The organism is Cellulomonas sp. B6, from assembly GCF_001462455.1.
Taxonomy (GTDB): Bacteria; Actinomycetota; Actinomycetes; order Actinomycetales; family Cellulomonadaceae; genus Cellulomonas.
Genome location: NZ_LNTD01000143.1, coordinates 1 through 48,392 on the forward strand (window position 1 = coordinate 1; position 48,392 = coordinate 48,392).

A 48,392-nucleotide genomic window follows, 5' to 3' on the forward strand; every position below is an offset into this window, starting at 1 on the left:
GCGCGGCACGCCGCCCCGTCGCCCCCAGCACCAGCACCCCGCAGCACCCCTCGTCGTCGGCAGCGTCGCAGCTGCCGCCGGCGTTCCCGGCGCGTGCGCCGTGGGGTGCTGCCGGGAGCCTGCGTGCGTGGCAGGCGGAGGCCATCGAGCTCTACCGCGAGCGCGGCCCGCGGGACTTCCTCGCCGTCGCGACCCCGGGCGCGGGCAAGACGACGTTCGCGCTGCGCATCGCGACCGAGCTGCTCGAGTCGCGCGCGGTCCGCCGCGTGACGGTCGTCGCCCCCACCGAGCACCTCAAGCGGCAGTGGGCCGACGCCGCCGCCCGCGTCGGCATCCGCCTGGACCCGCGGTTCTCCAACGCGCAGGGCCGCCACGGCGCCGGGTACGACGGCGTGGCCGTCACGTACGCCCAGGTGGCCAGCAAGCCCGCGCTGCACGCCGCGCGCACCACGGCCGAGCGCACGCTGGTCATCCTCGACGAGGTGCACCACGGCGGTGACGCGCTGTCGTGGGGCGACGCGGTCCGCGAGGCGTTCGAGGGTGCCACGCGCCGGCTCGCGCTGACCGGCACGCCGTTCCGCTCGGACACCGCCGCGATCCCGTTCGTCGAGTACGCGCGCGACGCCCAGGGCATCCGCCGCTCGGTCGCCGACTACACGTACGCCTACGGCGACGCGCTGCGCGACCACGTCGTGCGGCCCGTCATCTTCCTGTCCTACTCGGGCTCGATGCGCTGGCGCACCAAGGCGGGCGACGAGATCTCGGCGCGCCTGGGCGAGCCGCTCACCAAGGACATGACCTCGCAGGCGTGGCGCACGGCGCTCGACCCGAACGGCGAGTGGATCCCGTCGGTCGTCGCGGCCGCCGACCGCAGGCTCACCGAGGTGCGGCGCGCGGTGCCCGACGCGGGCGCCATGATCATCGCGACCGACCAGACCGACGCGCGCGCGTACGCCGGCCACATCGCCCGGATCACGGGGGAGTCGCCGACGATCGTGCTGTCGGACGACGACGGCGCGAGCGACCGCATCGAGGAGTTCGCGCAGAGCGACTCACGCTGGCTCGTCGCGGTGCGCATGGTGTCCGAGGGCGTCGACGTGCCGCGCCTCGCGGTGGGTGTCTACGCGACGAGCACCGCGACCCCGCTGTTCTTCGCGCAGGCCGTCGGCCGGTTCGTGCGTGCGCGCAAGCGCGGCGAGACCGCGTCGGTGTTCCTGCCGAGCGTGCCGCAGCTGCTCGAGCTCGCGGCGAGCCTGGAGGTCGAGCGCGACCACGCGCTCGACAAGCCCGTCACGGGCGACGAGGACCCCGAGGCCGACCTCCTCGCGCTCGCGGAGCGCGAGGAGAAGAGCGAGGACGCCGTCGGCAGCGACGGCGTGGTGGGCACGTTCGAGGCGCTCGAGGCGCAGGCGTCGTTCGACCGCGTGCTGTTCGACGGCGGCGAGTTCGGGACGGGTGCCGAGGTCGGCTCGGACGAGGAGCTCGACTTCCTCGGCCTGCCCGGGCTGCTCGACGCCGACCAGGTCACGACGCTGCTGCGGCAGCGGCAGGCCGCCCAGCAGGGTGCCCGTCGCACGCGCGAGGCGCCGGCCCCCGAGGTCGTGGACCACCGCAGGCAGGCCGAGCTGCGCAAGGAGCTCGCCCAGCTCGTCGGTGCGTGGGCGCGGCGCAGCGGTCAGCCGCACGCCACCGTGCACGCCGAGCTGCGGCGCCGGTGCGGCGGTCCGGAGGTCGCGCTCGCGGCGCCCGACGAGCTCTCGGCGCGAATCGCGATGCTGCGCGGCTGGTTCGTCGGCAAGCGCTGACGTCACCCGCTGACAGCCTCCTGTCTCATCATGTGGACTATGAGAGCAGCATGAAACAGCAGGTCAGCGGGCTGGACGCGTGCTCACATAGCAGTGGGTCTTGACTCCGCAAGTCGACCGTTCGACGTGCCGAGCAGGCGGCGTGCTGCGACGCTCTTTCCGTGACAAACCCGGCCCGGGTCCCCCCGGTGCCGCCCACTCGGAGAGAGCCCGACGGTGCGCCGTCGGAGCTCACGTGAAAGAGGTGTCCACATGCCCGCATGGCTCATCCTCATCCTCGTCGGTGTCGTCCTCGTCGTCCTCGGCGTCGCCACCGGCATCGGTCAGTTCCTCATCTGGATCGGCGTCGCCGTGCTCGTCGTCAGCCTGATCCTGGGGCTGGTCGGCCGCGGTCGCTCGAGGGTCTAGTCGTTCGAGGGCCGAGGAGCCTTCGCGCACGGCCGGCACCCCCTCCGCCGGTCGTCCGCACACCGGGCCGGGACGCGACGCGTCCCGGCCCGGTCGCACGTCCCGGCCCGGTCGCACGTCCCGGCCCGGTCGCACGTCCCGGCCCGGTCGCACGTCCCGGCCCGGTCGCACGTCCGGGGCCGGACGGGAGACCCGCCCCCGGCCCCCGGGAGCCGGTCCGGGCGGTTCAGCCCAGCCGCAGCTCGACCGTCGGCACCGCGGCCTCGTCCGCCGACAGCCGGCGCGCACCGCGCGGCAGCTCGTCGCGCGACGCGTGGTGCCGCGCCGTGGCGGCGCGCACACCCGCCGCGGCCGTCAGGCCCGGCTGCACCTCGCCCTCGACGACGAGCGGCACGTGCAGCGCCCGCAGCGCCGGGTCCCCGCCGTCGGACTGCGCCGCCGTCCACCCCGCGACCGCGTCGTCGGGCCCCACCACGAGGACCTCCTCGACCGCGCGGCCGTCCGGGCTCAGACGCCGCGCCGCGGCCTTGCGCCCGCCGACGCTGACCTTCGACCGCGACGCCTTCGCGACCGGCTCGAGCTCGCCCGACGCGCCCTCGCGCGCGACGAGCTTGTAGACCATGCCGCACGTGGGGGCGCCCGACCCGGTCACGAGGCTCGTCCCCACGCCGTACGAGTCCACCGGTGCGGCGGCGAGGGACGCGATCGCGTACTCGTCGAGGTCGCTCGTCACGACGATCTTCGTCCCGTGCGCCCCGGCCGCGTCGAGCTGCGCCCGGACCTCCTGCGCGAGCGAGCCCAGGTCGCCCGAGTCCAGGCGCACGGCACCCAGGCCGGTCCCGGCGGCGGCCAGCGCGCGCTCGACGCCGCGGTGCACGTCGTACGTGTCGACCAGCAGCGTCGTCCCCGGACCCTGCGAGCGCACCTGCGACGCGAACGCCGCCTCCTCGTCGTCGTGCAGCAGGGTGAACGCGTGCGCGGCGGTCCCGATCGTCGTCAGGCCGTACCGACGGCCGGCCTCGAGGTTCGACGTCGCGGCGAAACCCGCGACGGCCGCGGCGCGCGCGGCCGCGACCGCGGCGTCCTCGTGCGCACGGCGGGCGCCCATCTCGAGGCACGGCCGGTCCACGGCCGCGCTGGTCATGCGGGACGCCGCCGACGCGATCGCGGAGTCGTAGTTGAGCACCGAGAGCACGAGCGTCTCGAGCAGCACGGCCTCCGCGAACGTGCCCTCCACGACCCACACCGGCGACTGCGGGAAGAAGACCTCGCCCTCCGCGTACCCGACCACCGACCCGCCGAACCGGTACCCGGCCAGGAACTCCAGCGTCGCGTCGTCCACGACCCTCTCGTCCGCGAGCCAGTCGAGCTCGGGCGTGCCGAAGCGGAACGCCGCGAGCTGCTCGAGCACGCGGCCCGTGCCCGCCAGCACGCCGTACCGACGGCCCGCGGGCAGCCGGCGCGTGAAGACCTCGAAGACGCAGCGCCGGTGCGCCGTGCCGTCGGCCAGCGCGGCCTGCAGCATCGTCAGCTCGTACCGGTCCGTGAGCAGCGCGGTGCTGCCCGAGCCGACCGCCGCGACGGCCGGGGTGAGGTGCGGGTGCGTGTCGGGACGCGTGTCGCTCATGGCGCCAACGTAGACGCCCGCCCCGTGACGCGACATCGGCCGACGTCGCGTCCCGCACCTACAGTGGTCGCCGTGCCTGCGACGACCGCCCCCGACACGCGTGACCAGGTGGACGAGGCGACGTCCACCACGGACGCGTGGGTGACGATCGTCTGGAACGACCCCGTCAACCTGATGTCGTACGTCACGTACGTGTTCCAGACGTACTTCCGCTACCCGCGCGAGAAGGCCGAGCACCTCATGCGCCAGGTGCACGAGGACGGGCGTGCCGTCGTCTCGACCGGCAACCGCGAGGCGATGGAGGTCGACGTGCAGGCCATGCACAGCTACGGCCTGTGGGCGACGATGCAGCGCGGGGGGCGGTGATGCGCGCGTTCCGCCGCCAGAAGGGCCGGTACGTCGCGCGCCTCGACGAGGGCGAGCGCGCCGTGGTCGCGTCGGTCGTCGCGGACGTCGCCGAGCTGCTGGGCGCGGGGCGGTTCGAGGACGGCCCCGCGCCCGCCGTCGGCTCCGGCCCCGGCGACGCGCCCGACGTCGCCGCCTGGCAGGTGCGCACCGAGCCCGTCCCGCCGCCCCAGGACCCGGCCGTGCGCCGCCTGCTGCCCGACGCGTCGCGCGACGACCCCGAGGTCGCCGGCGAGTTCCGGCGCCTCACCGAGGACGACCTGCGGGCGCGCAAGATCGCGCGACTGCGCTGCCTGTGGACCTCGCTCGTGCACGGCGAGCCCGGGTGGCCCGAGCACGCGCTGGTCGTCGACCCGCGCTCGGCGGACGACGTCGCGGCCTGCCTGACGGACCTGCGGCTCGTGCTCGGCGAGCGCCTCGACCTGCGCACCGACGCCGACTCGGAGGCCCTGTACGACGGGCTCGGCGACGGCGACGAGGACGACGTGCGCGCCTACCTGGCGTCGGTCTACGGCGCGCTGTCGTGGCTGCAGGAGTCGCTGCTCGCTGTGATGCTCGCCGCACCCGACGCGCCACCGGGTGGGCGCACGCGGTCTGACGGCTAGGCTCGGCCGGGTGAACGACGCCCCCATCGGGATCTTCGACTCCGGCGTCGGGGGTCTCACGGTGGCCCGGTCGGTCCTCGACCAGCTGCCGCACGAGTCGACGCTGTACATCGGCGACACCCTCAACAGCCCGTACGGGCCCAAGCCGCTGGCCGCCGTGCGCGCGCACGCGCTCGAGATCATGGACGACCTCGTCGACGCGGGCGTCAAGATGCTCGTCATCGCGTGCAACAGCGCGTCCGCGGCCGTGCTGCGCGACGCGCGCGAGCGCTACACGCTGCGCCACGGGCTGCCCGTCGTGGAGGTCGTCCTCCCCGCCGCGCGGCGGGCCGTCGCCGCGACCCGCAACGGCCGCATCGGCGTCATCGGCACGCGCGCGACCATCGACTCGCGCGCGTACGACGACGCGTTCGCCGTCGCGGGCGTCGAGCTGACGTCGCGTGCGTGCCCGCGGTTCGTCGAGCTCGTCGAGGCGGGCGTCACGTCGGGGCCGGACGCGCTCGCGACCGCGCGCGAGTACCTCGACCCCGTCCGCGAGGCGGGCGTCGACACGCTCGTGCTGGGGTGCACGCACTACCCGCTGCTCACGGGCGTCATCTCCTACGTCATGGGGGACCAGGTGACGCTGGTGTCGAGCGCCGAGGAGACCGCCAAGGACGTCTACCGCACGCTCGTCGCGCACGACCTGGAGCGCGACCCCGCCGCGGGACCGGCCACCCACCGGTTCCTGGCCACGGGCGACCCCGACGGGTTCGCGACGCTCGCCCGGCGGTTCCTCGGCCCCGAGGTCGAGTCGGTCGAGCCGCGCGGGGCGCTGCGATGAGGCTCGTCGTGCTGGGCTGCGCGGGCTCCTTCCCCGGCCCGGACTCGGCCGCGTCGTCGTACCTGGTGCAGGCCGAGGACGCCTCGGGTCGCACGTGGTCGGCGGTGCTCGACCTCGGCAGCGGTGCCCTGGGACCGCTGCAGCGCTGGGGCGACCCCGCGGCGGTCGACGTGGTCGCGCTGTCGCACCTGCACGCCGACCACGTCGCCGACATGGCCGTGCTGGGCGTCTACCGGCGCTACCTGCCGACGGGTGAGCTGCCGCGCCTGCAGGTGCACGGGCCCGTCGGCACGCTCGAGCGGCTCGCGCACCTGTCCGGGCACGACCCGGCCACCGACACGCAGGCGCAGTTCGACGTGCGCGAGTGGGTCGCCGGTGCGCCCGTCACGGTCGGTCCGCTCACGCTCGAGGCCGTGCCCGTCGACCACCCGGTCCCTGCCTTCGGCATCCGCGTCACGGGCCCGTCGGAGGCCGACCCCGCGCGCCGCGTGACGCTCGCCTACAGCGGCGACACCGACGCGTGCGCGGGCCTCGACGACCTGGCCTCGGGCGCCGACCTGCTGCTCGCCGAGGCGGCGTTCGTCGAGGGCCGCGACGACCACGTCCGCGGCGTCCACCTCACGGGCCGCCGCGCCGCCGAGGCCGCCACCCGCGGGGGCGCCCGCCGGCTCGTCCTCACGCACGTCCCGGCCTGGAACGACCCGCGCGCGGCACTCACCGAGGCGGCCACCGTCTACGCCGGCCCCACGTCCCTCGCGGCCCCCGGCGCCACGTACCCCCTCTGACGGGCGGCCCCGCTCGCCGTACCGCGTCGGACACCCCGTCGACCGGGCCGCTCGCCGAGTGCGGCACTCCTCCTGCGAGTGCGGTACACGTTTCCCCCGCGCCGGGTGCACGAGTACCGCGCTCGACGAGGGGTGTGGATGACGGGTGACGCGGGTGCACCCTGACGTGGCACCGTGCGGCGCGTGGACGACCACCTTGAGCAGGAGGCAGCCGATCGACGGCGCGCGGGCGCAGCGTCGCCGCCCGGGGCGCACACCGCGCACGTCGGCGCTCCCGACCGCCACGACGACCACCCGGCGCTCGTCCACGTCCACGGGCCGCGAGGGCGGCACGCCTCCGACCTCGTCCGACGCCGGCTGCGCGCGGGGGAGGTCGTCCGCGTCCGACGGGGCACCTACGTCGACGCGGCGGCGTGGGCCGTGCTGGACGACGAGGCCCGGCGCCGCGCCCGTGTCCGGGCCGTCGTCGCCGCGGCGGCGGGGCCGGTCACGCTCTCGCACTGGTCGGCCGCCGCCGTCCTGGGGCTGCCCGCCGTCGGCCGGCGGGACGACAGGGTGCACCTGGTGCGGGCTCCGGCAGCAGGAGGGCGGTCGCACCGTGACGTCGTCCGGCACACCGTCGTCGACGCCCCCGCGGTCGTCCTGGTGGACGGGCTGCGGTGCACGGCACCCGCACGGACCGTCGTCGACCTGGCGCGCCTCGCGGGGCCCGTGGCGGGAGTGGCCGCGGGGGACGCGGCCGTCCGGCTGGGTCTGACGACGACGGCCGAGCTCGCGGACGAGGTCGAGCGTGCGGCACGCGGACGGGGCGTACGGGCCGCGCGCGTCGTCGCGGCGCTCGTCGACCCGCTGGCCGAGTCACCCGGCGAGTCGCTGAGCCGGGTGCGGATGGCCGAGCTGGAAGCGCCCGCACCGGTGCTCCAGCACGAGATCCACGACCGGCACGGGTACGTCGGGCGCGTCGACTTCTGGTGGCCCGAGCACGGTGTGGTGGGCGAGTTCGACGGTCGCGTCAAGTACGCCGGCGCGTCGCACGACGTGCTCTGGCGCGAGAAGCTGCGGGAGGACCGGATCCGGGCGCTGGGCCTCGGCGTCGCCCGGTGGACGTGGGCGGACGCGTGGGCGGGCCTCCCGATGCTCGCCCGGCTGCGCGCCGCCGGCGTGCGCTGACGAGGGGCGTGGCCGTCCCGGCTTGCGCCCGCACCGCGAACGAGGCCGGACACGTGCGTGACGCCCCACGTGCGTGACGCCCCGCGTGCGGGACGCGGGCGCGCAGGCCGCCAGGTGCTCGAGAACCTCGACGTCGGCTCTCCGGATCCGGCTAGCAGCAGGTCGCCCGTGCTCCACGAGCGCGGTACTGGTCCGTCGAGCGCGGCAGTCGTTCCTCCCGCGCTCGCGTGACGAGTACCGCGCTCGGGTGAGTGTGCCGCGCCCGCGGCGTGCGTCCCGCGCTCGCAGCGCGTGCGCGGGACCCGTGCGGCGGGCGGTCGCCGGTCCGCCGGCGGGACGACGCCTCGATGCGCCGGTCGTTCGTCGAGTGCGGTACTCGTCCGTCGAGCGCGGCACTCGTTCGTGCCGCGCTCGCGTGACGAGTACCGCACTTGTGGGGTCCGCCCGCTCCGAGGGCGCGTGCCGCGCGGGGCGGGCGCGGCGTCGTCGCGGTGGCTGCCTGGTGCGGGAACGAGTTCGGAGCGGGTGGGGGTGCGCACGTAGGGTCGGGGGCATGGTGAGCGCAGAGGGTGCAGGCACGGGAACGGGCACGACGCGGGCCGACGGACGACGCGTCGACGAGCTGCGACCCGTGACGATCACACGGCGGTTCCTCGACGCGGGCGAGGGCTCGGTCCTCGTGGAGTTCGGCGGCACCAAGGTGCTGTGCGTCGCGTCGTTCACCGAGGGCGTGCCGCGCTGGCGCAAGGGCTCGGGCGAGGGCTGGGTCACCGCCGAGTACGCGATGCTGCCGCGCGCGACCAGCAGCCGCTCGGACCGCGAGTCCGTGCGCGGCAAGGTCGGCGGGCGCACGCACGAGATCTCGCGCCTGATCGGGCGCTCGTTGCGGGCCGTCATCGACGTCGCCGCGCTCGGCGAGAACACGGTCGTGCTCGACTGCGACGTGCTGCAGGCCGACGGCGGCACGCGCACGGCCGCGATCACCGGCGCGTACGTCGCGCTCGCCGACGCGGTCGCGTGGGCGACGTCGCAGCGACTCGTCAAGCCGGGGCGCCAGGTGCTGCGCGACTCGGTCGCGGCGGTCAGCGTCGGCGTCATCGACGGCGTGCCCATGCTCGACCTGCCTTACGAGGAGGACGTGCGCGCGCAGACCGACATGAACGTCGTCACCACCGGCTCGGGGACGTTCGTCGAGGTGCAGGGCACCGCGGAGCACGCGCCGTTCGACCGTGCCGAGCTCGACGCGCTGCTCGACCTCGCGCTCGCGGGCACCGCGCAGCTCGCCGCGCTGCAGGCCGCCGTGCTCGGCGCGCCGGCCGGCGACGGCAGCGCGACCCGCGTGCCGGTGCCCGGGACGGACGCCCCGTGACCGCGCCCGGCGTGCAGGTGCCCGCCGGTGCGCGCCTCGTGCTCGCGACCCACAACGCGCACAAGGTCGGCGAGCTGCGCGCGATCCTCGCGCCCGCCCTGCCCGGCCTGGACCCTGCTGCGGTGGTCGGCGCGCGCGACGTGCGCGCCCCCGAGCCCGTCGAGGACGGCGTGACGTTCGAGCAGAACGCGCTGATCAAGGCGCGCGCGCTCGCGGCCGCCACGGGGCTGCCCGCGGTCGCCGACGACTCGGGCCTCAGCGTCGACGTGCTGGGCGGCGCACCCGGGATCTTCTCGGCGCGGTGGGCCGGGCGGCACGGCGACGACGCGGCGAACCTCGCGCTGCTGCTCGCGCAGCTCGCGGACATCGCACCCGAGCACCGTGCCGCGCGGTTCGTGTGCGCGGCCGCGCTCGTGACGCCCGACGGCGTCGAGCACGTCGAGGTCGGCACCCTCGAGGGCACGCTCGCGGCGGCGCCGCGCGGCGTCCACGGGTTCGGGTACGACCCCGTGCTGGTGCCGTCGGGCGACACGCGCACGTGCGCCGAGCTCACCCCTGACGAGAAGAACGAGATCAGCCACCGCGGGCAGGCGTTCCGCGCGCTCGTGCCGCACGTGGTGGCCGCGCTGGGCTCGTGAGCGCACCGGCCGCCCCGCAGGTCGGTGCCGTGCAGCTCGTCGCCGACGCCGTCACGTTCGGCTACCCCGGCCGGCCCGTGCTCGACGCGCTCGACCTCACGGTGTCCGCGGGGGACCGCATCGGGCTCGTCGGCGAGAACGGTGCGGGCAAGTCCACGCTGCTGGGCGTGCTCGCCGGGCGGCTCGTGCCGCAGTCGGGCGACGTGCGCCGCCGGGGGACGCTCGCGGTGGTCGAGCAGGACCTCGCGGTCGCGCCCGGCGACACCGTCGGCACGCTGATCGACGCCACGGCCGCGGCGACGCGTGCGGCGGCCGCCGACCTGCAGACCGTCATCGACGCGTTCGACCACGACGGCGGCGACGTCGCGGCGCTGTCGGAGGCGATCGCGCGGTACGAGCACCTCGCGGCCTGGGACGTCGACCGACGGGTCGACGAGGGACTGTCGCGCCTGCGGGCGCCGCGCGACCGCGACCGACCGCTCGCCGAGCTCAGCGTCGGCGAGCGCTACCGCGTGCGGCTCGCGTGCCGGCTCGCCGAGCGCGCCGACCTGCTGCTGCTCGACGAGCCGACGAACCACCTCGACGCGGCGGGCGTCGACCACCTCACGGCGCAGCTGCGCACGTGGACGGGTGGGCTCGTCATCGTCACGCACGACCGCCGGCTCCTCGACGACGTCATGACCGCGATCCTCGACATGGACCCGTCGATGGACGGCCGCCCCGTGCTGTACGGCGCCGCGCGGTACGCGGACTACCGGTTCGCCCGCGACCAGATGCTGCGCCGGTGGCGTGCCCGCTACCGCGGCGAGCGCAAGCGCGCGCTGCAGCTCGCGCAGCGGCTCGACGCGTCGTACGAGGGCCTGTCGGACGAGTGGCGGCCGCCCAAGGGGTCGCAGAAGCACCGCCGCGGCACGCGTGCCCGGCAGCACGTCAAGGCCGCCGACCGGCTGATCGAGCGGCTCGAGGCGCAGGCCGTCGAGGTGCCGGTGCCGCCGCCCGCGCTGAGCTTCCCCGACCTGCCGTCGGTGCCCGCCGACTACGCGGGCGGCCCGCTGCTGGAGGTGCGTGCGCCGCGCGTCGACGGCCGGCTCGACCTGCCCGGGCGGCGCGTCGACGTCATGCCCGCGGGTCGGCTGCTCGTCACCGGCGCGAACGGTGCCGGGAAGTCGACGCTGCTCGCCGCGCTCACGGGGCGCCTCGGGCTCGACCGCGGCACGCGCACGATCGCCCCCGGCGTCCGGCTGGGCGTCCTCGCGCAGGAAGGGCCGGGGGAGCGGCTCGCGACTCCCGACGGCGCACCGCCCACGGCCTTCGACGCGTACGCACGGCACGCGCTCGACCTGCTCGACGCCGGTGCGCTCGACCCCGACGCGCTCGTGCCCGTCGCCGCGCTGGGCCTGCTCACCGAGGCGGACCTCGACCGCCCGCTGCGCGAGCTGTCCGTGGGGCAGCGCCGCCGGTTCGACCTCGCGTGCGCGCTGCTCGCGGCCCCGCACGTGCTGGTGCTCGACGAGCCGACCAACCACCTGTCGGTCGGGCTGGTCGACGAGCTCACGGTCGCGCTGCGGGCGACGTCGGCGGCCGTGGTCGTCGCGACGCACGACCGGCAGCTGCGCGTCGACCTCGCGGACTGGCCGCACCTCGACCTGGCGGGCTGACGCGGCGCACGGCCGCGCCGCCGCCGGCCCGGCGCCACCCGGTGCCCGGAGTCGTCAGCGCGGCGCGGGCGGCAGCCGGCGCTCGAGCGCCCACAGCGCGGGGCCGAGCAGCGCGCCGCCGGCCATCACGGCGAGCGCCGCGAGCAGCGCCCGGCCCGCCCCGAGCTCGGAGGCGTCGAGGAACGGGTACGGGTACCAACCCGTCGCCGCACCGTGCACGAACGTGTAGACCAGCCAGACGGCGGGCAGCACGAGCGCGGTCGCGCACGTCACGAGCCGCACGCGCGGCCGCGGCCCGGCGACGAGCCACGCGAGCACGGCCCCGACGGGTACGACGGTGTGCAGCAGCAGGTTCGCGGCCTGTCCGGCCGCGGTGATCGGCGCGTACCCGCTGAGCAGCGCGTGGTAGATCGCGAACGTCACGACGATGAACAGCACCGAGTCGAGGCGCAGCGTGCGGAACAGCGGGCCGTCGTGGCCCGGACGCGCCGCGAGCAGGGCAGACACCCCGAGCACGAGCACGTTCGACCAGATCGTGAAGTAGCTGAAGAGCCGCACGAGGTCGCCGTCCGGCGAGGTCAGCGCACGCCCCACCTCGAGCCCGACGCCGACGAGCGCGCACACCGCGACGAGCGCGTGCAGCACGCGCGCCGCACCCGCGCCGACGCCCCGCGTCCCCGCCGCGGCGCGGTCGGTCACGGCAGCCGGCCGGCCCAGGCCATCGCCTGCCGCAGCAGCAGGCCCTGGCCGCCGTTCATCTCGACCTGCACGGCCTCGGTGCACGCTTCCTCGGGCGTGAGCCACGCGAGGTCGAGCGCGTCCTGCTGCGGCCGGCAGTCGCCCGCGACGGGTACGACGTACGCGAGCGACACCGCGTGCTGACGCGGGTCGTGGTACGGCGTCACGCCCGGGGTCGGGAAGTACTCGGCGACGGTGAACGGCTGGGGCGAGGCCGGGACGTGCGGGAGGGCGACCGGTCCCAGGTCCTTCTCGATGTGCCGCAGCAGCGCGTCACGCACCCGCTCGTGGTACATCACGCGGCCCGAGACGAGCGCGCGCGACATCACGCCCTCGGGCGTCACGCGCAGCAGCAGCCCGACCGCGACGACGTCGCCGGACTCGTCGACGCGCACGGGCACGGCGTCGACGTAGAGGATCGGCAGCTGCGTGCGGGCGGTCGCGATCTCGTCGCGGGACAGCCACCCGGCGGGGCGCTCGGGGCCAGGGGGGAACTCGGCGGACGCGGTCACCGTGCAGTTGTACCCCGTCGTCGCCCGGTCGGCCGCATCGCCCCGCGGGAATACCCGCGGTCCGCGGTGCGCTGAACCGGGCGAACCCCGTCAGGATGGAGACAGACCCGATGGCCACCACCACGCTGACCGCGAACACGATCGCCGACACGATCAAGGACAACGAGATCGTCCTCGTCGACTTCTGGGCGTCCTGGTGCGGCCCGTGCCGCCAGTTCGCGCCCGTGTTCGAGGCGTCGAGCGAGACGCACCCCGACATCGTGCACGCCAAGATCGACACGGAGGCCGAGCAGCAGCTCGCGGCCGAGCTCCAGATCACGTCGATCCCGACGCTCATGGCGTTCCGCGACGGCGTCCTGGTGTTCAACCAGGCCGGCGCGCTGCCCGCGCCCGCGCTCGAGCAGGTCGTCGCCGCCGTCAAGGAGCTCGACATGGACGACGTGCGCAGCAAGATCGCGGAGCGCCAGGCCCAGGCCTGAGCCGCACGCCGCAGCGCCGACGGGGCGCCCACCGACCGGTGGGCGCCCCGTCGTGCGTCGGCTGACCGCTGCCAGCCGGCGCGCCGCCGGAGCGGACGCCGGCGTCAGGGCCTGAGGCCGCGCGGCGCTGACGAGCGTGCCGCGAGACGGGCGAGCAGGCGCTCACCCCCGGCGCCGTACCGGTCCGCGAAGTCCCGGGCGACGTCGGCGTCCTGCAGCAGCGCGAACGTGCGCTCGTCGAGGTCCGGGTCGGCGTCGTCGGCGGAGTGCAGCCACACCCACAGCTCGTGCCCCGCGGCGTCGCGCAGCTCGCCCTCGTCCCGGAGCCGACGCAGCGCCGCCACGACGCGGTCCTCGTAGTCGCGGCCGAGCTGCGTGTACGCCTCGTCGTCGAGCTCGGTGCCGGTGCCGTCGATGGCCGCGCGCGTGCCGGACAGCTCCCACAACGCGCTCGTCACGCGTCCGGGGGCGACGTCGTCGGGGTCCTCGGCGGTCAGCGGCCACTCCGAGGCCGACCACGCGGACGCCGCCCGGTCCTCGCGCGGACCCGGCAGCGCCGCGAGCCACGTCGTGCCGGCCCCGGCCACGAAGAACCCGGTGAGGTCCTCGACCATGCCGCACGCGACGAGCGCGAGCGACTCGTCGGAGTCTCGGAGACGGGCGACCGCGACGCGGAGGGTCGTGACGATCGCGGCGTCGAGACGGGAGAGGTCGGGCACGCCTCGACCGTAGCCGGGCGTGGGACCGGACGTCGCGCGTGCGGCACGCAGGGCAGGAGGTGCGGGAGACGGGAGTCGAACCCGCACGCCCTTCCGGGCACCAGGACCTAAACCTGGCGTGGCTGCCGTTTCACCACTCCCGCGCGCTGCGAGTCTGGCACGCGCCGACCCGCCGCGTGGCGTCAGGGCGCGTCGATCCCGAGGTCGCGCCGCAGCTTCGCGACGTGCCCGGTGGCGCGCACGTTGTACTGCGCGAGCGCGACCTTCCCGTCGGGGTCCACGACGACCGTCGAGCGGATCACGCCCGTGTACGTGCGGCCGTAGTTCTTCTTCTCGCCCCACGCACCCCACGCCTCGAGGGTGGTGTGCTCGGTGTCCGACAGCAGGGGGAACGTCAGCGACTCGTCCTGCGCGAACCGCACGAGCTTCTCGACCGGGTCGGGCGAGACCCCGACGACCTCGTACCCGGCGCCCTGCAGCGACGCGAGCGAGTCGCGGAAGTCGCACGCCTGCGTCGTGCAGCCGGGCGTCGACGCGGCGGGGTAGAAGTACACGACGACGGAGCGTCCGCGCAGGTCGGCGAGCGAGACGGTGCCGCCCGTCGCGCTGGGGAGGACGAGGTCGGGCGCGGTGTCACCGACGGCGAGACGAGGCACTTCCACTCCTGCGGGGTCGGGGCTGGGGACGACGTGCGTCAGCCTACGGCGCGCCGGGGTAGCGTCGGCGCCGTGACTGCGCGCGACACCTCCCGACCCACGAGCGCGGGCGAGCTCCCGCTGCGGATGCTGAACGACCGGCTCCTGGTCGAGCTGGACGGCGAGGCCGCCGAGCGTCGCACGGGTGCCGGCATCCTCATCCCGTCGACGGCCGCGATGGGCAAGCGCCTCGCGTGGGCGAGCGTGGTGGCGGCCGGTCAGCACGTGCGCCAGGTCGAGGTGGGTGACCGCGTGCTGTTCGACCCCGAGGACCGTGCCGAGGTCGAGCTCTCGGGGAAGACCTACCTGCTGCTGCGCGAGAAGGACGTCCACGGCGTCGCCGACCCGCGCGCCGCGGGCGAGGGCACGGGCCTCTACCTCTGAGCCTCACCGCTCAGTAGGCACCGCGTGACCGGGTGCTGCCCACCCGCTGCCCCTGACCCGTCCGGACCACCCCGCGCACCCGACCGGGTGGACGTGATCCGCGCGACGTGTGAAACGTTCGTGAGGACCGCGACCCGACGCTTTCCTCCGGTGCGCTGCGTCCCGATGCCGCACCATGGGAAGGGGGCATCCACGGCGGGACGGGACGGGGTGGACGGATGGACGCACGGGAGGACGGTGCCCGCGGCACCGACGCGACGCACGACGGCAGCGGTGACGACCCCGTCACCGCGACCGGCGTGGACCCCGCGATGCACGCGCAGGAGCTCTTGGCCGAGCACGTGCCGCTCGCGCTGATCGCCGACCTGCTGACCCCCACGGGGGACACCTCGGCCGAGATCCTCGAGGCCGAGGGACTCCCCGAGGAGTCGTGGTGGGAGCCGGTCGAGGGCGACGACGTGTCGCACGCCTGACCCGCCGGGCACCCGCCCTGTCGCGCGTCGGCGCCCGGTAGGCGTGAGTGTCGTCACATCAGGGCCCGTCGGCGGGGATCCGGTTCGCGAGCACGGCCGTGGTCCTGCTAATCTCTACGAGCCGCGCGCCTCTAGCTCAATTGGCAGAGCAGCTGACTCTTAATCAGCGGGTTCAGGGTTCAAGTCCCTGGGGGCGTACCATCCGCTCAGCCCCGTCGGACCGTGTCCGACGGGGCTGAGTCGTTCCCGGGCCGCCGAGGCTCCCGGTCACTCCCCGACGGCGCCGTCGATCCGTTCGCGCAGCAGGTCCGCGTGGCCGTTGTGCCGGGCGTACTCCTGCACGACCTTCGCGACGTGCCACCCGACCGTGCGCGTGCCGCCCGGCGCCCTCGCCCCGAGGTCGGCGTTCTCGGCGAGCAGCCTGTCCGCGAGCGTGCGGTGCTCGTGCCACTGCGCCATCGACGGCGCCACCATCGACGGCTCGAGGTCCTCGACGTCGCCGTCGGGCGACTCCTCCGTGCAGTACAGCAGCGGCGCGGGGGAGCCGCTCAGCGCCCCCACCAGGTAGTGGCGCTCCATCTCGGTGAGGTGGCGCACCAGCCCCAGCAGGCTGAGGGCCGACGGCTCGGCCGAGCGGCGCACGAGCGCCGCGTCGTCGAGACCCGCGCACTTGGCGGCGAGCGCGTCGCGGTGGAACGCGAGCCAGCCGAGCAGGATGCCGTCGAGGGGGCCGTCGGAGGGTTCGGGTGTGCGAGCCATGCGTCCACCCTGGCAGCGGCGCCCGCGCGGCGCGCGTCGTCGCGGACCCACGGGTGCGCGCGGTCCCCGCCCGTCTCGTCGGGCGGGCGAGGTCGGCACGCGCCACGATGGGCGGGGTCGAGGGACGGAGGAGCCGTGGGCGAGGCACGGGAGTTCGACGTGGTGGTGCTGGGCGCGGGAGCGGTCGGCGAGAACGTGGCCGACCGGGCGTCCCGCACGGGGCTGGACGTCGCGGTGGTCGAGGCGGCGCTGGTCGGCGGGGAGTGCTCGTACTGGGCGTGCATGCCGTCGAAGGCGCTCCTGCGCCCCGGGGACGCGCTCGCCGCCGCGCGCGCGGTGCCCGGCGCCGACACGGCCGTGACCGGCCAGGTCGACGTCAGCGCCGTGCTCGCGCGGCGCGACGAGGTCGCGTCGCACTGGGACGACGGCGGCCAGGTGGCGTGGGTCGAGGGTGCGGGCCTGACGCTGCTGCGCGGGCACGCCCGCTTCACCGGGCCGCGGCGCCTGGTCGTGACCACCGCCGACGGTGACGTCACGGTGACCGCGCGGCACGCCGTGGTCGTCGCGACGGGCTCGGTCGCGGTCGTGCCGCCGGCGCTGCGCGACGTGCGGACCTGGACGAGCCGGGAGGCGACGTCGGCGCACACCGTGCCGCGCCGGCTCGCCGTCGTCGGCGGTGGCGTCGTCGCCACCGAGATGGCGACCGCGTTCGCCGACCTCGGGTCCGAGGTGACGGTGCTGGTCCGCGGCGACCGCCTGCTGCCGGCCGCGGAGGCGTTCGCGGGCGAGGCTGTGCTGACCAGCCTGGTCGACCGGGGCGTGCGGGTGGCGCTCGGTGCGCAGGTCGTGTCGTCGTCGCGCGACGACGACGGCGTGCACCTCGTCGTGGAGCATTCGCTCGGCACCGACGACGGCGCCGGTGACGCCGCGCCGCAGACGCTGACGGTCGACGAGGTCCTCGCGGCCACGGGGCGTCGCCCCGCGACCGAGGACCTCGGCCTGGAGGCGCTCGGGCTGCGGGCCGGCGACGCGCTCCCGGTCGACGACGCGCTGCAGGTGCAGGGCGTCGAGGGAGGGTGGCTGTTCGCGGCGGGTGACGTCACGGGACGCACGGCGACGACCCACCAGGGCAAGTACGACGCCCGCGTGGTCGGTGACGTGATCGCCGCGCGCTTCGACCCCCGGACCGGGCCCGACGACGCCGGGAGCGCCGCGGGGGTGCCGCGTGGGCTGTCGCGCTCCTCCGAGGCGCACGCGGGGGACTGGAGCCGCTTCCGCGCGACGGCCGACCACGCCGCGGTCCCGCAGGTCGTGTTCACCCGCCCGCAGGTCGCGTGGGTCGGGCGCACCGAGGCGGACGCGCGCGCCGCGGGCCTCGACGTCGAGGTGGTCGGGTACGAGCTCGGCGACCTCGCGGGAGCGACGGTCACCGCCGCTGACTACCGGGGACGCGCGCAGATCGTCGTCGACCGCGCGCGGGACGTGGTCGTCGGTGCCACGTTCGTCGGCCCGGACGTCGCGGACATGCTGCACGCCGCGACGGTCGCGGTGGTCGGCGAGGTGCCGCTGTCACGGCTGTGGCACGCCGTGCCGTCGTACCCGACGCTCAGCGAGGTGTGGCTGCGTCTCCTGGAGTCCGCCGGGCGCTGAGCGTCCGGACGGCGAACGGCCCGGCACCGCGCGCAGCGGTGCCGGGCCGTTGGCAGTGCCGGCCGGGACGTCCCCCCGGCCGTGCCTCAGGCGTCCGAGGCGAGCGAGCCGTCGGAGGACGTGACCAGGCCCAGCGTCGCGTCGCCCTGGCGGACCGCCTGGCCGATGAGGGCGAAGTCGAACGACTTGAACTCGCCGATCTCCAGGCCGTACTTCTCCTCGAGGCCGATCTGGCAGAACGGACGCTCGGGGCACTCGGGCGGACCGGCCAGCACGAGGCCGCCGCACGCGGCGGCCAGGTCCGACAGCGTCGTGAGGTCGTGCTCCTGCGCGAACTCGGCCGTCACGGCGAACGCGTTCTGGTCCTGCGCGGCCGACGCGGTGCCCACGACGAGGCCGCTCTGCTCGGCCAGCGGGGTGAGCGCGGTCACGGTCTCGTCGACGTCGCTCGACGCGACGGACGGCGCGTCCGCGCCGTTGGCCTGGGAGTTCAGGTACGTCGCGAGCGTCGCGGCGTACTCCGGCACGACCGCGAGCTCGCCCGACTGCAGCGCGGGCAGGTAGGTCTCGCGGGCGCCGATGGTCTGCGCCTGGGCGTCGAACCCGGCGCTGCGCAGCACGGCCGCGTAGATCTCGGCGAGCGTGATGCTCTCGGAGAAGTTCGCGGCGCCCACGGTCAGCCGCGTGCCCGCGCCGACGGACGCGTCGGTGGCCGCGAGGCCCTCGTCGGCGACGTACTCGGACGCGACCTCGCTCGAGGTGCGTCGGTCGACGTCGACGGCCTTGTTGAGCGCGATGAGCCCCTGCGTGTCCATCGAGGCCGAGACCGCGTCGAGCAGGGTCAGGACCTGCGGGTGGTCGGCCGCGACCTGCGCGTTGACCGCCGGGATGATGTTGTCGGCGTTCTGCAGACCCTTGTCGTCCTCGAGGACGACGAGGCTCTCGCCGGCGACGGGCTCGCAGGTCGCGAGGCCCGAGGTGCTGGTGGGCTGGGTGGCTGCCTGACCGCCGCCCGACCCGGGCGTGCCGCACGCGCTCAGCGCGAGGGTCGCGACGGCGAGGACGCCGAGCGTGCGGGTGCGCTGGCTGAGGCGCATGGGGATTCTCCTGTCGTGGCGGTGCGACCGCAGGCGAGGGGCCGTGCGGCGGTCGGCCGGGTGCGGGACCCGGGCCGGAGGTGCGGTCATGGTGACGGCGACGCCCCATTCGACCCGGTGCCCCCGGGGGCGGCAACCGGAGCGGGGCGGCGACGGGGTGCGGTGGCGCGCTCGGCGGCGCGCGCGTCGGACGCGGCGGCGCGCGCGAGCGCGCGCAGACCCCGCGGGGCGGCGAGGCGTTCGACGAGGGCGAGCAGGCCCTCGACCAGCAGGCACAGGCCGGCGACGAGGACGCCGCCGGCGAGCGCCTGGCCGTAGCGCTGGGTCGCGAAGCCGGTGACGACGATCGTGCCGAGGCTCGTGCCGCCGACCAGCGCGGCGAGCGGGACGGTCGCGAGCACCTGGACCGCGCCCGTGCGGATGCCCGCGGCGATCAGGGGCATGGCGAGCGGCACCTCGACGGTCCACAGCATCCGGGCCCCCGACATGCCGATCCCCCGTGCGGCGTCGCGCACGTCGCCGTCGACCCCGCCGACGCCCGTCACGGCGTTGGCGAGGATCGGCGGGACGGCGAAGACCGCGCATGCGAGCGCGGTGGCGGTGTTGCCGAACCAGCCGCTCGCGGCGAGCAGCGTCAGCAGGGCGAGCGTCGGCAGGGCGCGGGTCGTGTTCGCCACGACGACCCCGACCGTCGCGCCGCGTCGGCGGTGCCCGAGCCACAGGCCGGCGGGCAGCGCGACGAGCAGCGCGAGCCCGACCGCCGCCGCCGACACCAGCAGGTGCGCGGTCGCGAGCTCGACGACGCCGCGACGCCCGGTCCAGTTCAGCGGGTCGTTCAGCCAGCGGAACGCCTCGTTCAGGATGCCCACGCCGCCTCCTCCCGCGGGTCGGCGCCCTCACGCGCCGCGCGCCGTCCCGACGCCCGCTGCCAGGGCGTCAGGAGCCGGCCGACGAGCATGAGCAGCAGGTCGGCGACGAGCGCGAGCAGCAGGCACAGCACCGTCGCGGTCATTACCTCCGCGTGGTAGTTGCTGCGGAAGCCGCGGAACATCAGCTGCCCGAGCCCGCCGTACCCCACGACGACGCCCACGGTCACGAGCGCGACCGTGCTGACGGTCGCCAGGCGCAGCCCCGTGACGATCGCCGGGACCGCCTGCGGGAGCTCGACGCCGACCAGCATCCGCAGGCGCCCGTACCCCATGCCGCGTGCCGCGTCGCGGACCGCCGGGTCGACGCCCTGCAGCCCGACCAGCACGTTGCGCACGAGCACGAGCAGCGCGTAGAGCACCAGGCCGATGAGCACGGTCGTGCGCCCGATGCCGGTGTACGGCGCGAGCACGGCGAACAGCGCGAGCGAGGGGACGGTGTAGAGGACTCCGGTGCCCGCGAGCACCGGCCCGGCCAGACGCGGCCGCAGGTGCGCGAGTGCCGCGAGAGGCAGCGCGACGAGCAGCGCGATCACGACCGCCTGGAGAGTCAGGGTCGAGTGCTGCTGGGTGTAGCGCAGCACGTCGCCCCCGTTGCGCTCGAGGTACTCCCACGAGAGCCACGGGTTGGCGGCCGCGGCGACCGGTCCGGCGTGCATGCTCGGCAACCTAGCGACGCCCACCGACACCCGCGCGGCGAACGTCGGTCCGTGGACGGTGCGCGGACGGTCCGGAGGTGCGTCGAGGGTCCGGCGCGGTGGGCGACGGCGGACCATGCCGCGCGCCTGTCGGTGCCGCCCGCTAGCGTCGTGCGACGTGAGCACCGACGTGGCGATCCGGTTCGACGCCGTCCGCAAGGAGTACGCGGGCGCGGTCGCGGTCGACGACCTCTCCCTCGCCGTGCACCGCGGCGAGCTGCTCGTGCTCGTGGGGCCCTCGGGGTGCGGCAAGTCGACGACGCTGCGCATGGCGAACCGGCTCGTCGAGCCGTCGTCGGGGCGCATCCTGCTGGGCGACGAGGACGTGACGGACGTCGACCCCGTCGCGCTGCGCCGCCGCATCGGCTACGTGATCCAGAACGTCGGGCTCTTCCCGCACCGCACGGTCGCCCAGAACGTCGCGACGGTGCCCGGCCTGCTCGGGTGGGACCGCCGCCGCACGCGCGAGCGCGTCGAGGAGCTGTTGACGCTCGTCGGGCTGGAGCCCGCGCGGTACGCCGCGCGCTGGCCGCACGAGCTGTCGGGCGGCGAGCGTCAGCGCGTGGGCGTGGCCCGCGCCCTGGCGACCGACCCGCCCGTGCTGCTCATGGACGAGCCGTTCGGCGCGGTCGACCCCGTGGGTCGCGCGCGCCTGCAGCACGAGTTCATCCGGCTGCAGCGCGACCTCGGCACGACCGTGATGATGGTCACGCACGACATCGACGAGGCCGTCCGCATGGCGGACCGCGTGGTGGTGCTCAGCCGCGGCGCGCGCGTCGAGCAGCTGGCCTCGCCGCTCGAGGTCGTCGCCCGCCCGGCGTCCCCGGCGGTGGCCGACCTCGTGGGTCGGGGCCGCACGGCGCGGCTGCTCGCGCTCGGGCGGCTCGAGCGCGTCGACCTCGACGACGTCCAGGACGCCGCCGCGCACACCGCGGCGGGGGCACCGGTGCACCTCGGCAGCGAGCTCGGCGACGTCGTCGCGGCCCTCACGGACGCGGCCGGCACGACGCCCGCGGACGGTGCGCTGCCGGTCGTCGACGAGGACGGGCGCACGGTCGGCCGCGTCTCGGCAGCCACGGTCGTGCGTGCGCTGCACCGCCTCACCGTCGAGCGGCCCGTGGAGGACCGCAGCGCGTGACGGCGCCCGCCGGTGTGCACGTCGCCCGCCCGTCACGCGGCGGGAGCACGCGCGTCACACGCCGTGGGTAAGGTGCCTGACGTGAGCGAACCCACCGCACGCCTCGCCCTCGCCACCTGCGCCGAGCTGCCCGACCTCGACCCCGACGACCTGCCGCTGCGCGCCGCGCTCGCGGAGCGCGGCGTCGCGACCGACGTCGTGGTGTGGGACGACCCGACGGTGGACTGGGCGGCGTACCCGCACGTCCTGATCCGCTCCACGTGGGACTACACCGACCGGCCGACCCAGTTCTCCGACTGGACGCGCCGCGTCGAGCGCACGTCGACGCTGCTCAACCCCGCCGACGTCGTGACGTGGAACATCGACAAGACGTACCTGCGGGACCTCGAGCACCGGGGGATCCCGATCGTCCCGACGATCTGGCTGGACCCCGAGCGCAACCTCGACGCGCGCGCGATCCACACGCGTTTCCCGGCGTTCGGCGACTTCGTCATCAAGCCGACGGTCAGCGCGGGCTCGCGCGACACCGGCCGGTACGACGCGGGCGTCACGCCCTCGCGCTCGCTGGCCATCACGCACACCAAGAACCTGCTGGCCGTGGGGCGCCGCGTGATGCTGCAGCGCTACCTCACGCAGGTGGACACGCAGGGCGAGACCGCGCTGGTCTACGTGGACGGCGAGTTCAGCCACTCGGTGCGCAAGGGACCGCTGCTCGAGGGGCCGTACCGTGCGGGGGAGCAGGAGGGCGTGATGTTCCGCGAGGAGGTCATGGCCGCGCGCGAGGCCACCGAGCAGGAGCGCGAGGTCGGCGACCGCGTCGTGGCCGAGCTCGCGCAGGTCTTCCCCGACCGCGCCCCGCTGCTCTACACGCGCGTCGACCTCATCCCCGACGACGAGAACGCGCCGGTCGTCCTCGAGGTCGAGCTCGCCGAGCCGTCGCTGTTCTTCGAGCACTCGCCCGGCGCCGCCGAGCGGTTCGCGGACGCCGTCGCGCGCCGGTTGTGACGCGTGCCGCACCCCTTCGCGGTGCGCTGCGGGGCATTGCGTGACGAGGACCGCCGCCGTACCCGCTACACTCGTCGTCGGCCCGCCGCGCGCGACGGGTCGGCCGCCGTGGTCCGGCTCGCCCGTCAGGGCGGTCCGCACGGTGACGTGGTGGCTATAGCTCAGTAGGTAGAGCACCTGGTTGTGGTCCAGGGGGTCGCGGGTTCAAGTCCCGTTAGCCACCCCACAGCGAAGGGCGCCGATCCCCGGATCGGCGCCCTTCGGCGTTCTCGGTGCGGCGCAGGCCGCGTCCCGTCAGGCGCCCGGCAGGACGCCGCGCTTGACGGTGGTGGCGACGACCTGCGCGGCGATCTTGCGGGCCTGCGTCGAGTCGGGGCCCGGCTGGGCCGGCAGCAGCGCGGCACGGTAGTAGCGCAGCTCGTCGATGCTCTCGAGGATGTCGGCGAGCGCGCGGTGCCCGCCCTTCTTCTCGGGGGCGGCGAAGTACACGCGCGGGTACCAGCGCCGGGCGAGCTCCTTGATCGACGACACGTCGACGATCCGGTAGTGCAGGTGCCCGACGAGCTCGGGCATGTCCCGGTCGAGGAACGCCTTGTCGGTGCCCACCGAGTTGCCCGCCAGCGGCGCCTTGCCGGCGTCCGGCACCCAGGCGCGCACGTACTCGAGGACCTGGGCCTGCGCCTCCTCGAGGGTCACGCCGTGCTCGAGCTCGGGCAGCAGCCCGGACGTGGTGTGCATGGTGCGCACGAAGTCGCCCATCTGCTCGAGCGCCGCGGACGGGGGAGCGACGATCACGTCGACCCCGTCGCCGAGCACGTTGAGCTCGGAGTCCGTGACGACCGCGGCGACCTCGACGAGCGCGTCGTGCACGAGGTCGAGCCCCGTCATCTCGCAGTCGACCCACACGATGCGGTCGGAGCTCGCGTGGCCTCCTCCCGTCGTCGCGGGGGTGGCCGGGGCGGTGGTCGCCGGTGCGGTGCTCGTCACGTCGTCGTCGGTGCTGCTCACGTCGACAAGCCTAGGACCCCGGACGCTCACGCGGGGTCGTGGCGGCCGGTGCCGGGCGTCCGGGGTGCCGGTTCGGGACCCGGGGCGTGCGGCGCAGGCGGGCCGGGGAGCGTCCTGCCGAGGGCGGCGGCCGCGGCGACGACGACGGCGGCGCTCGCGCCCATCAGGCGGGCGGACCCCCACGGCGTCCCGGCCCACAGCGTCGCGCCGAGCACGACGGCGCCGGCGAACGCCCCCAGGGCCAGGTGCCCGGCCCACCGCAGCGCCGCGGAGGCGACCCGTGCGGGCCAGGGGCGGGCGGGCGTGCGGTCACGCCCGTCGTGCCTGCCCATCAACGACGACGCCCGCCCGCTGCGGGGACGCGGCGGGCGGGCGTGGGCACGCGGTCATCGTGCCACTGGTGAGGTCGCGGCGGGCGCGGTCGGCCCGGCCGGGACGGCGGTGGTGCGACGTGCGCGACGCGGGCGGTCGGTCGGCCGGGTCGTGACCCGGTCGGCACGGCCCGTGCGGCGAGCACGCGCGTCGGCCACGGCCGAGCGGCGCAGCCGCTCGTGCTGCTCGTGACGGACGGTGTCGTAGACGGTCAGGGGATGCATGGTGTGCTCCTGCGGGCATGCCGAGGCGCACCCCGGTCAGGGGTGTCCTCGTGGTGGATGGGTGTCCCCACTGCACCAGAGCGGGGGGGTGCGGGGCGAGGACATTTCCGGGCGTCGGGGCCGCGTGGAAGGATGCGGCGGACCGCCGGCTGGCGCCCGTCCGCCCGGTCCGAGCGGGAGGTGACGTGCCGGCACGACCCGAGCCCACGCCGTCGCGGGGCACGACGTCCGCGCCCGGTGACGCGTCCCCGGGCGCCGTGCCTGCGAGCGCCGCACCGACGTCCGGGGCGACGAGCGCCGGACCGGCTGCGTCGGCGGACGCGTCACGTCCCGCCACCGCGCGCCGTGCCCTGCGCGCGGCGTCCGCGAGGGCACGCGCTCTCGCGCCGACGTGGTCGCTGCCGCTGGGGGTCGGCACGCTCGTCGCCGTCGTGTGCACGCTCTACTCGCGGGCGCAGTGGGACGCGTTCGTCGTGCGGTCCTGGGACCTGGGCATCTTCACGCAGCTCGCGGCGCGGTACGCGCACCTCGAGGCGCCGGTCGTGACCATCAAGGGTCCCGCGTACAACCTGCTGGGCGACCACTTCCACCCGCTGCTCGTGCTGCTCGGGCCCGTCTACGCGGTGTTCTCGTCGGCGTTCACGCTGCTCGTCGTGCAGAACGTGCTGCTCGGTGTCGCGGCGGTCGTCGTGACCCGCGCCGCGGTCCCGGTGCTGGGGCGGGTGGTCGGCGGGCTCGTCGGGCTCGCGTTCGGGCTGAGCTGGGGCCTGCAGTACGCGGTCGAGGCGCAGTTCCACGAGATCGCGTTCGCGGTGCCGCTGCTGGCCCTCGCGCTCGCGGGCGTGCTGCACCGGCGCTGGCGTACGGCCGTCGTCGCCGGGGCGCTGCTCGTCCTGGTCAAGGAGGACCTGGGGCTGACCACGGCGGTGCTCGGCGTGCTCCTCGCGTGGCGTGCACGGCGTGCGTCGTACCTGTGGCTCTCGGCATGGGGGGTCGGGGCGTTCGTCCTCGCGACGCGCGTGGTGCTGCCCGCGCTCAACCCCGCCGGTGAGTGGGCCTACGGGTCGCGGCTCGACGTGCTCGCGGCGCTGTCGGACCCGCTCGCGCTGTACGCGCCCGCCAAGGCGTACACGCTCTGGCTGCTCGTCGTCGTGACGGGCGCGATCGCCCTGCGGTCACCGTTCGTGCTGGTCGCGGGCCCGACGCTCGCGTGGCGGTTCCTGTCCGCCGAGCCCGGCTACTGGGAGCCGACCTGGCACTACAGCGCCGTGCTCATGCCGGTCGCGTACCTCGCGATGCTCGACGGTGTCGACCGGGCGCGGCGCGGTCGCCTCGGGTGGCTGCGGCGCTACGCGCGGTACGCCCCGGCGGTCGGACTGACCGCGTCGCTCGTGCTGCTGCCGCAGTGGCCGTTGTGGCAGCTGACGAACCCCGGCCTGCACTTCGCGGCGCCGCGCGCCGACGCCGCCCGCGCGACCCTCGCGGCCGTCCCCGACGGTGCGGTCGTCGAGACCGACGTCGGCCTCATGTCGTACCTCGTCGACCGCACCGACGTGTACTACCTCGGCAACCGCAACCCCGTGCCCGACTACCTCGTCATCGACCGCGTCGGCGGCGGTACGCCCCAGGAGTGGGGCGACGTCCTGCAGGTCGCGCAGCTGCTGCACCCCGGCGCGACGTTCGAGGTCGTGCACGTGCAGGACGGGTACGAGGTCGCGCGGGTAGTCGACGGCGACGGCTCGTGAGCGGCTCGTCCCGGGCCCGGACGCTCGTCGGCGTGACGCTGCTGGCGCTCGCCGCGACGTCCGCGCTCGTCCTGCTCCTCCAGCCCTGGGCGACGTGCCCCGACGACGACGTGCCCCCGGCAGGACTCGAACCTGCAACCGACGGATTAGAAGGCCGTTGCTCTATCCATTGAGCTACGGGGGCCAGTGCCGACCACCCTAGTGGTGCACCCACCGGCGTCGGGGGAGTCCGTCGCCCGTGCGGGGCCGTCGGGCGGCGTCCGCGCACCCCGGTGTGACGAGTCCGCGGCGCGTCACCCGCGTGCCGCGTTTGGCCTGGTCAGATGTGGCACCGACAATGGTCCTGTGAGTGCGCCGCCCGGAACCGAGCCCGCGCGGTCGTCCGCGCCCGCGTCGGGCCGCGCCGTGCCCCCGTCGTCGGGTGCCGCGGCTGCCGACATGCTCGCGCGCCCGCTCGCCCAGACGTCGCTGCTGGACGCCGTGCGGGACCTGCGCCGCGACGTCGAGGCGACCGCGTTCCCGCTGGAGATCGCCGGTGTCGACGCCGCACGCGGCTCGCGTGCTCGGCTCGTCGACCAGCTCGACGAGCACCTGGTGCCGCGGCTCACCGAGCTGTCCGCACCCGCCGTCGTCGTCGTCGCCGGGTCGACCGGCGCCGGCAAGTCGACCCTCGTGAACTCGCTGGTGGGGCGCGAGGTGACGGCCGCGGGCGTGCTGCGGCCCACGACGCGCGAACCGGTGCTCGTGCACCACCCGCTCGACGCGGACCTGCTGTCGCACCACCCCGTGCTCGAGGAGGTCGAGGCCGTCGCGGCCGAGACCGTGCCGCGCGGCATCGCGATCCTCGACGCCCCCGACCTCGACTCGGTGCTCGAGTCCAACCGCGACACCGCGCACCGCCTGCTCGAGGCCGCCGACCTGTGGCTGTTCGTCACGACCGCCGCGCGGTACGGCGACGCGCTGCCGTGGCAGGTGCTCGAGGCGGCGGTCGAGCGTTCGACGTCCGTCGCGATGGTCCTCAACCGCGTCCCCGCGGCGTCGCTGCCGACCGTGCGCGGGGACCTGCTCGACCGGCTGCGCGTGCACGGCCTGGCCGGGTCCCCGCTGTTCGTCATCCCCGACGTCGGCCCGCACGCCGGGCCGCTGGCGCCGAGCGCCGTCGCGCCCGTGCTCCGGTGGCTCACGATGCTCGCCGGCCCGGACCGTGCGCGCACCGTCGTCGCCCGCACCCTGCGCGGTGCGCTCGACGCGCTGCGGCCGTGGGTCGACGAGCTGGCCGAGGCCGTGCAGGACCAGGTGGACGCCGCGCAGCACGTGGCCCGGGTGCTCGACGACGCGACGACCGAGCCGGGCGCCGCGGCGGCGGACACGATCGCCGCGGGCGCCGTCGCGGACGGCGCGGTGCGCGCCCGCTGGGCCGGGCTGCGCGCCGCGAAGGCACCGTTCGCGCGCGTCGTGGGGCGGTCGGGCCGGGTGCGGGGGTCCGCGCGCACGGGCCGGGCGCGCTCGGCCGCGGCCGGTCCGGCGCTCGTCGACCTCACGGAGTCGGCGACGGCCGTGCTGACGGCGATCGGGCAGCGCGCGGGCGAGGAGCTGCGCGCCGCGCTGACCGGTCCCGCGGCCCCGGCGGGCGGCGCGTCGGTGCTCGCGCGCTGGCCGTCCCACGAGTCGGGGCGCGCCGCCGCGGCCGAGCGTGCCGCACGTGCGTGGGTCGGTGAGGGCGCGCGCGTCACCCGGACCGTGCTCGCGGCGGGGGCGGCCGACGCCCGCCGCCGTGCCCAGGTCGCCAAGGCCGTGGGCGAGGACGCGCTGACGGCCGTCGCGCTCACCGCTGCCGCGGGTGTCGACGACGCCGCCGAGACGGTCCGGGCGCTGCTCGGCACCGCGGGCGACGACCTCGTGACGCAGCTGCGGGAGGACCTCGTGCGGCGCGCCCGCGCGCAGGTCGACGTCGAGCGCACCGCGGCCGACGCCGCGCTCGACGACCAGGACCTCGCCGAGGACGCGTCGTCGCGGCTGCGGCTCCGCCTCGCCGTGCTCAAGGGGCTGACGTGAGCGACGACCCGACCGGCACGACGACCGTCCCCTCGGCACCCGGTGCCGAGGTGACCGGCGCGTCCCCGCACCCGGACGCCGTGGCGCCGGGTGCCGTCCGGGGTGCCCTGACGGCCGAGCTCGAGGCCCGCGTCGAGGCGATCGACGGTGCGCTCACGGTCGCCGGCACCCGCGTCGACCCCGAGGTCGTCGCCCGGGTGGCCACGACGGTCGACCGGGTGCGTGAACGTCTGGCGCTCGGCGTCGACCACACCGTCGTCGCGCTCGCGGGCGGCACCGGGTCCGGCAAGTCCAGCCTCTTCAACGCGGTCAGCGGGCTGCGCTTCGCCGACGTCGGGGTGCGCCGGCCGACGACGTCGCGCGTCACCGCGTGCGTGTGGGGCGGCGATGGTGACGACCTGCTCGACTGGATCGGCGTGGACGACGAGCACCGCATCGAGCGCGAGAGCCTGCTCGACGGCGACAGCGAGGCGTCGCTGCGCGGTCTGGTGCTGCTCGACCTGCCGGACCACGACTCGATCGCCCCCGAGCACCGCGACGTCGTCGACCGCGTGCTGCCGCAGGTCGACCTGCTGGTGTGGGTCGTGGACCCGCAGAAGTACGCCGACGACGCGCTGCACTCGGGCTACCTGCGTCGCATGACCGGACGCGACGCGTCGATGCTGCTCGTGCTCAACCAGGTCGACACCGTGCCGGTGGCCGTGCGGGCCGACCTCGCCGCCGACGTCCGCCGGCTGCTCGTCGAGGACGGGCTGCCCGACGTGGCCGTGCACGAGGTGTCGACCGTGACGGGCGAGGGCGTCGTCGAGCTGCGCGACGTGCTGGCCGCGGCGGTCGCACGACGCTCGGTGGCCGCGGTGCACGCCGACGCCGAGCTCGCCGACGCCGCGCGGGTCGTGCAGTCGCAGGTGGCGGCGCGCGACCCCGCGCCGGGGGCGCTGGCGCTCGGCGTCGTGGTCGACCGGCTCGCGTCGGCCGCGGGCCTGTCCGCCGTCGGTGCCGCGGTCGCGGCCTCGGTGCGCGGCGGTGCCACGCGTGCGCCGCGGCTGGGGGACGTGCACGCCGACGGCGTGGGCCTGGCGCGTGCGTCGTGGCTGTCGAGCGTGACGCAGGGCCTGCCCTCGCGGTGGTCCGCCGACCTGCGCGACCGCGTCGCGACGACGGCCGAGCTCCGGCTCGCCGTCACGGACGCGCTCGCGCACGTGCCGCTGGCCGTGCGCCGGTCGCGTGCCGCGGACACGCTCCTCGGTCTGGCCGCCGTGGTCGCCGTGGGTGCGCTCGTGCTCGCGGGGCTGCTGGTCGCCGACGCCGCGGGGACGGCGGTGCCGTGGGCGCCGACCGGCGTCGTGGTGGCGGCCGCGGTCGCCGGGGCGGTCGTGCTGCTGGTGCTCTCGACGCTCGTGCGTCGCCGGGCGGCGGCGACCCGGGGCGCGCGCGTGGTCGCGGAGGGGCGGGCGGCGCTCGAGTCCGTGGCGCGGGTGCGGCTGCTGGCGCCCACGCAGGACGTGCTCGCGGAGCACCGCCAGGCGCGCGAGCTCGCGCAGCGGGCCCTCGGCACCGACTGACGTCGAGCGGTCCCGCACCGCCCCCGAGCCGCCCACGGTCCCGCGCGCCGGCCGCTCGTCCCCGTGTGCGGGGATCGCGCCGACCCCGCGGTCGCGCCCCGCGTCCACGATGGCCGCACACGCCCCGGACGGCCGGGGCCGTACGGACAGGGGACACGCGATGGGAACGCACACGCAGGACGTCACGGTCGTGGGGTGGGTCGGTTCCGACCTGCGCACCTACCACCTCGACGGGATCGGTGGCGTGCCGTACACGCAGTTCCGGCTCGCCTCGACGCGCCGCGTGGTGGACCGCCAGACGGGCGGCTTCCGCGACGGCCCGACGCTCTGGTTCACGGTCAAGGCGTGGCGCACCGCCGCGACCAACCTCGCGGCCTCGCTGCGCAAGGGCGACCCGGTGGTGGTCGTGGGCAGGCTCGCGCAGTCCGAGTGGGTCGCGCAGGACGGCACGCCGCGCTCCGAGCTCGTGCTCGAGGCGCTGTCCGTCGGGCACGACCTCACGTTCGGGACGGCGCAGTTCCGCCGGAGCATGGCCGGCGCGCGGCGCCGGGACGACGAGCAGGGCACGACCGACGTGACGGGTCTCGCCGAGGCGCCGGCGGGCCTGGTCGACGACCCGTGGGCGTCCGCGCCCGAGCCGCCGGCCTCCGACGAGCCCGACGAGCCCGCCGACGTGACCGACGACCTCCTCGAGGACGCGGGTGTGGGTGCGGCGGACACGGACACGGACGCGGACGAGACGCGCGGCGTCCCGGCGCTGGCCGGACGCGCCTGATCGCCTAGGCTGGTGGATCGGCATCCGGCGCCGCCGGCCGGCACCCGCGCACCCCACCGTGCCTCACCCGCACGCCGGTGCGCGCGCGTCCCGGCCCGCGGCGCCACCACGACTCACCAGGAGCGGACGAGCACCCAGTGGCTGAGTTCATCTACAGCATGTACAAGGCGCGCAAGGCGCACGGTGACAAGGTCATCCTCGACGACGTCACCCTCAACTTCCTGCCCGGCGCCAAGATCGGCGTCGTCGGCCCCAACGGCGCCGGCAAGTCGACGATCCTCAAGATCATGGCGGGGCTCGACCAGCCGTCGAACGGCGAGGCGCGCCTGTCGCCCGGGTTCACGGTCGGCATCCTGCAGCAGGAGCCGCCGCTGAACGAGGAGAAGACGGTCCTCGGCAACGTCGAGGAGGGCGTCGCCGAGATCAAGGGCAAGCTCGACCGCTACAACGAGATCTCCGCGCTCATGGCGGAGCCCGACGCGGACTTCGACGCGCTCCTGGCCGAGATGGGCCAGCTGCAGGAGGCCATCGACGCGGCGGACGCGTGGGACCTCGACGCGCAGCTCGAGCAGGCGATGGACGCGCTGCGGTGCCCGCCGCCGGACGCGGACGTCTCCGTGCTGTCCGGTGGTGAGCGTCGTCGCGTCGCGCTGTGCAAGCTCCTCCTGGAGAAGCCCGACCTGCTGCTCCTCGACGAGCCCACCAACCACCTCGACGCGGAGAGCGTGCTGTGGCTGGAGGCGCACCTCAAGGACTATCCGGGCGCGATCCTCGCGGTCACGCACGACCGGTACTTCCTCGACCACGTCGCGGAGTGGATCTGCGAGGTCGACCGCGGTCGGCTCTACCCCTACGAGGGCAACTACTCGACGTACCTGGAGAAGAAGCAGGAGCGTCTGCAGGTCCAGGGCAAGAAGGACGCCAAGCTCGCCAAGCGCCTCAAGGAGGAGCTGGAGTGGGTGCGGTCGAACGCCAAGGGGCGCCAGACCAAGTCGAAGTCGCGTCTCGCGCGCTACGAGGAGATGGCGGCCGAGGCCGAGCGGACGCGGAAGCTGGACTTCGAGGAGATCCAGATCCCGCCGGGCCCGCGCCTGGGCAACGTCGTCCTCGAGGCGAACGGCCTCCAGAAGGGCTTCGACGGGCGGGTGCTGATCGACGGGCTGAGCTTCACGCTGCCGCGCAACGGCATCGTCGGCGTCATCGGCCCCAACGGCGTGGGCAAGACGACGCTCTTCAAGACGATCGTCGGCCTCGAGCCGCTCGACGGCGGCGACCTGAAGATCGGCGAGACCGTCAAGATCTCGTACGTCGACCAGTCGCGCGGTGGCATCGACCCCAAGAAGACGCTGTTCGAGGTCGTGTCCGACGGGCTCGACTTCCTCAAGGTCGGCAACGTCGAGATCCCGTCGCGCGCGTACGTCGCGTCCTTCGGGTTCAAGGGACCGGACCAGCAGAAGCCCGCGGGCGTGCTGTCGGGCGGTGAGCGCAACCGTCTGAACCTCGCGCTCACCCTCAAGCAGGGCGGCAACCTGCTGCTGCTCGACGAGCCCACCAACGACCTCGACGTCGAGACCCTCGGCTCGCTCGAGAACGCGCTGCTCGAGTTCCCCGGCTGCGCCGTGGTCGTCTCCCACGACCGGTGGTTCCTCGACCGCGTCGCGACGCACATCCTCGCCTACGAGGGCACCGAGGAGAACCCGTCGAACTGGTACTGGTTCGAGGGCAACTTCGCCTCCTACGAGGAGAACAAGGTCCAGCGTCTCGGTGCCGACGCCGCGCGTCCGCACCGCGTGACGTACCGCAAGCTGCGGCGCGACTGACACCGTCGGGGGTCGCCGGGACGTCGTGCACCGACGTCGTCGGGACCCGACCCGCACGGACCTGCAGGGCCCGGACGCCACGTGCGCCCGGGCCCTGCGGCGTCCCGGCCCGACACCGTCGGTCCCGACCGCGGCGCCTCGCGACGTCGGTACGGCCACGATGTCGGCGCGTCCACGACGTCGCACGTCCACGTCGTCGGCACGTCCACGTCGTCGGCTTGCCCCGACGTCGACGCGTCGGCCGAGCTCCCTGCCCCGAGCGGCCGCCGGGCCTTTGCCACGCGGTGGTTCCGCCGGGCCGCCCGGCCCCTGCTCGGGCAGACTGGCGCCATGACGGACGCCGAGGTCAGCGGCCCGGGACCCGCCGGGTCCGCGCCCGCGCAGCCGCAGGCAGCCCCGCTCGTCGCCGCGCTCGAGGCGCTCCGCGCCCGGCTCGGGTCGCTCGTGCTCGCGCTCGACGGGCCGGGCGTCGAGGCGGCCCGCGACGCGCGGTCCGCCGTGCTCGCCCAGCTCGACGACTACCTGCTGCCGCGGCTGCGGGCGCACGACGCGCCGCTGCTCGTCGTCGTGGGCGGCTCGACGGGCGCGGGCAAGTCCACGCTCGTCAACTCGCTGCTCGGGCAGGAGGTCTCCGCCCCCGGCGTCCTGCGCCCCACGACCCGCGCCCCCGTGCTCGTGCACCACCCGCTCGACGCGCGGTGGTTCTCCACGGACCGCGTCCTGCCCGGCCTCGCCCGGGTCACGACGCACGCGAGCGCCGGCCGCGACCGCGCCACGGCGGACGACGCGGCGGGCGACAGGGTGAACGGCACGGCGAACGGCACGGCGGACGACGGGCCGCCCGCGGCCGGCGCCGGAGCACCCGTCGACGGCGGGCGAGCCCTGCGTCTGGTGCCGTCGGCGACGCTGCCGCGCGGTCTCGCGCTCCTCGACGCGCCCGACGTCGACTCGGTCGACGCGGACAACCGTCGGCTCGCGGCGCAGCTGCTCGACGCGGCCGACCTGTGGCTCTTCGTCACCACCGCCGCCCGGTACGCCGACGCGGTGCCGTGGGACCTGCTGCACGGTGCGGCGCAGCGTCACGCGCAGGTCGCGCTCGTGGTCGACCGGCTCGACCCCGGGACGCAGGAGGTGGTCGAGGACCTGCGGCGTCTCATGGACCGGCACGGCCTGGCCGGTGCGCCGCTGTTCGCCGTCCCGGAGTCGGACACCGCCGACCGCCTGCTGCCCGCGGCCGCCGTCGCTCCGGTCGCGACGTGGCTCACGGACCTGGGCGCGGACGCCGGTGCGCGTGACCGGGTCGCGACCGCGACGCGGGACGGCGTCGTCGACGACCTCGTGCGACGTGCCGACGTGCTCGCCGACGCCGCCGACGGGCAGGCCGTGGCCGACGCGCGGCTGCGCACGGCCGTCACGAGCGCGTACGCCGACGCGGCCGCCCAGGTGCGCGCGGCGACCTCGGACGGTGCGATGCTGCGCGGCGAGGTGCTCGCCCGCTGGCAGGAGCTCGTCGGCACCGGCGACCTGCTGCGTTCGGTCGAGCACGGCGTCGGCCGTGCCCGCGACGCCGTCGCCCGCGTGCTGCGCGGCCGCCCCGCACCCGCGCCGCGCGTCGAGCAGGCGATCGCCCACGGGCTCGGTGCGGTCGTCCTCGACGCGGCCGACGCCGCCGCGGTGCGCGCGCACGCCGCGTGGCGCGGGGACGCCGCCGGCGCCGCGCTGCTGCCGGACCTCGACCTGTCGCGCGCCTCCGCGACGCTGCGCGCCCAGGTGGACGCCGAGGTGCGGGGCTGGCAGGCCGACGTGCTGGACCTGGTGCGTGAGCAGGGGGCGCAGCGGCGCGGCACCGCACGGTACCTGTCGTTCGGCGTCAACGCCGCGGGCGTGAGCCTCATGGTGCTCGCGTTCGCGTCCACCGGCGGGCTCACGGGTGTCGAGGTGGGAATCGCGGGCGGCACCGCGGTGGTCGCCCAGAAGCTCCTCGAGGCCGTGTTCGGCGACGACGCGGTGCGCCGCCTCACGACGCTCGCGCGCGAGCGGCTCGACGCGCGGGTCGACGCGCTGCTGCGCGCCGAGGCCGAGCGCTACACGGCCCAGCTCGACGCGCTCGGGACGCGCGACGCGTCCGGCGGCGCGCTGCGCGCCGCCGCGCGGGAGGTCCGGCGCGCGGCGCGCGCCGACCGTGCCGCACGGGTGCCCGCTGCGGCCACGCCGACTGCCGGTGGCGGGTCCCTGCGCGGCGCCGGGCTCGCTGCCGCGCCGCCGTCACGCGGGGAGTCGCCGCGGCGGGGCTCGGACTCCGCGGGCGCGGCGCCGCGGGCGGGGTTCTGGCGTCGCCTGCTCGGGCGTCGAGCCGCGGCCGGCGACGGCACCACCGACGCCGCCACCGACGGCACCACCGACGGCACCGCCCACGACGGCACCACCCGCGGCCACGACACGGGGGACGACGCGTGACGCCGACGCTCGCGCAGCGTGCCGAGGCGCTCGGGGCGGCGCTCGACGCGGCGGGCGACCGGCTGCCCGGCACGGTCACCGACGATCCGCGCGCGCTGCTGGCACGCGTGCGCGAGCGGGTCGGGCTGTCGGCCGAGCACACGGTCGTCGCGCTCGCGGGCGCGACGGGTTCGGGGAAGTCCAGCCTGCTCAACGCGCTCGCGGGTGCCGACCTCGCCGCGACGGGCGTGCGCCGTCCGACGACGTCGCACCCGTCCGCCGTCGTCGTCGGGTCGCCGCCGGGCGGGGGAGACCCGGTCCCGCTGCTCGACTGGCTCGAGGTCGCGCGGCGCCACATCGTCCCGGCGGGATCGGGCCTGCCCGCCGGGCTCGTGCTGCTCGACCTGCCCGACCACGACTCGGTGGTCGTCGAGCACCGTGAACGCGCCGACCGGCTCGTCGCGCGCGCCGATCTGCTGGTGTGGGTCGTCGACCCGCAGAAGTACGCCGACGCCGCGCTGCACGAGGGCTACCTGCGCGGGTTGGCGGGCCGCGACGACGTCGTCGTCCTGGTCCTCAACCAGGCCGACCGGCTGGGCCCGGCGGAGCGGGACGCGGTGGTCGCCGACCTCGCGCGCCTCGCGGCGGCGGACGGTCTGCCGCGCGCGCGGGTGCTCGCGGCGTCGGCGCGCACGGGTGACGGGGTGGCCGCGTTGCGCGACCTCGTCCGGGTCGCCGTCGAGCGTCGCGAGTCGACGACCCGGCGCTTCGGCGCGGACCTGCGCGCCGCGGCCCGCGAGGTGGCGGCCGCGTGCGGGCCCGTCCCGCGGGGTCGCGCGCGGGCCACGGGCACGGACGACCTCGTCGCCGCTCTCGCGGACGCCGCCGGTGTCCCGACCGTCGTCGACGCCGTGCGCCGCTCCGCGGTGCGCCGGGCCGCCGGTCACGTCGGCTGGCCGCCGGTGCGGTGGCTCGCGCGGCTGCGCCCGGACCCGTTGCGCCGGCTGCACCTCGAGCCGCGGTCCGCGGCCGAGGCGGAGGCCACGCGCACGTCGCTGCCGCCGGCGGGGCCCGCGCACCGGGCCGCCGCGGCGACGGCCGTGCGGGACCACGTCGACGCGGTGCTCGCCGGTGCGCCCGACCCGTGGGTCCTGGCCGCGCGTGAGCGGGTCGACGTGACGGCGCTGCCCGACGCGCTCGACCACGCGGTGGCCCGCACGTCGCTGCTGCCGTCCACGCCCGCCCGGTGGTGGCGGGCCGTCGGTGCGCTGCACGCGCTGCTGCTCGTGGCGGCCGTCGCGGGCGGTGCGTGGCTCGGCGCCCTCGCGCTGCTCGCCTACCTCCGGCTGCCCGAGCCGGCCACACCCGTGTGGGGGCCGCTGCCCGCGCCGACCGCGCTGCTGCTGGGTGGTCTGGTCGGCGGCGTCCTGCTCGCGCTGCTCGGGTCGCTCGCCGCGCGCGTCGGCGCGCACCGACGCGCGCGGGCGGCCGCGCGACGACTGCGCGCGGCCGTCGCCGACGTCGCCCGACGGCTCGTGGTCGAGCCCCTCGCGACGGAGACCGACGCGCTCGCGGCGTGCCGCCGCGCCGCGCTCACCGCCGCCGCCTGAGGGCCGGCAGGGGGCCGTCGCCACGCGGGACCCGTGCCGCCCGGCGCCGACGTGCGCGCCGTCACCGGGCGGCGGGGGTGACACCCGGCGTCGTCGTCACGTCGTGCGCCGCTGCCACCCCGCGCTGACCGCCTGCGGCGCGTACCCGAGCGCGACGTTGATCGCGAGCATGTGGGTGTTCTCCTGCGCGTTCCACGTGTGCAGGCGACGCTCGCCGGGGCGCCAGGCGGCGTACGCGTCGAGGTTGACGGCCTTGACGAGCATGCCGAGGCGGCGCCCGCGGTGCTCGCGCAGCACGAGCGTGTCCTCCTGGAACCCGAACGGCACGTCCGGCACGGGCACCTCGAGCACCGTGAACGCCGCGAGCGTCCCGGTCGGCACGTGCTCGGCGGCCGTGAGCAGCACGCGCTGGTGGCGCCGCGCGCGCGTCAGCAGGTGGTGGCGCACCCGCTCGGCGTCCCAGCGCTCCTCCTCGGTGTCGTAGCCCGCGTTCGGCGCGTCCGTGCTCATGCGGGTCCACAGCACCGCGAGCGCCGGGAGCCACGCGTCGGGCACGGTGTCCCACCACGTGTGCGTGCGGTACTCGGGGCCGGCGGCGGCGCGCGCGTCGGCGAGGAGCGCGGCGCGCGCGTCCTCGTCGCCCGGCAGGGTCAGGACGGAGTGCCGGGCGACCTGCTCCAGCACGTAGCCGTGGCGCTGCGCGAACCGCACCGCGTGGGCGTCGGCCGGCACGCGGCCCTCGCCCGTCGGCGCCTCGAGCGCGCCCGGTCCGGGCGGCGGCTCGGGTGCGTGCGTCGTCCAGGCCAGGAGCGACGTGCGCTCGTGCGCCGCGGCGACCTCCTCGACGTGCCGCAGCAGCGCGGTGCCGACGCCCTTGCCCTCGTGCCCGGGACGGACGACGACGTCGACGTGCGCGACGTGCGTGTTGTCGGCGTGCGGCAGCACGACGACGCCCACGCCGAGGACGTCGTCGGCGCCGGGGTCCGCGGGCGCGTCGGGGGCGAGCGCGACCACCACGAGCTTCGTCCCGTAGTCGTCGGACAGCAGGATGGGCACGCGCACCACCAGCGGCGCCCACAGGTCGGTCCAGCCGTGCAGCGCGTGCTGGCGCGCGTGGTCGATGTCGCACAGGGCCTGCACGGCCCACGCGTCGGGGTGGGCGGGGTCGCTCGGCGTGCGCGGGGCGTCCTCGACCCGCCACGTGGTGGTGCTGCTCATGGCGACCACCCTGGCGGGGGCGGGGTGCGCGCGACCACCGATTTCCCGCGGCGTCGCGTCCCGCGCGAGGATGAACCGGGCCGGGTGCCGCGCACGACACCGGCCGGGGGACGACGAGGGGACGGGCATGGCGAGGATCGAGGTGCCGGTGCAGCTGCGCTGGTCCGACATGGACGCGTACGCGCACGTCAACAACGTCGAGATGCTGCGCCTGCTGGAGGAGGCGCGCATCGAGGTGTTCTGGCGCCACCCGGACGCCCCCGACGGCACGCCGGCCGACGGCGGGCGGCCCACCGCGGTGCTCGACGCCGGACCCGGCGCCCTCACGTCGACGCTCGTCGCGCGCCAGGAGATCCAGTACGTGCGGCCCCTGCCGTACCGACGCGCACCCGTCGTCATCGAGCTGTGGATCGGGCACCTGGGCGGTGCGAGCCTCGACGTCTGCTACGAGGTGCGGGACGCGCCGACGTCGACGCCGGGCGCGACCGTGTACGCCAAGGCCATCACGACGATCGTGCTGGTGGACACCGCGACGGGTGCGCCGCGCCGGCTGACCGCGGACGAGCGTGCCGTCTGGGAGCCGTACCTCGAGGAGCCCGTGGTCATGCGCCGTCGCGCGTGACGGTCGTCGCCGACGACGCGCCCCCGCGGTCGCGGCGCGCGCGCTCGGCGCGTTCTGCCGCCCGCGCGACGTTGCGCTGCATGCCGCCGAACACCACGCCGTGGAACGGGTACACGGCCCACCAGTAGAGCTGGCCTGCCAGGCCGTGCGGGTGGAACAGCGCGCGCTGCGCGAACACCACGGGCGGGCGGCGCCACTGCTCGGGGGCCCAGGCGCCCGCGCCGTCGTCGTCGGCGGCCGCGTCGTCGTCCGGCTCGACGCGCAGCTCGAGCCACGCGAGCCCGGGCAGCCGCATCTCGGCGCGCAGCCGCAGCAGCCGCCCGGGCCGGATCTCCTCGACGCGCCAGAAGTCCACCGCGTCGTCGACGAGCAGCCGCGCGGGGTCGCGGCGCCCGCGCCGCAGGCCCGGGCCGCCGACGACGCGGTCGAGCAGGCCGCGCACGCGCCACGCGAGCGACCAGGAGTACCAGCCGCGCTCACCGCCCACGGCCTCGACGACGCGCCACAGCGACGCGGGGGAGGCGTCGACGCGTACGCGCCGCTCGTCGACGTACAGCGAGCCGCCGGCCCAGTCGGGGTCGGACGGCAGCGGGTCGCTCGGCGCCCCGGGCGCCGCGGCGGACGACCACCGGGTCGCGACGCTCGCACCGCGCACGCGCGCGAGCGCGAGGCGCACGGCGCGGTCGAAGCCGATGAGGCCCTCGGGCGGGTCGGGCACGTACGCGGCGACGTCGTGCTCGTCGCACACGACCTCGTGCACGAGCGACTCCACGAGCGGCCGCGCGAGCCCGCCGGGCACGGGCGTGACCAGCGACACCCACAGGCTCGACAGCTGCGGCGACAGCACGGGGACGGGGACGATGACGCGCGGCGGCAGGCCCGCGATGTGCGCGTACCGCTGCATCATGTCGCGGTACGTCAGCACCTCGGGCCCGCCGATGTCGAACGCGCGCGAGACGTCCGCCGGCATCGCGGCCGAGCCGACGAGGTAGCGCAGCACGTCGCGGATCGCGATCGGCTGGATGCGGTTCGACACCCACTTCGGCACGGTCATCGCCGGCAGCCGCTCCGTGAGGTAACGCATCATCTCGAACGACGCCGAGCCCGACCCGAGGATCACCGCGGCGCGCAGGACGGTCGTCGGCACGCCCGACGCGAGCAGGATCTCGCCGACCTCGGTGCGCGACGCCAGGTGCGGCGAGAGCTCCTCGCCCTCGGGCGTCAGGCCGCCGAGGTACACGATCCGGCCGACGCCGGCCTCGCGCGCGGCACGGCCGAACACGAGCGCCGTGTGCCGGTCGCGCTGCTCGAACGAGCGGCCCGTGCCGAGCGAGTGGATGAGGTAGTACGCGACGTCGGCTCCGTCGAGCGCGGCGCGGATCTGCTCGGGGTCGGACGCGTCGGCGCGCACGACCTCGACCTGGTCGTACCAGGGACGGCCGCGCAGCCGCTCGGGGTGGCGCGCGAGCGCGCGCACGCGGTACCCCGCGGCGAGCAGCTCGGGCACGAGGCGACCGCCGACGTACCCCGTCACACCCGTCACGGCCACGAGCGGCGCGTCGGGCCGCGGCCGGCCGTCGGGGCCCGTGCCGGGCACGAGCCCCGGCAGGGTCGTCGCGACGGGCGTCGGCGCGAGGTCGGCCTCGGGGGCGGTCCCGGGCGGGAGGTCGGGACGCTCGTCGCTCATCGCTGCAGTCTGCGGCCCGCACCGGTGCCCCGCACGCCGGGCGACCGCGACGCTCAGCGCGTGCTCAGGACGTCAGCAGCTCGAGCGTGCGCCGCTCGCCGACCGCCTGCGAGCGCGTGGGCGCGATCGTCACGCCGCGCTCCCACAGCTCGACGACGCGCGGGTCGACGTACGACGCGCGCGCGACGGTCGGCGTGTTGCCGAGCTCCTCGGCGACGGCCTTGACGACCGACGTGACGACACGGCGTCGGCCCCGCTCGCTGGCCGGCGGGGGACCGGCGTCCGCGAGGCCCCGCGCCGCGAGGACCGTGGCGTGCCACGTCCTGAAGTCCTTGGGCGTGGCCTCGCCCAGCCGGTCGCGCACGTAGCCGCCGACGTCCGCGCTCGTCACGTCGTGCCAGCCCGCGTCGTCGCGCCACGCGAGCAGCTCGGGGCTGTCGTCGCGGCGGCGCAGCAGCGTGCGGACGAGCTCGGCGACGGTCTCGTCGTCGACGACGGTGTCGCGCACCTGGCCCGACTTCGCGGGGAAGCGCAGGTGCACCGCGCCGGGACGGCCGTCCTCGTCCGGCAGCACGTGGACGTGCTCGCGGCGCAGCGTCGCGAGCCCGAACGAGCCGTGCCGCCGCGTGTACCCCTCGGTCCCGACCCGCAGGTACGCGCGGTCGAGCAGGCGGAACGCGAGCGCGAGCGCCTTGTCCCTCGGGAACCCGTCGAGCGCGAGGTCCGCCCGCACGCGGCGCCGCGCGGCGGGCAGCCGGCGGGCGACCTGCAGGACGTGCTCGTGCTTGAGCCGCGCCCGCCGCGCGTGCCACTGCTGGTGGTACAGGTACTGGCGGCGCTGCGCGTCGTCGAGGCCCGCGGCCTGGATGTGCCCCTGCGGGAGCGGGCAGATCCACACCTCGCGCCACGCCGGCGGGATCGCGAGCGTCGTGATCCGGTCGAGGTGCTCGGCGTCGACGATGCGTCGGCTCTCGAGGTCGAGGTACACGAAGCCGGAGCCGGACCGGCGACGGGTCCACCCCGGCTGGTCGATGCGCACCCGTCGGAGCCGAACCATGCGGGCAGTGTCACCCGGTCCGCCCCGGTGCGCATGCCGGGGCCGGGGGAGCGGGCGCAGCGAGGGCCGCCCGGGTGGCTCAGGCGTCGCCGGGGAGCCGGATCATGCCCTCCTGCGCCATCGACGCGACGAGCGTCCCGCTGCGGTCGAACACGCGCGCGGCGCCCAGGCCGCGGCCGCCCTGCGCGCTCGGGGTCGACTGCACGAACAGCAGCCACTCGTCGACCCGCAGGTCGCGGTGCCACCACATCGCGTGGTCGAGGCTCGCCATCGACTGGTTGGCCGAGACCCACGCGCGGCCCGCGCGCCGCAGCACGGGCTCGAGCATGACCTGGTCGCACGCGTACGCGAGCAGCGCGCGGTGGAGCAGCTGGTCGTCCGGCAGCGGCGCGCGGGCACGCATCCAGACCATCTGCCGCCCGAGCGGCGAGTCCGGGTCGGGTGCCAGGAACAGCGAGCGGCCGACGTGCCGCAGGTCGAACGCGGACTCCTGCGCCCAGAACCGTGCCGCGGGGTGGTCGATGTCGGCGAGCTCCTCGAGCGCCGAGCGCACCTGCGTCGGGTCGGGCACGTCGGCGGGCATCTCCTCGGCGTACTCCAGGCCGGGCTGGTGCTCCTGGAACGACGCGATCATCGACAGGATCGGGCGACCCTCCTGCAGCGCGTGCACGCGGCGGGCCGTGAAGGAGCGGCCGTCGCGCAGCCGCTCGACCGAGAACTCGATCGGGATCGTCGGGTCCCCCGCGCGCAGGAAGTAGCCGTGCAGCGAGTGCGGGAGCCGGTCGTCGGGGACCGTGCGTCCGGCGGCGACCGTCGCCTGCGCGAGCACCTGCCCGCCGTAGACGCGCGCGCGGGGACCGGTGAGGTTCGGGCCCTGGTACAGGTCGGGGTACGTCGGGTCGGCGTTCAGGTCGAGCGCGCGCAGCACCGCGGCGGTCGCACCGCCGTCGTCCGGGAGGTCGTCGGGGAGGTCGTCCGTGGGGCGGCTCATGTCAGTCCTCGAAGGTGTTGATCAGCGAGTGCGCGGCGCGCTCGAGGTAGTCCCAGAGCTGCGCGCGGTGCAGGGGGGCGAGGTCGAGCGAGTCGACGGCGGCCCGCATGTGCGTGAGCCACCGGTCGCGCGCGTCGGGGTTGACCTTGAACGGCTGGTGGCGCATGCGCAGGCGCGGGTGGCCGCGCTCCTCGGAGTACGTGGACGGTCCGCCCCAGTACTGCTCGAGGAACATCGTCATGCGCCGCGCGGCGGGCCCGAGGTCCTCCTCGGGGTACATCGGTCGCAGCACCGGGTCACCCGCGACGCCGCGGTAGAACTCGTCGACGAGCCGCACGAACGTGTCGTGACCGCCGATCGCGGCGTAGAACGAGTCGTCTCTCACGCGGTCCATCCTCACACGCCCCCGTGCGCGGCCCGCTGGGGCGCCGGTGTGCGTCGTGCCACGTCAGACGCCTCGCACGCGCTCGAGGACACCCCGCGGCACCCCCGTCAGAGCCCGAGGTCGTCGAGCACCGGCAGGCCGGCCCGGACCACGGCGCGCGCGTCGGCCGCGCTCGGGGAGTCCGCGGCGCGGCGCGCGAGCACGCGGCACGTCGCGAGGTCGGTCGCCGCGAGCACGGCCGCGACGTCGGGCAGCGCGCGCGGCGTCATCGACAACGAGGTGACCCCGAGCCCGACGAGCACGACCGCGAGCGCGGGGTCGGCCGCGGCCTCGCCGCACACCCCCACGGGCCGGGCCTGCGCGGCGCCCCCCTGGCACGTGGCCTCGACGAGCCGCAGGACGGCGGGCTGCCACGCGTCGGACAACGCGGCGACGTCCCCCAGCAGGCGGTCGGCGGCCATCGTGTACTGCGTGAGGTCGTTGGTGCCGATGCTCGCGAACCGGGCGTGCGCGAGGAGCGGACCGGCCAGCAGCGCGGCGCTCGGCACCTCGACCATGATCCCCGCGGTCGGCAGGCCGTGCCGCGCGCACGCGGCGACGAACCGCTCGGTCTCGTCGACCGTGGCGACCATCGGGGCCATGACCCACGTGGTCGTGCCGGGGTGCGCCGCGGCGGCCCGCGCGATCGCGGTGAGCTGGTCCTCCAGCACCTCGGGGCGCGCGTCGGCCACGCGCAGCCCGCGCACGCCGAGCGCGGGGTTCGCCTCGGGGGCCGCGTGCAGGAACGGCAGCGGCTTGTCGGCACCCGCGTCGAGCGTGCGGACGACCACCTTGCGGCCGTCGAACGCCGCGAGCACGCGCGAGTACGCGGCGGTCTGCTCGTCGACGTCGGGCGCCTGCGTGCGGTCCAGGAACGCGAACTCGGTGCGGAACAGCCCCACGCCCTGGGCCCCCGAGTCGGCGGCCGCCTGCGCCTCGGCGGGGTCCCCGACGTTCGCGAGCAGCTCGACGCGGTGGCCGTCGGCTGTGCGGCCGTCACCGTCGAACGTCCGCGTGGTCCCCGCCAGCGCGCGCACGCGGGCCACGGCCTCGTCCGACGGGTCGGGCGTCGCGGTGCCGGCCGCGCCGTCGACGAGCAGCAGCGTCCCCTCCGGGACGTCCAGCGCCCCGGCGGCGGCGACCACCGCCGGGATGCCCCGGGCGCGCGCGAGGATCGCCGTGTGGGACGTCGGACCGCCGGCCGCGGTCACCACCGCGAGCACGCGCGCCGGGTCGAGCGTCGCGGTCAGCGCGGGTGCCAGGTCGTGCGCGACGAGGACGTAGGGCGTCGCGCGCACCGGCACGCCGGGCGCCTGCTGCCCGGTGAGGTGGGCCACGAGCCGGTCGCGCACGTCGAGCACGTCGCGCACGCGCTCGGCCATGTACCCGCCGAGCGCCTCGAGCTGGGCGGAGACGGCGTCCGCGGCCTCCCACACCGCCCGCTCGGGCACGAGGTGCTCGGCGCGCACGCGCTGCTGGGCGTCGGCCACGAGCGAGGGGTCGGCGGCCATCGCCGCGGTCGCGTACAGCAGGGCCGCGACCTCGCCGTCCGCGGCGTCGGCGGCGGCGTCGAGCTCGTCCCGCACCGCCGCGGCGGCGGACGCGACCACCTGGGCGGCGGCGTCCGTGTCGGCACCGGGGGCCAGCCGGCGCCCCGCGGGCGGCTCGGCGACCGCGTCCGGCAGGTGCACCACGGGACCGACCGCACGGCCCGGGCTGACGCCGATTCCCGTGACGACCTGCGTGCTGACCACCGGACCTCCTCGGAGCGTGCCGACGACGCGGGGGCGGCGGGTGCGGGCCCGCCGTCGTCGCCGTGCCCTCGCAGTCTGGCCCGGGCGCGCGCACCGGTCCACACGGCGACCCGTGCGGCGCGTCGTGACCCGCCGGGGCGTGGACGGCACGGGCGGGTGCGCGGCCGACGGAGGTAGCCTGAGGACCACCGCACGCGACACGCAGGGGCCGTGGGCGCACGGGAGGCCGTTCTCCCGCGCCGCTCCTGCGCCACGCGGCGACGACGATCCCGGGGAGAGCCATTGAGCAAGGCAGAGCAGATCCTGGCCGCACTCGGCGGCGAGGCGAACGTGGTCGACCTCGAGCCGTGCATCACGCGCCTGCGGGTCGAGGTCGGGGACGCGCAGCTGGTCGACGAGTCCGCGCTCAAGGCCAGCGGCGCGTTCGGGGTCGTGCGGTCGGGTCGGATCGTCCAGGTCATCGTCGGCCCCGAGGCCGACCACCTGGCCGCCGAGCTCGACAACCTGCGCTGAGCGGCACCGCCGCGTGACGACGGTCCGGCTCGTCAGCCCGGTGGCCGGCGTGGTCCGAGCGCTGGCCGACCTGCCCGACGCGGTGTTCGCCCAGGAGATGGTCGGCCCCGGGCTCGCGGTCGAGCCCGACCGCGTCGGGCGGCAGGACGTCCTGGCCCCGTGCGACGGCGTCGTGGGTGCCCTGCACCCGCACGCGTTCGCGCTCGAGCTCGACGACGGCCGCGGCGTGCTGGTGCACGTCGGCATCGACACCGTGACGCTGCGCGGCTCGGGCTTCGTGCTGCACGTCGACCGAGGGCAGCACGTGCGGGCCGGGGACCGCGTGCTCACGTGGTCACCCGTCGACGTCGCCGCGGCGGGCCTCGTGACGGCGTGCCCGGTGGTCGCGCTGCAGGGCGAGGCCGCGGACCTCGTGCGGCTCGTCGCCGACGGTGACCGCGTGACCGCCGGGACGCCGCTGCTGGACTGGTCGGCCGGCTGAGGGGCCACCCCCGACGCGCGCGCCGGGCGCGCTGATCCGGTCGCCGCGCGCGGACGGCTCCCCGGGTGGTCGGAGGCCCCGCGCCGTCAGGTCCGCGCCGGACCCGGGGGCTCGGGGGGATCGACGACGTCGTGCACGGGGGTGTCGTGCGGGTCGCGACCGCGCGCCGCCTCGGCCCCGGGTGCCCCGTCCGCCGTCGCGTCGTCGGCGGACGCCGGGTCCGTCGGCGCCGGCTCGACGTCGTTCGAGGCGTCGGCGGGCGCGGGCGCGTCGCCCGCCAGTCGCGCCCGGTGCGCGTCGAACGCGTCGCGCTGCCCGGCGAGCGGGACCCCCGCGGCCTCGAGCACCTGACGCACCGCGACGCGCAGGTGGCGCGCGACCTCCCACTGCATCGCGGGGGCGGTGCGGACGGACAGCCGCAGGCCGACCGCGTCGGCGGCGAGCTTCTCGGCGCCCGTCACGGTCGGCGCACCCTGCAGGTAGGCGCCCACGACCGGGTCGGCGGCGACCGTCGCGGCCGCCTCCTCGAGTAGCGCGCGCGCCTCGTCGACGTCGACGAAGTAGTCGACGTCGACCTCGACCACGGCCGTGGCCCAGCCCTGCGTCTTGTTCCCCACGCGCACCATCGAGCCGTTGGGGACGTACCAGAGCGTGCCGTCGGCGTCCCGCACCTTGGTGACGCGCAGACCCACGGCCTCGACCGTGCCCGTCGCGGGGCCCACGTCGACCACGTCGCCCACGCCGTACTGGTCCTCCAGCAGCATGAAGAGCCCGGACAGGAAGTCCTTGACCAGGCTCTGCGCGCCGAAGCCGACCGCGACGCCGACGATCCCCGCCGAGGCGATGAACGGTGCGAGGTTGATGCCCAGCGCGTCGAGCACGAGGATCCCGGCGATCGACCCGACCACGATCGACGCCGTCGAGCGGAGCACCGAGCCGATCGTGCGCGCGCGCTGCGCGCGGCGTGCCGTCGCCAACGGGTTGGCCTTGAGCAGGACCGACCCGACCTCGGTGCGACCCAGCGGGCGCAGGACGCCGCGCTCGGAGGCGGGGTCGCCCTCGGCGATGTGCCGCGTGACCGTCGAGATCGTGCGGCGCAGGACGAGCAGGAAGACCCCGCTGAACACCAGGATCAGCACGATGCGCAGCGGCACGCCCACGAACCACGCGCCCCACTGCTCGGCCCACTCGGGCACGGACAGGCCGCTCGGCGTGAGGGAGGGCAGCGTCGGGTCGTCGCTGGGGGTCGCGAGCGACGTCACGACCGACGACGCGAGGGACGCGGCGAGCCCGGCGCTCACGCGACACCCCCGCGCGAGATCTCCAGCAGACCGGTGCGGTCCGCGACGAGCTGGAGCTGCTCGACCGCCAGCACGACCGTCCGCGACAGCGCGCGGGCGCCGTGGCCGACGCCGACCTCGCGGCGCACGAGCACGGGCCGCTCGAGCGGGTCGGACGACGTCGCCGCCTGCAGCGCGGCCGCGAGCTTGCGCGCGTGCAGCGGGTCGACGCGCGTGTCGCCCTCGAAGACCGTGAACAGCACCGCGGGGTAGGCGGTGCCCTCGACCACGCGGTGGTACGGCGAGTAGCCCAGCAGCCAGCCGAGCTCGACCGGGTCGTCGGCGTCGCCGTACTCCTCGGTCCACGTCACGCCGAGGCCGAACCGCTGGTAGCGCACCATGTCGAGCAGCGGCGCCGAGCACACGGCCGCCGCCCACAGGTCGGGGCGCTGCGTCACCGCCGCACCCACGAGCAGGCCGCCGTTCGACCCGCCCCAGCACGCGAGCGCGCCGGGCGTGGTCCAGCCGTCGGCCACGAGTCGCTCGGCCACGGCGTGGAAGTCGTCGAACACGTTCTGCTTCGCCTCGCGCATGCCCGCGCGGTGCCACTCCTCACCCTCCTCGCCGCCGCCGCGCAGGTTCGCCACGACGTAGACGCCCCCGGCCTCGACCCACGCGAGCGTGGTCGCCGAGTACGCGGGGTCGAGGCTGATCTGGAACCCGCCGTAGCCGTAGAGGATCGTCGGGGCGGCAGCGAGCGGGCGGCCGGCGGCGTCGAGCCGGTCGGCGCGGGCCAGCACGAACGCGCGCACGGTCGTCCCGTCGGCGCTCGTGACCTCGACCTGCTGCGCGCGCACGGGCGGCACGTCGGGCAGCGCCCCGGGAGGAGCGGCCCAGAGCGTCACGTCGCCGGTCCGCGCGTCGTAGCGGTGCACGCGCGGCACCGTCACGTGGTCGGTGTACGAGAACCACACGTCGGACCCGCCCTCGGGTCGCGTGACCAGCCCCGACACCGAGCCCAGCCCGGGCAGCGGGACCTCGCCCGTGCGCGCACCGGTCGCCGGGTCGTGGACCGTCACCTCGCTCACCGTGTGCCGCCGCCACGCGGCGAGCAGCGCGGTGGGCTCCGTCGGGTCGCCGTCGTCGACGAACGCGACGCCCTCGAGCACGGCGACGTCGTCCTGCGGCAGCAGCGTGCGCCAGTGCGCGACGCCGGGCGTGCGCGGGTCGGTGACCGCGAGCCGCCCGCGCGGCGCGTCGAGGTCGGTGTGCACGTACAGCCTGCCGTCGCGCGCGACCCACGCGCCGACCTCGGCGTCGAGGCCGACCGCGACCTCGGTGAACGCCGGCGCCTCGTGCGCGCCCGGCACGGTGAGGTCCGCGATCCACACGTCCGTGCGCGGCGCCGTGCCGGCCGACGCCGACACCACGAGCCACCGGCCGTCGAGGCTGACCTGGACGCCGTAGTAGCTCGTCATGTCCAGCCCGGCGCCGAACACCTCGACGTCCTGCTCGGGCGACGAGCCCACCCGGTGCAGCCACACGCGCCGGTGGTACTGCTGCTCGTCGGCCGGCACGAGGTCCGGTGCCACGCGGCGCACGTAGTAGAACGCCTCGCCGCCGGGCAGCCACGCCACGGGGGAGTAGCGCGCACGGTCCACGGGACCGTCGACGAGCTCGCCGCTCGCGACGTCGAGCACGTGCAGCACGCTCTCCTCGGTGCCGCCGTGCGACACCTGGTACGCCACCAGGTCGCCCTCCTTCGACGGCTGCCACGCGTCGAGCGTCGTGGTGCCGGTCGCGTCCAGCGCGAGCGGGTCGACGAGCACACGCTCGGTCGTCGTGCCGTCCGGGCCCGGCTCGGCGACGACCACGACCGCGTGCTCCTGGTCGCCCGCGCGCCGCGAGAAGAACCGTCGGTCGCCGCGCCAGGCCGGCGCACCGACGAACCCGGCCCCGAGCAGGGCCCGCAGCCGCGTCTGCAGCGCGTCCGTCGCGAACGGCGTGCCGGCGGCCGCGTCCTCCACACGCACGCGGTACGCCGCCCACAGGTCGTCCTGCGCGCGCGACCACGCCTGGGTGCGCTCGTCGGCCGCGCGCCGCGAGAAGAACCGTCGGTCGCCGCGCCAGGCCGGCGCACCGACGAACCCGGCCCCGAGCAGGGCCCGCAGCCGCGTCTGCAGCGCGTG

At 76.2% G+C, this 48,392-nt stretch carries 45 protein-coding genes and 4 tRNA genes; 28 read left to right on the forward strand and 21 right to left on the reverse strand.

Annotated features, from left to right (window positions below; all coding sequences use genetic code 11):
• Together ATM99_RS13145 and ATM99_RS19380 are read left to right on the forward strand one after the other, a co-directional pair.
• A partial coding sequence (locus tag ATM99_RS13145) for a DEAD/DEAH box helicase (protein ID WP_062103338.1) occupies positions 1 to 1,805 on the forward strand: 1,805 nt, incomplete at its 5' end.
• Between the two features lie 252 nt (positions 1,806 to 2,057).
• Entirely contained in the window at positions 2,058 to 2,213 is a 156-nt protein-coding gene (locus tag ATM99_RS19380; protein ID WP_156442182.1) for a hypothetical protein, read from the forward strand.
• A gap of 226 nt (positions 2,214 to 2,439) precedes the next feature.
• Here ATM99_RS19380 and ATM99_RS13150 read toward each other — a convergent pair whose 3' ends face one another.
• The gene (locus ATM99_RS13150; RefSeq protein ID WP_255356819.1) at positions 2,440 to 3,738 is read right to left on the reverse strand and encodes a nicotinate phosphoribosyltransferase; all 1,299 of its coding nucleotides are present in this window, start codon (positions 3,736 to 3,738) and stop codon (positions 2,440 to 2,442) included.
• Between the two features lie 174 nt (positions 3,739 to 3,912).
• On the opposite strand from ATM99_RS13150, the gene clpS reads away from it, so the two are divergent.
• From clpS to ATM99_RS13190, 8 genes are all read left to right on the forward strand, one after another.
• Positions 3,913 to 4,206: an ATP-dependent Clp protease adapter ClpS gene (gene clpS / locus ATM99_RS13155; RefSeq protein WP_062103373.1), complete on the forward strand. Its 294-nt coding sequence runs from the start codon at positions 3,913 to 3,915 to the stop codon at positions 4,204 to 4,206.
• Positions 4,206 to 4,850 (forward strand): DUF2017 domain-containing protein, encoded by a 645-nt coding sequence (locus ATM99_RS13160; protein ID WP_062103374.1) that lies wholly within the window; start codon positions 4,206 to 4,208, stop codon positions 4,848 to 4,850. Before clpS ends, ATM99_RS13160 begins: the two co-directional genes overlap by 1 nt.
• Before the next feature lie 10 nt (positions 4,851 to 4,860).
• Positions 4,861 to 5,673 carry a glutamate racemase gene (gene murI / locus ATM99_RS13165; RefSeq protein WP_062103340.1) on the forward strand — a complete coding sequence of 271 codons (813 nt, stop codon included), beginning with the start codon at positions 4,861 to 4,863 and terminating at the stop codon, positions 5,671 to 5,673.
• Positions 5,670 to 6,458, forward strand: coding sequence for an MBL fold metallo-hydrolase (locus ATM99_RS13170; protein ID WP_062103341.1), 789 nt, complete (start codon positions 5,670 to 5,672; stop codon positions 6,456 to 6,458). Before murI ends, ATM99_RS13170 begins: the two co-directional genes overlap by 4 nt.
• A 183-nt stretch (positions 6,459 to 6,641) precedes the next feature.
• Positions 6,642 to 7,628, forward strand: coding sequence for a hypothetical protein (locus ATM99_RS13175; protein ID WP_062103342.1), 987 nt, complete (start codon positions 6,642 to 6,644; stop codon positions 7,626 to 7,628).
• A gap of 553 nt (positions 7,629 to 8,181) precedes the next feature.
• Entirely contained in the window at positions 8,182 to 8,997 is an 816-nt protein-coding gene (rph, locus tag ATM99_RS13180) for a ribonuclease PH (protein ID WP_062103343.1), read from the forward strand.
• On the forward strand, positions 8,994 to 9,635 hold the full coding sequence (rdgB, locus tag ATM99_RS13185; protein ID WP_223305062.1) for an RdgB/HAM1 family non-canonical purine NTP pyrophosphatase: 642 nt from the start codon (positions 8,994 to 8,996) through the stop codon (positions 9,633 to 9,635). The genes rph and rdgB overlap by 4 nt, the downstream gene beginning before the upstream one ends.
• Positions 9,636 to 9,664: 29 nt before the next feature.
• The gene (locus tag ATM99_RS13190) at positions 9,665 to 11,293 is read left to right on the forward strand and encodes an ABC-F family ATP-binding cassette domain-containing protein (protein WP_062103376.1); all 1,629 of its coding nucleotides are present in this window, start codon (positions 9,665 to 9,667) and stop codon (positions 11,291 to 11,293) included.
• Between the two features lie 54 nt (positions 11,294 to 11,347).
• Here the strand turns inward: ATM99_RS13190 and ATM99_RS13195 are convergent, their stop codons facing one another.
• Both ATM99_RS13195 and ATM99_RS13200 read right to left on the reverse strand, forming a co-directional pair.
• Positions 11,348 to 11,992, reverse strand: a complete 645-nt coding sequence (locus tag ATM99_RS13195; RefSeq protein WP_062103344.1) for a Pr6Pr family membrane protein — start codon at positions 11,990 to 11,992, stop codon at positions 11,348 to 11,350.
• Positions 11,989 to 12,543 (reverse strand): NUDIX hydrolase family protein, encoded by a 555-nt coding sequence (locus tag ATM99_RS13200; protein ID WP_062103345.1) that lies wholly within the window; start codon positions 12,541 to 12,543, stop codon positions 11,989 to 11,991. Before ATM99_RS13200 ends, ATM99_RS13195 begins: the two co-directional genes overlap by 4 nt.
• Positions 12,544 to 12,653: 110 nt before the next feature.
• On the opposite strand from ATM99_RS13200, the gene trxA reads away from it, so the two are divergent.
• Positions 12,654 to 13,022, forward strand: a complete 369-nt coding sequence (gene trxA, locus ATM99_RS13205; RefSeq protein WP_062103346.1) for a thioredoxin — start codon at positions 12,654 to 12,656, stop codon at positions 13,020 to 13,022.
• A 104-nt stretch (positions 13,023 to 13,126) separates the two neighbouring features.
• On the opposite strand, the gene ATM99_RS13210 is transcribed toward trxA, so the two are convergent.
• The 3 genes from ATM99_RS13210 to bcp form a co-directional block, all read right to left on the reverse strand.
• Positions 13,127 to 13,741 carry a hypothetical protein gene (locus tag ATM99_RS13210; protein ID WP_062103347.1) on the reverse strand — a complete coding sequence of 205 codons (615 nt, stop codon included), beginning with the start codon at positions 13,739 to 13,741 and terminating at the stop codon, positions 13,127 to 13,129.
• 60 nt (positions 13,742 to 13,801) lie between these two features.
• Positions 13,802 to 13,884, reverse strand: a tRNA-Leu gene (locus ATM99_RS13215).
• Positions 13,885 to 13,923: 39 nt separating this feature from the next.
• Positions 13,924 to 14,397 carry a thioredoxin-dependent thiol peroxidase gene (gene bcp / locus ATM99_RS13220; protein WP_062103348.1) on the reverse strand — a complete coding sequence of 158 codons (474 nt, stop codon included), beginning with the start codon at positions 14,395 to 14,397 and terminating at the stop codon, positions 13,924 to 13,926.
• A 126-nt stretch (positions 14,398 to 14,523) separates the two neighbouring features.
• Between bcp and ATM99_RS13225 the strand changes: the two genes are divergently transcribed.
• The 3 genes from ATM99_RS13225 to ATM99_RS13235 all read left to right on the forward strand — a co-directional run bounded on the left by ATM99_RS13225 (position 14,524) and on the right by ATM99_RS13235 (position 15,494).
• A complete protein-coding gene (locus tag ATM99_RS13225; RefSeq protein ID WP_062103349.1) occupies positions 14,524 to 14,820 on the forward strand; it encodes a co-chaperone GroES in 297 nt (98 codons plus the stop codon).
• Positions 14,821 to 15,038: 218 nt separating this feature from the next.
• Positions 15,039 to 15,293: a hypothetical protein gene (locus ATM99_RS13230; RefSeq protein ID WP_062103350.1), complete on the forward strand. Its 255-nt coding sequence runs from the start codon at positions 15,039 to 15,041 to the stop codon at positions 15,291 to 15,293.
• Positions 15,294 to 15,418: 125 nt separating this feature from the next.
• A tRNA-Lys gene (locus ATM99_RS13235) sits at positions 15,419 to 15,494 on the forward strand.
• A 66-nt stretch (positions 15,495 to 15,560) separates the two neighbouring features.
• On the opposite strand, the gene ATM99_RS13240 is transcribed toward ATM99_RS13235, so the two are convergent.
• Positions 15,561 to 16,052, reverse strand: a complete 492-nt coding sequence (locus ATM99_RS13240; RefSeq protein WP_062103351.1) for a DinB family protein — start codon at positions 16,050 to 16,052, stop codon at positions 15,561 to 15,563.
• Positions 16,053 to 16,187: 135 nt separating this feature from the next.
• Here ATM99_RS13240 and ATM99_RS13245 point away from each other — a divergent pair, with 135 nt between their 5' ends.
• Complete coding sequence (locus tag ATM99_RS13245; protein ID WP_062103352.1) at positions 16,188 to 17,702, forward strand: NAD(P)/FAD-dependent oxidoreductase; 1,515 nt, start codon at positions 16,188 to 16,190, stop codon at positions 17,700 to 17,702.
• Between the two features lie 86 nt (positions 17,703 to 17,788).
• Here the strand turns inward: ATM99_RS13245 and ATM99_RS13250 are convergent, their stop codons facing one another.
• The 3 genes from ATM99_RS13250 to ATM99_RS13260 form a co-directional block, all read right to left on the reverse strand.
• Positions 17,789 to 18,799 carry a glycine betaine ABC transporter substrate-binding protein gene (locus ATM99_RS13250; RefSeq protein ID WP_062103353.1) on the reverse strand — a complete coding sequence of 337 codons (1,011 nt, stop codon included), beginning with the start codon at positions 18,797 to 18,799 and terminating at the stop codon, positions 17,789 to 17,791.
• A gap of 86 nt (positions 18,800 to 18,885) precedes the next feature.
• Entirely contained in the window at positions 18,886 to 19,668 is a 783-nt protein-coding gene (locus tag ATM99_RS13255; protein ID WP_062103354.1) for an ABC transporter permease, read from the reverse strand.
• Entirely contained in the window at positions 19,656 to 20,384 is a 729-nt protein-coding gene (locus tag ATM99_RS13260; protein ID WP_062103355.1) for an ABC transporter permease, read from the reverse strand. The genes ATM99_RS13255 and ATM99_RS13260 overlap by 13 nt, the downstream gene beginning before the upstream one ends.
• A gap of 115 nt (positions 20,385 to 20,499) precedes the next feature.
• Between ATM99_RS13260 and ATM99_RS13265 the strand changes: the two genes are divergently transcribed.
• The 3 genes from ATM99_RS13265 (at position 20,500) to ATM99_RS13275 (ending at position 22,792) form a co-directional block, all read left to right on the forward strand.
• Positions 20,500 to 21,561 (forward strand): ABC transporter ATP-binding protein, encoded by a 1,062-nt coding sequence (locus tag ATM99_RS13265; protein WP_062103356.1) that lies wholly within the window; start codon positions 20,500 to 20,502, stop codon positions 21,559 to 21,561.
• 81 nt (positions 21,562 to 21,642) lie between these two features.
• Positions 21,643 to 22,566: a RimK family alpha-L-glutamate ligase gene (locus ATM99_RS13270; RefSeq protein ID WP_062103357.1), complete on the forward strand. Its 924-nt coding sequence runs from the start codon at positions 21,643 to 21,645 to the stop codon at positions 22,564 to 22,566.
• Positions 22,567 to 22,716: 150 nt separating this feature from the next.
• A tRNA-His gene (locus ATM99_RS13275) sits at positions 22,717 to 22,792 on the forward strand.
• A 68-nt stretch (positions 22,793 to 22,860) separates the two neighbouring features.
• On the opposite strand, the gene orn is transcribed toward ATM99_RS13275, so the two are convergent.
• Positions 22,861 to 23,475, reverse strand: coding sequence for an oligoribonuclease (gene orn, locus ATM99_RS13280; protein ID WP_255356820.1), 615 nt, complete (start codon positions 23,473 to 23,475; stop codon positions 22,861 to 22,863).
• A gap of 125 nt (positions 23,476 to 23,600) precedes the next feature.
• Complete coding sequence (locus ATM99_RS13285; protein WP_062103358.1) at positions 23,601 to 23,906, reverse strand: hypothetical protein; 306 nt, start codon at positions 23,904 to 23,906, stop codon at positions 23,601 to 23,603.
• Between the two features lie 449 nt (positions 23,907 to 24,355).
• Between ATM99_RS13285 and ATM99_RS13295 the strand changes: the two genes are divergently transcribed.
• Positions 24,356 to 25,915 (forward strand): DUF2079 domain-containing protein, encoded by a 1,560-nt coding sequence (locus ATM99_RS13295; protein ID WP_062103360.1) that lies wholly within the window; start codon positions 24,356 to 24,358, stop codon positions 25,913 to 25,915.
• 111 nt (positions 25,916 to 26,026) lie between these two features.
• Here ATM99_RS13295 and ATM99_RS13300 read toward each other — a convergent pair.
• Positions 26,027 to 26,099: transfer RNA gene (locus tag ATM99_RS13300), tRNA-Arg, on the reverse strand.
• Between the two features lie 161 nt (positions 26,100 to 26,260).
• On the opposite strand from ATM99_RS13300, the gene ATM99_RS13305 reads away from it, so the two are divergent.
• From ATM99_RS13305 to ATM99_RS13330, 6 genes are all read left to right on the forward strand, one after another.
• A complete protein-coding gene (locus ATM99_RS13305) occupies positions 26,261 to 27,970 on the forward strand; it encodes a dynamin family protein (protein ID WP_062103361.1) in 1,710 nt (569 codons plus the stop codon).
• Entirely contained in the window at positions 27,967 to 29,535 is a 1,569-nt protein-coding gene (locus ATM99_RS13310) for a GTPase (RefSeq protein ID WP_082659737.1), read from the forward strand. Before ATM99_RS13305 ends, ATM99_RS13310 begins: the two co-directional genes overlap by 4 nt.
• Before the next feature lie 160 nt (positions 29,536 to 29,695).
• On the forward strand, positions 29,696 to 30,310 hold the full coding sequence (locus ATM99_RS13315) for a single-stranded DNA-binding protein (protein ID WP_062103362.1): 615 nt from the start codon (positions 29,696 to 29,698) through the stop codon (positions 30,308 to 30,310).
• Positions 30,311 to 30,447: 137 nt separating this feature from the next.
• On the forward strand, positions 30,448 to 32,130 hold the full coding sequence (gene ettA, locus ATM99_RS13320; RefSeq protein WP_062103363.1) for an energy-dependent translational throttle protein EttA: 1,683 nt from the start codon (positions 30,448 to 30,450) through the stop codon (positions 32,128 to 32,130).
• Positions 32,131 to 32,460: 330 nt separating this feature from the next.
• Positions 32,461 to 34,587, forward strand: a complete 2,127-nt coding sequence (locus ATM99_RS13325) for a dynamin family protein (RefSeq protein ID WP_082659742.1) — start codon at positions 32,461 to 32,463, stop codon at positions 34,585 to 34,587.
• Positions 34,584 to 36,176 carry a GTPase family protein gene (locus ATM99_RS13330; protein ID WP_062103364.1) on the forward strand — a complete coding sequence of 531 codons (1,593 nt, stop codon included), beginning with the start codon at positions 34,584 to 34,586 and terminating at the stop codon, positions 36,174 to 36,176. The genes ATM99_RS13325 and ATM99_RS13330 overlap by 4 nt, the downstream gene beginning before the upstream one ends.
• Before the next feature lie 96 nt (positions 36,177 to 36,272).
• On the opposite strand, the gene ATM99_RS13335 is transcribed toward ATM99_RS13330, so the two are convergent.
• Entirely contained in the window at positions 36,273 to 37,394 is a 1,122-nt protein-coding gene (locus tag ATM99_RS13335) for a GNAT family N-acetyltransferase (protein ID WP_190278836.1), read from the reverse strand.
• 127 nt (positions 37,395 to 37,521) lie between these two features.
• On the opposite strand from ATM99_RS13335, the gene ATM99_RS13340 reads away from it, so the two are divergent.
• Complete coding sequence (locus ATM99_RS13340) at positions 37,522 to 38,016, forward strand: thioesterase family protein (RefSeq protein ID WP_062103366.1); 495 nt, start codon at positions 37,522 to 37,524, stop codon at positions 38,014 to 38,016.
• On the opposite strand, the gene ATM99_RS13345 is transcribed toward ATM99_RS13340, so the two are convergent.
• The 5 genes from ATM99_RS13345 to ptsP form a co-directional block, all read right to left on the reverse strand.
• Positions 37,997 to 39,703, reverse strand: a complete 1,707-nt coding sequence (locus ATM99_RS13345) for an SDR family oxidoreductase (protein ID WP_062103367.1) — start codon at positions 39,701 to 39,703, stop codon at positions 37,997 to 37,999. The two genes, ATM99_RS13340 and ATM99_RS13345, sit on opposite strands and share 20 nt — an antisense overlap.
• 64 nt (positions 39,704 to 39,767) lie before the next feature.
• A complete protein-coding gene (locus ATM99_RS13350; RefSeq protein ID WP_062103368.1) occupies positions 39,768 to 40,760 on the reverse strand; it encodes a DNA topoisomerase IB in 993 nt (330 codons plus the stop codon).
• Between the two features lie 79 nt (positions 40,761 to 40,839).
• A complete protein-coding gene (locus ATM99_RS13355; RefSeq protein ID WP_062103369.1) occupies positions 40,840 to 41,751 on the reverse strand; it encodes an acyl-CoA thioesterase II in 912 nt (303 codons plus the stop codon).
• 1 nt (position 41,752) lies between these two features.
• A complete protein-coding gene (locus tag ATM99_RS13360; RefSeq protein ID WP_062103379.1) occupies positions 41,753 to 42,136 on the reverse strand; it encodes a globin in 384 nt (127 codons plus the stop codon).
• A gap of 107 nt (positions 42,137 to 42,243) precedes the next feature.
• Entirely contained in the window at positions 42,244 to 43,929 is a 1,686-nt protein-coding gene (ptsP, locus tag ATM99_RS13365) for a phosphoenolpyruvate--protein phosphotransferase (RefSeq protein ID WP_062103370.1), read from the reverse strand.
• 282 nt (positions 43,930 to 44,211) lie between these two features.
• Between ptsP and ATM99_RS13370 the strand changes: the two genes are divergently transcribed.
• Positions 44,212 to 44,442 (forward strand): glucose PTS transporter subunit EIIB, encoded by a 231-nt coding sequence (locus ATM99_RS13370; protein WP_062103371.1) that lies wholly within the window; start codon positions 44,212 to 44,214, stop codon positions 44,440 to 44,442.
• 13 nt (positions 44,443 to 44,455) lie between these two features.
• A complete protein-coding gene (locus tag ATM99_RS13375) occupies positions 44,456 to 44,923 on the forward strand; it encodes a PTS glucose transporter subunit IIA (RefSeq protein WP_062103372.1) in 468 nt (155 codons plus the stop codon).
• Between the two features lie 86 nt (positions 44,924 to 45,009).
• Here ATM99_RS13375 and ATM99_RS13380 read toward each other — a convergent pair whose 3' ends face one another.
• Both ATM99_RS13380 and ATM99_RS13385 read right to left on the reverse strand, forming a co-directional pair.
• Entirely contained in the window at positions 45,010 to 46,224 is a 1,215-nt protein-coding gene (locus ATM99_RS13380; protein ID WP_223305068.1) for a mechanosensitive ion channel family protein, read from the reverse strand.
• Positions 46,221 to 48,386 carry a prolyl oligopeptidase family protein gene (locus ATM99_RS13385; protein ID WP_082659743.1) on the reverse strand — a complete coding sequence of 722 codons (2,166 nt, stop codon included), beginning with the start codon at positions 48,384 to 48,386 and terminating at the stop codon, positions 46,221 to 46,223. The genes ATM99_RS13380 and ATM99_RS13385 overlap by 4 nt, the downstream gene beginning before the upstream one ends.
• Positions 48,387 to 48,392 lie beyond the last annotated feature (6 nt).

Excerpts from the sequence above, each read along its gene's own strand:
- ATM99_RS13285 (WP_062103358.1), bottom strand. The coding sequence starts at position 23,906 with ATGGGCAGGCACGACGGGCGTGACCGCACGCCCGCCCGCCCCTGGCCC.
- ATM99_RS13170 (WP_062103341.1), top strand. The coding sequence starts at position 5,670 with ATGAGGCTCGTCGTGCTGGGCTGCGCGGGCTCCTTCCCCGGCCCGGAC.
- ATM99_RS13345 (WP_062103367.1), bottom strand. The coding sequence starts at position 39,703 with ATGAGCGACGAGCGTCCCGACCTCCCGCCCGGGACCGCCCCCGAGGCC.
- ATM99_RS13350 (WP_062103368.1), bottom strand. The coding sequence starts at position 40,760 with ATGGTTCGGCTCCGACGGGTGCGCATCGACCAGCCGGGGTGGACCCGT.
- trxA (WP_062103346.1), top strand. The coding sequence starts at position 12,654 with ATGGCCACCACCACGCTGACCGCGAACACGATCGCCGACACGATCAAG.
- ATM99_RS13225 (WP_062103349.1), top strand. The coding sequence starts at position 14,524 with ATGCTGAACGACCGGCTCCTGGTCGAGCTGGACGGCGAGGCCGCCGAG.
- ATM99_RS13340 (WP_062103366.1), top strand. The coding sequence starts at position 37,522 with ATGGCGAGGATCGAGGTGCCGGTGCAGCTGCGCTGGTCCGACATGGAC.
- ATM99_RS13325 (WP_082659742.1), top strand. The coding sequence starts at position 32,461 with ATGACGGACGCCGAGGTCAGCGGCCCGGGACCCGCCGGGTCCGCGCCC.
- ATM99_RS13250 (WP_062103353.1), bottom strand. The coding sequence starts at position 18,799 with ATGCGCCTCAGCCAGCGCACCCGCACGCTCGGCGTCCTCGCCGTCGCG.
- ATM99_RS13335 (WP_190278836.1), bottom strand. The coding sequence starts at position 37,394 with ATGAGCAGCACCACCACGTGGCGGGTCGAGGACGCCCCGCGCACGCCG.
- ATM99_RS13160 (WP_062103374.1), top strand. The coding sequence starts at position 4,206 with ATGCGCGCGTTCCGCCGCCAGAAGGGCCGGTACGTCGCGCGCCTCGAC.
- ATM99_RS13315 (WP_062103362.1), top strand. The coding sequence starts at position 29,696 with ATGGGAACGCACACGCAGGACGTCACGGTCGTGGGGTGGGTCGGTTCC.
- ATM99_RS13230 (WP_062103350.1), top strand. The coding sequence starts at position 15,039 with ATGGACGCACGGGAGGACGGTGCCCGCGGCACCGACGCGACGCACGAC.
- ATM99_RS13150 (WP_255356819.1), bottom strand. The coding sequence starts at position 3,738 with ATGCTGCAGGCCGCGCTGGCCGACGGCACGGCGCACCGGCGCTGCGTC.
- ATM99_RS13240 (WP_062103351.1), bottom strand. The coding sequence starts at position 16,052 with ATGGCTCGCACACCCGAACCCTCCGACGGCCCCCTCGACGGCATCCTG.
- ATM99_RS13260 (WP_062103355.1), bottom strand. The coding sequence starts at position 20,384 with ATGCACGCCGGACCGGTCGCCGCGGCCGCCAACCCGTGGCTCTCGTGG.
- ATM99_RS13355 (WP_062103369.1), bottom strand. The coding sequence starts at position 41,751 with ATGAGCCGCCCCACGGACGACCTCCCCGACGACCTCCCGGACGACGGC.
- ATM99_RS19380 (WP_156442182.1), top strand. The coding sequence starts at position 2,058 with ATGCCCGCATGGCTCATCCTCATCCTCGTCGGTGTCGTCCTCGTCGTC.
- ATM99_RS13265 (WP_062103356.1), top strand. The coding sequence starts at position 20,500 with ATGCCGCGCGCCTGTCGGTGCCGCCCGCTAGCGTCGTGCGACGTGAGC.
- rph (WP_062103343.1), top strand. The coding sequence starts at position 8,182 with ATGGTGAGCGCAGAGGGTGCAGGCACGGGAACGGGCACGACGCGGGCC.